Genomic DNA, 54,217 nt, shown 5'->3' on the forward strand with positions numbered 1-54,217 from the left:
CCGTACTCGTACCTGATGACGCGGCGCATCGAGCGCGCGATGGCGCTGCTGCGCCGCGGCGACCTCAGCGTCACCGAGGTGTGCTTCGCGGTGGGCTGCTCCTCCCTCGGCACCTTCAGCACCCGCTTCACCGAGCTGGTCGGCGTGCCGCCCAGCGCCTACCGCCGCGAGGCGGCGGAGGCGGCGGAGGGGGCCGCGGGCACCGGCACGGGCACGGAGGGCATCCCGTCGTGCGTGGCCAAGCAGGTCACCAGACCGGTCAGGAATCGAGAAGCGTCCGTCGGCGAGTCGCGGTTAGCGTGACCGGCATGGACATCACGATCAACGCGAGCTTCCTGCCGCACGACGACGCGGAGGCCTCGCTCGCCTTCTACCGGGACGCCCTGGGCTTCGAGGTCCGGCACGACGTCGGCTACGAGGGCAAGCGGTGGATCACGGTCGGGCCGCCCGGCCGGCCGGAGACGTCCATCGTGCTGCAGCCGCCGGACGCCGACCCCGGCATCACCGAGGACGAGCGCCGCGTCATCGTCGAGATGATGGCCAAGGGCACCTACGGCGGCATCGTGCTGACCACCGACGACCTCGCCGGCCTGTTCGACAAGCTGCAGGCCGGCGGGGCCGAGGTGGTGCAGGAGCCGATGGAGCAGCCGTACGGGGTGCGCGACTGCGCCTTCCGCGACCCCGCGGGCAACCTCATCCGCATCAACGAGCGCGCTTGACGGACTCCTGGTAGAGGTCGGCGTAGGTGGGCGTGTCCTTGATCAGCTCGTCGGCGAAGGCGGCGACGTCGTCGCCGATGAGCTCCAGCACCCCCTTGCCGGCCGCGACGCCCTCCTCGAAGAAGTCGACGATCCCCGTGAGCAGGGGCCCGTCGGGCAGGTCGACCGGCCCGACCTTGAACAGGTACTTCTGCAGCTCCTTGTAGACGATCTGGTAGTCCGGCGGGAGCGCCTTGACGCGCGCCAGGTGGGCCCGCCACTGCCTCTTGCCTTCGATGATGTCCTGAATGCCCACGTCAGCCTCCCAGCCGGCCAAGTTTCCTGGCGACGTTCCTGTTCAACTGCTCGCGCCACCGGTCGCGGTAGCTGCGGGCGCCTTCCCCGCCGGCCAGCGCCGCGCAGAAGCCCGGGACGTCGTCGCCCAGCACCTCGTGAATGTCCTGCCCCTCGGCCGCGGTCTCCTCCAGCAGCCCGAGGGCGCCGTCGAGGATCGGCATGAGGTTGCGGCCGGTGAAGTCCCCGTAGGGGAAGAGGTGGGCCTTGATCTGTTCCCACCCCTCCCGGTGGCCGGGCGGCAGCTTCGCGGCCCGGGCCTCGAACTCCTTGTACTCCCTGGTGAGATCGCTGCCGGTGATGGTCTCCCAGAAGTTCATGCGCCGTCCTCCTTGAGCTGGTCGATGCGTGAGGAGAGGTACTCCCATTTCGCCCAGAAGGTCGCGAGTCGTTCGCGGCCCGCCTCGTTGAGCGTGTAGAACTTGCGCGGCGGGCCCAGCCCGGACGGTCGTTTCGCCACCTGGACGAGCCCGTTCCGCTCCAGCCGCAGCAGGATGGTGTAGACCGTCCCCTCGACGACGTCGGCGAAGCCCAGCTCGTTGAGCCGGCGGGTGATGGCGTACCCGTAGGTCTCCTCGCGGCCGATGATCTGCAGCACGCAGCCTTCGAGCGTGCCCTTCAGCATCTCCGTCAGGTCGTCCATCGCATCCCTCTACTCTGTATTACCGAGTACCACTATACAGTAACACAGACTAGCGGGGAGGCGTGGGCGCCGCCGGGCTAGCATGTCGCAGGTGACCGCCTACGACGATCTCGACGTGTTCGAGCACCTGGACGCCTCGGCACTGCCGCCCCGCCAGCAGCGCATCCTCGCCACGATCCGGGACTGGGTGGTCAGGCACGGCTATCCGCCGAGCACCCGCGAGCTGGGCCGCGCGGTCGGGCTGCGCTCGCCGTCGTCGGTGTCCAAGCACCTGCGCAGCCTGGAGGACAAGGGGTTCCTGCGCCGGGGCGAGGCGATGACCCGGCCCATCGACGTGCGGGTGTTCCTGCGCGACCCGCAGTCGCGGCCGGCCGCCGACCTGGTGCCGGTGCCCGTGGTCGGCGACATCGCCGCGGGCGCGCCCATCCTGGCCGACGAGCACGTGGACGACGTGCTGACGCTGCCCCGCGACCTGACCGGGCGCGGGACGGTGTTCGCGCTGCGGGTGCGGGGCGACTCGATGATCGACGCCGCGATCTGCGACGGCGACATCGTCGTGGTGCGCCGGCAGCCCGAGGCGCACTCGGGCCAGATCGTCGCCGCGATGATCGACGGCGAGGCCACGGTCAAGGTGTTCCGGCGGCGCGGCGGCCACGTCCTGCTCGAACCGCGCAACCCGGCCTACGACGTCATCGACGGCGACCGGGCGGTGGTGCTGGGCATCGTGGTCTCGGTCCTGCGCAACGTCTGAGTTTCGCCAGCCGCGGGTCATGATCGCGGCGGCGCCCGGCGCGCGTGCCGGTGGACGGCGGGCGCGCCGCCCATGCTCGGGGTGAGGCCGGGCGGCGCCGACGTGGCGGGCCGCCGGCTCGTCCGGGCAGCCGAACGGGAGTGGAGCCGAGTCATGGCCGAGCAGGGACGCGTGCGCTGGACGCGCTTCGCCTGGATCTTCGTCCCGGTGGCCGCGATGACCTCGATGCTCGTCACGGCGACGGCTCAGGGGGTCATCGGCGCCACGTTCGTGGTCTCCGGCGCCGCTTTCAAGCTCTACACCGGCGAGCTGCGCGGCCAGGGCTTCTCGCTGGCCGGCCGCGTCGACCGGACCGCCGACGACCGGCCGGTGCCGGTCATCGTGACCGGCGTGCGGCGGGCCGTGGTGACCGACCTGTGCCAGAGCGCGCTGGTGCGCACGCCGCTGGGCCCGGTGACGGTCCAGCTCACCGGCGGCCGCGACGGCAACCGGGTGACGATCGACAACCTGGTGATCGACGTGCCGTCCGGGCAGTCGGCCACCTCGCTGCGCGGCGTGCAGATCGGCCGCGACGCCGCCACCCTGGACGAGGTGCCCGGCGCGGCCGGCCCCCCTGGCACGTTCGGCAGCCAGGCGCGGTCGGTCACCCTGCGCAACGTGCGGCTGAACGCGCGGGCCGTCACGGCCGCCACGTTCACCCTGCCCGACCTCGCCATGTCCGTGACGCGGGGCGCGCGGGAGTGCTTCTGATGGCGCGACAGGGCGTGCGGGCGAGGTCGAGGGCCTGGCGGCGGTCGCGGCCGTTCTGGGGCGGGCTGCTCGTCGTGGCGGCGGGCCTGGAGCTGCTCGCCGTCCCGCTGGCGCTCAGCGCCCTGCCGGCGGCGGTGATGTTCGGCACGGTGGGCGCCGGCTACGCGATCTCCCTGATCATGGTGATCGCGGGGGTGCTGATCTGGTCGCAGCCCGGCCAGCGCGTCTTCCTCGGCCTGGTCGCGGTGCTGCTGTCGATGGCGTCGTTCGTGTACTCCAACCTGGGCGGGTTCTTCCTCGGGCTGGTCCTCGGCGTGCTGGGCGGCACGCTGACGGTGGCCTGGACGCCGGTCGGCCGGCCGGCCGGGCCCTTCGACAGCTTCGGCGTCCGGGGCGCGGCGGCCGCCGTGCGATCGCTGGCGGGCCGCCGGCCCTGACCCCGCCGGTCCTGACCCCGCCGGGCGGGGCCGTCAGGCGGCGTCCTCGCAGCGGACGGTGACGATCGCGAACCACACGCCGGAACGCCCGTCCTGGGAGAGCACCGACTCGAACACGCTGCACTCGGTGAAGCCGTGGTCGAGCGCGTTCTGCTGGGCGGCGCTCTCGGCGCCGGCGGCGGCGCTGTCCTCGTCCAGGCCCTTGCCGAACCCGTCGAACAGCGCGCCGCTCTGCGCGGTGACGGCGGCGGCGGTGGCGGGCAGGGCGGCGGTGGCGAGGGCGGCGCCGGTCAGCGCCGCCGCGGCCAAGGCGCCCAGGAGCTTGTTCGTCAGGTACGTCACGGGGCTCTCCCTGTGGTGGTCGGGTGGATGGCCTGTATCCGCGGGGCGTTCCATCCCGTTCCACCGGTCACCCGCGCGGCGCGTGCCGCTCCGTCCTCGCGACGGCGGCCCGCAGGACGCGCGGCACCAGCAGGCGGTGCACCGCCGACAGCGGGGGCCACACGAGCCGGCCGGGGAAGCGGTCGTAGCGCAGGAAGGTCGCCAGCGACACGTGCCCGTCCGCGGTCGTGACGACCAGGTGGGCGCTGAGGAACCAGGAGCGGGCCGCGAGGCGGATCCAGTCGTCGCCGCGGCCGTCGACGCGCCAGCCGGCGACGGTGTCGGGCGACGGCTGCCGGGCCAGGCGCAGGCCGAGGAAGCCGCGCCAGATGAGCAGCCCGGCCGGGCCGGGCACGTCGCCGAACATGGCGCGGGCCCACTGCTCGGGGGTCGCGCCGGCGCGGGTGGCGGCGGTGAACACGTCGGCGTAGTCGCCGAGCGGGCTGAGCGCGCGGACCGCGGCGGGAAGCTCGCGGGTCTGTTGTGGCATGAGGTCGGACCTCCGTCGATGTATACGCACCCGTATAGAATGAGCGTAGCTGGACTGTACGGTGCCGTATACATAGGCTGCTTGTGAGGTGAGGCACATCGTGGGAGTCACGCGCACGCCGCGCGAGAAGTGGATCGAGGAGGGCCTGCGGGCGCTGGCCGACGGCGGCCCCGACGCCGTCCGCGTCGAGGCGCTGGCCAAACGGCTCGGCGTCACCAAGGGCGGCTTCTACGGCTACTTCGCCGACCGCGACGCGCTGCTGGAGGCGATGCTCGACACGTGGGAGCGGGAGAGCACCGACGAGGTCATCGCGCGTGTCGAACGCGAGGGCGGCGACCCGAAGACCAAGATCCATCGCGCGGGCGTGCTCACCTTCTCCGGCGACCGCCTGCTGCCCATCGACCTCGCCGTCCGCGACTGGGCGCGGCGCGACGAGGCCGTCGCCGAACGCCTGCGCCGCGTCGACGACCGGCGCATGGCGCTGCTGCGCGAGATGATCGGCACGTTCTGCGCCGACCCCGACGAGGTGGAGGCCCGCAGCCTGATCGCCTTCTGCGTGGCGATCGGCGCGCACTTCCTGGCCGCCGGCCACGGCGGGCGCAGCCGCGCCGAAGTGCTCACCCGCGCCGCCGACCTGATCCTCGACCGCCCTCCGCGCCCCGCCGCGCGGTGACGGCGCACGGCCTCCACGGCCGTCGCCTCCTTCGCCGGAAGAGGCATGTCGCTGATGATCGCGATGGGCGCGGGAGGTAGTTTGTGCGAGGGCAGTTCCTCTGAGCGGGTGTGGGGTGCAGGATGAGCAGCGCCGACACGGTCATCGCCGTACTGCGGACCGGGCACGACGACCTCGCCGGGCTGGTGTCCGGCCTCGGCGACGACGATCTCGCGCGCCCCTCGGGCGCGGCCGAGTGGGACGTCTCGCAGGTCCTCGGCCATCTCGGCAGCGGCGCCGAGATCGGGCTGGCCGTGCTGCAGGCCGCGCTGAAGGACGAGCCCGGCCCCGGCCACGACTTCAACCAGAGCGTCTGGGACCGGTGGGACGCCATGAGCCGGCGCGAGCGCGCCGACGGCTTCCTGCGCGCCGGCCAGGACCTGACCGCGCTCTACGAGTCGCTGGACGCCGCGGCCCGCGACAACCTGCGCATCGACCTGGGCTTCCTGCCCGCCCCCGCCGACGTGGGCACCGTGGCCAGGATGCGGCTGAGCGAGCTGGCCCTGCACGCGTGGGACGTGCGGGTCGCCTTCGACGAGCACGCCACCCTCGCCCCCGACGCCACCGCGGTCCTGCTGCGCGAGGGGCCCGACCTGTTCGCCTGGATCGGCAAGGTGGATCGGCTCGGCGGGCGGAGCCTGGTGGTGACGGTGTCCACGACCGAGCCGGATTCGGTGTTCGCGTTGCGGCTGCGGGCGCCGATCAGCGTGGACGCCGACGTGCCCGAGCGGCCCGACGGCACGCTGGCGCTGCCCGCCGAGGCGTGGCTGCGGCTGGTCGCGGGCCGGCTCGCTCCCGCGCACACGCCCGGCGGCGTGGTCACGACGGGCGCCGCCGACCTCGACCTGCTGCGCGAGGTCTTCCCCGGCTACTGACCATCGCGTCGGGGCCCCGCTCCGGCTACTGACCATCGCGTCGGGGCCCCGCTCCGGCTATTGACCATCGCGTTGGGCCCCGCTCCGGCTATTGATCGCCGCGTCCGGATCCCGCGCCGGCCGGCGGGGCGCGGTCGTCAGCGTCGGCGTGGCCGCCGTCGCCGGTGGCGCGCCGGGCTCCGCGCACCCGGCCGACGACCGCCCGCGCCTGCTGGTCCACCAGCCGGGTGAAGATCTGCTGCGAGGAGCCGAACAGCACGGCCCAGGCCAGGATCTGCGCCGAGGAGTCCAGCGCGCTCAGCCCCGGGATGAACTGGCCGCGCATCAGCAGCAGCCCGATGAACGCCGTCAGCGCGCCGAAGGGCATCTTGAGCAGGGCGAGCGCGACGGGCAGGCCGAACGCGCCGGTGCCCGCCCGCAGCCCCTGCAGCCCGACCGCCGCCGTCACCGCGCCGGCGACCGCGCCCAGCAGCTCCACCGTGGCCAGGTCGCCGTCGCGGGTGGCCGCGCGGATCGCCGCCATCAGCTCGGGCCGCGCCGGCTGCCCGGCGATCTGCAGCACCGTCTCGGCGGCCGGGCACACCAGGAACACGTCCTGGCCGCGCTGCGGCACGAAGCACAGCGGCACCGCTTCCTTCATCCAGACGCCGAGCACCGCGATGCTGACCGCGATCACCGTGAGGACGGCCGCCGACAGGATGAGCACGTTGCGGAAGCGGTGCACGGCCAGGTACTCGCGGGCGGCGGCCGAGCTGGCGGCGCGGGCGACGGCGATGAGCTGGGTGCGCGCCCGTTCCGAGCAGTGGCCGTCGGCGTCGAGGTCGGCGCGCAGCTTGTCGAACTCGCGCAGCCGCGGGTCGCTCGGCGGCAGGTGCCGGGTCACATGGTCGATCAGGCTGGGGAGCTGGCCGAGGAGGTAGGTGTCGGGGGCCATCCGCAGCAGGTCGGCCTCGGCGGCGTCGCAGTTGCTGTTGGCCGCCTCGAACAGGGCGCCGGTGAAGGAGCGGTAGGGGGCCCGATGCCGGGCCGCGGCGCGGGCCCGGTCGATGTGCTTGCCCGCGGCCCGGTGCACCAGCTGGAGGCGGGCGCGCTGCGGCTCGTCGGCCTCGGCGTAGGCCCAGGCGCACAACGTCTCCAGCTCGGCGATGCGGGTGAAGGCGCCTTCGCGCCAGGACGTGCGCAGCAGCGGGCCCCACGGGATCTCGTCCGGGGCGGCCTGCGGCTCGTGGCCGTCCTGCGGGGGGAGACCGTCGGCCATGAGACCCCTCCTTCGCGGCTGGTCGCGTCACCGTAGCCGTCGGCGCCGGCGTCCTGACACGGGGTCGCCCCTAGGGAAAACCCCGGACCGCCGCCGGCCGGGGCATATCCGGTTGCCCGCGGGTGGCGGGCGCTGTCACCATCGGCGGGTGGACGAGCAGGAGCTCCAGTGGATCCAGGCGAACGTCGAGCTGGCGATCGAGCAGCTCGGCCCGCTCGCCGACGCCGGCTTCGGCCTCAACCGCGAGTCCGTCGAGTGGGTGGAGGGCTTCATCGAGCGGCAGCGGGCCCGGCCGGGGTTCGACCCGGAACGGGTGGACGGTCTGGTGGGGGTGCTCGGGTCGTTCCTGGGGGCGTGCGTCGCGGCCGGCGCGGGCGGGCGCTGGCACTGCTCCGACGAGGGCGGATGGGGCGTGCTGCTGCCCGACGGGAGCACCGCCTTCCCCTTCACCAAGGTGCGCAAGCAGCTGCGTGACGGGGTGGAGGGCGGCGAGTCGATCGCGAGCTTCTACCGGGTCGCGGTCGACTTCATCGCCACCGGCGGGCTGCGCGAGCCCGGCCAGGGCTGAAGGAGGTCAGTCCGGGCCGTCGAGCAGGTCGCTCAGGAAGCGGTCCAGCCCGTCGGCCGGGGCCCGCGTCGTGACCTCGCCGCCCGGGTTGACCCGCTGGAGGCAGCGCCGGACGCTGCCGCCCTCGCCGGCCGTGGCGATGACCCGGACGATCCAGACGTCCTGCTCGGCGCGCCGGCCGGGACCGGTGGGGGCCACCTCGGCCATCAGGGCCCAGCCGCGCGCCAGCAGGGCGTTGGCCAGGCCGGCCGCCCGGCGGTAGCCCGGGAGCGCGGTCTCGAACTCCAGCAACTCCGGCACGAACTCGTCCATGAGCCCTCCAAAGGGCGCCGCCGGCCTGCCTGCCTGCACCCTACTCCGCGGCGGCGGGCGGCGACGTCACCGGCGCGCGCGGGTCCCGTACGGTAGGGCTGGCACTACCACGAGGACGGGTGACAGCGGGGGTCCGCGCGCCGGGTGGTTCTCGCGATGCTGGCTAGCGATCACCTTTGAGCGTTCTCGTCAGCATCGGAGTTCGACGTGACTGTTGTGGACACCTCGCGCGCGCGGCGGGGCAGCGACTTCGCCCGGTTGTCGCGCCGCGTCGCCGAGGCCGGCCTGCTCGAGCGGCGGCCCGGCTACTACGCGATCCGGATCGGGCTGGTCGGGGCCCTGTTCGCGGGAAGCTGGGCGGTGTTCGCCGCCGTCGGCGACTCCTGGTGGCAGCTCCCGGTCGCGGTGCTGCTGGCGGTGGCCTTCGCCCAGGTCACGCTGCTGGCCCACGACCTGGCGCACGGCCAGATCTGCCGCTCGCGGCGGACCGCCAGGACGGCGGGCCTGCTGGTCGGCAACCTCGCCGTCGGCCTCAGCTACGGCTGGTGGATGGACAAGCACACCCGCCACCACGCCAACCCCAACCACGAGGAGCACGACCCGGACGTCGCGCCCGACATCCTGCTGTGGTCGCGCGGCCAGGCCGAGACCGCGCGCGGGCTGCCGCGGCTGATCGGGCGCCACCAGGCGTGGCTGTTCTTCCCGCTGCTCACGCTGGAGGGCGTCAACCTGAAGGTGTCGAGCTTCCGCGCGCTGCGGCGGCCGTCGCTGAAGAACCGCGCGGCCGAGGCGCTGCTGCTGGTGGGGCACGTCGTGGCCTACCTGGGCGCGTTGTTCGCGGTGCTGCCGCCGGCCAAGGCGCTGGCCGTCCTGGTCGTGCATCAGGCCTGCTACGGCGTCTACCTGGGGTGCACGTTCGCGCCGAACCACAAGGGCATGCCGGTGCTGACCGCGCAGGACGAGCTGGACTTCCTGCGCCGGCAGGTCCTGACCTCCAGGAACGTCAGCGGCGGGCGGCTGCTCGACGTCGCGCTCGGCGGCCTGAACCACCAGATCGAGCACCACCTGTTCCCCGGCATGCCGAGCGTGAACCTGCGCCGGGCCAAGCCCATCGTGCGCGACTACTGCCGTTCGCTCGGCGTGGACTACGTCGAGTGCGGGCTGCTCGCCTCCTGGGGGCAGGCCCTGCGCCACCTGCACGACGTCGGGCAGCCGCTGCGGGCCGCGCGGCGGGCATGACGGCCGGACGCGCCGCTACCTGGTGCCGACCGGCGCCGGCCGGCCCTCGTCCGGGGCCGGCTGACCCTCGTGCAGGGCGGCGGCCGTGGCGGTGCCGCGCAGGCCCGCGACCGGCCCCTGGTAGAGGACCTGGCCGCCGTGCCTGCCGGGGCCGGGCCCGAGGTCGATGACCCAGTCGGCGCGGCGGATGACGTCCAGGTTGTGCTCGATGACCACGACCGTGTGGCCCTGGCCGACGAGCTGGTCCAGGACGCCGAGCAGCGCGGCGATATCGCGCAGGTGCAGGCCGGTGGTGGGCTCGTCGAGCACGTACAGGGACGGCTCGGCGGCCTCGCGCAGCTCGCGGGCGATCTTGACGCGCTGGCACTCGCCCCCCGACAGCGTGGTCAGCGGCTGGCCGAGGCGCAGGTAGCCGAGCCCGACCCGGTCGAGGTGGCGCAGCGCGTCGCGGATCGCCGGGTCGGGCAGCCGGTCGAGGGCGCCGGCGATGGTGAGCTCGTCCACGTCGGCGATGGACAGGCCGTTGACCCGGTGGCGCAGCACGTCCTCGGTGAAGCGCCGGCCCTGGCAGGTCTCGCACACGCTCTCCTGGCCGTCCATGAACGCCAGGTCGGTGTAGACGACGCCGAGGCCCTTGCACTCGGGGCAGGCGCCGGCGGAGTTGGCGCTGAACAGGCTCGCGGGCCGGCCGCTGTGCCGGGCGAAGAGCCTGCGGACGGGCGCGGCGATGCCGGTGTAGGTGATGGGGGTGGAGCGGCGGTTGACGCTGACCGGCCGCTGGTCGATGACGACGGCGGCGTGCTGGGCGACCAGCTCGGCGGCGAGGCTGGACTTGCCGGACCCGGCGACCCCGGTCAGGACGGTGAGCACCTGGGCGGGGATGTCCACGGTGAGGTTCTTGAGGTTGTTGCGGGTGGCGCCGGTCACCGTGATCGCTCCGGTGGGCGTGCGCGGCGCGGCGGCGGGCGCGACGCGCGCGGCCAGGGCCCGCGAGGTGGCGGTGCGGGCCGCGCGCAGCTCCTCGAAGCCGCCCTGGAACACCAGCCGGCCGCCGCCCGCGCCCGCGTCGGGGCCGATCTCCACGATCTGGTCGGCGATCGCCATGACGGCGGGGTCGTGCTCGACGACGAGCACGGTGTTGCCCTTGTCGCGCAGCCGCCGCAGCAGGGCGGTCATGGCGGCGACGTCGTGCGGGTGCAGGCCGACGGTGGGCTCGTCGAAGACGTAGAGCATCTCCACCAGGCTGCTGCCGAGGTGCTTGACGGTCTTGACGCGCTGCGACTCGCCGCCGGACAGGGTGGTGGTGGCGCGGCCGAGGTGCAGGTAGCCGAGCCCGATGGTGTCCATGGCGCGCAGCTTGTCGCCGAGCGCGGCCACGACCGGCGCGACGGCCGGGTCGCGGACCTGCTCCACCCACCCGGCCAGCTCGGTGATCTCCATGCGAGCCAGCTCGCCGATGGTGCGGCCGAGTACGGTGACGCCGCGCGCGGCCTCGTTGAGCCGGTCGCCGTGGCAGGCGGGGCAGGTCTGGGAGCGGGTGAAGCGGGCGATGGTCTCGCGTTTGCGGTCGGACAGGTCGTCGGAGGTGTGCAGGTAGATGCGTTCGAAGCGCTGCACGACGCCCTCGTAGTCCTTCGGCGGCCGGGTGCCGAGCCGGGCGGCGTGCTCGCCGCCGTACAGCAGCGCCTGCCGCTGGCCGGGCGTCCAGTCGCGCAGCGGCGTGCCGGGATCGAAGCTGCCGATGTCGGCGTACTGGGAGTACCAGTAGCCGCCGTGGCCGAAGCCGGGCAGCAGGATCGCGCCCTCGGCGAGCGACTTGTCCAGGTCGAGGAAGCGTTCGACGGCGCTGACCACGATCTCGCCGAGCCCGGAGCAGTCCGGGCACATCCCGGCGGGGTCGTTGAAGGAGAAGTGGCCGGACTCGCCGATGTGCGGGGTGCCGGCGCGGGAGTACAGCAGCCGCAGGTAGGTCCAGGCGTCGGTGATGGTGCCGACGGTGGAGCGCGCGTTGCCGCCGATCCTGCGCTGGTCGATCAGCACGACCGGGGAGAGCCCGGCGATCTCGTCGGTGTCGGGACGCGTCCATTTCGGCAGCCGGTTGCGGGTGAACGGCGGGAACGTCTCGTTGAGCTGGTGGCCCGCCTCGGCGGCGATCGTGTCGAACACCAGCGACGACTTGCCCGACCCCGACACCCCGACGAACACGATCAGCCGGCCGCGCGGCAGGTCGACGTCGAGGTCACGCAGGTTGTTGGTCCGGGCGCCCCGGATGCGGATGACGTTCATGCGCTCGACGTTACGAGCAGATGCGGTCGCATTCTGGCCGCATCAGGGCAGACTGGCGGGCATGGCGGACGTCACCCAGCGCATCCTCGCCCTGCTGGCCACGTTGCAGACGGGCCGGGCGTTCACCGGCGACGAGCTCGTCGCCCGGCTCGGCGTCAGCGCCCGCACCCTGCGCCGTGACGTGGACCGGCTGCGCGGCTACGGCTATCCGGTGACGACGCAGCCGGGCCCGGGCGGCCACTACCGGCTGGTGGCGGGCAGCGCGCTGCCCCCGCTGGTGCTGGACGACGACGAGGCCATCGCGACGCTGCTGGGGCTGGCCACGCTGGCCGCGACCGGCCGCGCCGCGGAGGGCAGCCTGGACGAGGCGGCGACCCGCGCCTACGGCAAGGTCGACCAGTTCCTGCCCAAGCGGCTGCGGCACCGGGCCGCGCACCTGCGCGCGAGCCTGGAGACGGGCGCGGCGCGGGCGCCGAGCGTCAGCGCGGAGGTGCTGGCCGAGCTGGCCGAGGCGATCCAGCGCCGCCGCGTCGTCACCTTCGACTACGCCGGCAAGGACGGCGCGCGCACCTGCCGGCGGGCCGAGCCGTACCGTCACGTCCACCACCAGCTGCGCTGGTACCTGCTCGCCTATGACCTGGGCAGGGACGGCTGGCGGGTCTTCCGCACGGACCGGGTGAGCGGGCTGCGCACCTCCACCGCCGGCTACGAGCCGCGCCCGCTGCCGGCCGGCAGCGCGCTGGACTACCTGCGCCAGGGCCTGAACAAGGACCGCGAGCGGGTCGTCGTCACCGTGGAGGCGCCGCTGCCGGCCGTCGCCGACGCCTTCGCCCACCAGGAGGCGGAGCTGGAGTCGCTGGGCGAGGGACGCACCAGGGCGGTGCTGATGCTCGACACCTGGCAGTGGCTGCTGCTGAACCTCGCTTTCCTGGACGCGCCGTTCACCGTCGAGGAGCCGGCCCGGTTCGGGGCCGCGCTGCGCGTGTTCGGCGAGCGGCTAGGCGGCGCGACCGGCGCGGGCGCGTAGCCGGGCGAGGACGGGCGGGCCGCCCGCGAGGCACCACAGCGCGATCACGGGGTCGCACAGGGCGCAGCCGAAGGAGGAGTGCTCGGCGAACGGCAGGATGGGGCTGCCTTTGAGGTGGTGCACGACGTCCAGGCGGTGTGCAGCAGCCAGCCGGCGCCGATCCAGGCCCAGCTGTCCAGGCCGCGGTAGGCGACGTAGGTCATGACGGCCGGCAGGGCGAGCTCGGCGGGGCCGAGGCCGCCGCCGCTGAGGTAGGCCGCGCCGGCGCCGGCGACCAGCACGGCGTTGAACCGGCGGCGGTGCGGCTCGGGGATGAGGGACAGCAGGCAGACGGCGACGATCCCGATGACGATCGGCATGAGGATGGAGACGGCGAGGGAGATGGCGATGGAGACGGCGCTGGACATGGGCGCCAGGCTAGGACCGGCGGGCGGCCGGTCCCAGCGGCTGGAGTGCCACGTTCCGCCGGATTATCGCCAGGCGCGCTCCGGTCCGGTCAGCACGGCAGCGGGGAGGAGCCGACGGCGACGTCGTCGTACCAGAGGGTGTCGCTGTCGCCGCCGTAGCTCTCCCAGCCGAGCCGCAGGGTGGCCGGGCGGGGGGCGGTGGAGCGGCGCAGCCATTGGGAGTCGACGTCCTGGGTGGGGACGCCGTCCACGCGCAGGCCCGTGACCTCCTGGTCGTCGAGGTAGGTGCGCATCGACTGGCGGGTGGTGTCGATCTCGTAGCGCAGGCACACCCAGCGGCCGGTCGGCAGGGGGGTGCTGAGGGCGACGCCGGCCGGGCTCTGCTCGGGCAGGGTGGCGTCGTCGGATTCGCGGTTCCATTGCAGGGCGCCGTTCTGGCCGCCGATGCGCAGGTCGCGGTTGCCGTCGTTGGCGTCGGCCATGGTGATCATGCTGACGTGGCCGGCGGGCAGGGCGGTGGTGTGGCGCACCCACATGCGGGCGTACAGGACGGCACCGACGTGGGAGACGTCGCGGGTGGTGGCGGCGAAGACGTGGTTGCAGTAGTTGCCGCCGCCGTTGATGCGCAGGGATTTCGCGCCGGTGTGGGCGACGGCGGTGTCGATGCTCGCGGTGCCGGTGCCCGAGCAGTTGGGGGTGGCGACCTGCCAGTCGCCGGACGGGGCGCCGGACTGGTCCTCGAAGCCGGAGCACACGGCCGCGCCGGAGCAGCCGGGCTGGCCGGTGGGCGTGACCGTCGGCGTGGGCGTGACCGTCGGCGTGGCCGTCGGGGTGCTCGTCGGGGTCGCGGTGGTGACGCCGTTGCACAGGACGTCGTTGAGCGCGAAGTCGGCGGGGGCGGGGTTGGCCGTCGTCCAGGTGCCCTGGAGGCCGAACTCGGCGGCGCCGCCGGTGGGCAGGGCGGCGTTCCAGGTGAGGTTCGCGGCGGTGACGGTGGCGGCGTTCTGCTCGACGGTGGCGTTCCAGGCGCTGGTGACGCGCTGCCCCCCGGCGTACGTCCACCGCAGCCGCCAGCCGCTGAGCGCCGTGCCGAGGTTCGTCACCTTGACCTGGGCGGTGAAGCCGCCCTGCCACTGGTTGACGGTGTAGTCGACGCGGCAGCCGGCGTCGGCCGCGGCGGGGCGGCTCACCGCGAGCCCGGCCAGGGCCAGGACGGCGGCGCAGACGAGGGCGGTCCACAGCCGCACGGGGGGACGGGTCATGACATCGCTCGCCTTCGGGGTCGGCCTGTCACAGGATTGGGAGCGCTCCCAACAGCGGGTCCGCCGACGATGTTTCGCGCCGGCGGCCCGCGCTGTCAACGCCGCCGCCGCCCGCACCCGCCCCGACCAGCGCCCCCGTCGTCCCGCCCGGTGAATCTTTCACGCGCCTTGACTTCGAGCGCGCTTCGGGTCCTAGCCTCGCGCCCATGACTCACGACGGCACGCCGAGTTTCGGCATCAAGACGACCCCGGCCAACGTCGGCTACGACGACATCCTGCGCGTCTGGCGCGAGGCGGACACGATCCCGGAGATCGGGCACGCCTGGTTGTACGACCATCTCGTCCCCTACGTGGGCGGCCGGATCGTGGACGCCTCGGGGCCGGTGCACGAGGGGTGGACGCTGCTGACGGCCCTGGCCGTGCAGACGCGGCGGCTGCGGTTCGGGCTGATGGTGACCAACAACCGGCTGCGCCCGCCGGCGGTGCTGGCGAAGATGGCGGCGACGCTCGACGTGATCTCCGGCGGCCGGCTCGACCTGGGGATCGGGGTGGGCGGCCTGCCGGACGCCGCCGCGGTGGCTCCCGAGTACGACGGGTACGGCATCCCGCTGGTGCCGTGGCGCGCGGCGGTGGCGGCGCTCGGCGAGGCGTGCACAGTGATCCGCCGGTTGTGGACCGAGGACGTCTTCGACTTCGCCGGGCGGCACTACCGGCTGACCGGCGCGCGCTGCAGCCCCAAGCCGGTGCAGCGCCCGCACCCGCCGATCCTGATCGGCGGCTCGGGCACCGCGACGCTGCGGGTCGTCGCCGAGCACGCCGACGTCTGGAACGCGATCGGCCCGCCGGTCAACCCGGTCGAGCACCTGGTGCGGCGCGCCGCCGTGCTGGACGAGCTGTGCGCGGAGATCGGCCGGGACCCGGCCGGGATCACCCGCTCGGTGCAGCTGCCCGTCTCCTACGACGATCCGGCCTCGGCCCGGGAGTCCCTGCGGCGGCTGCGGGAGGCCGGGTTCTCGCACTTCGTGCTCAACCTGCCGTCGCCGTACCCGCCGGGGGCGGCGAGCTGGGCGGCGGAGGAGCTGATCGGCCCGGTGCGCGGCTGAGCGCTCACCCGGTCACCGGTCAGCCGGTCACCCGGTCCAGGAAGGAGCGCAGGTTGGCCTGGGTGCGGGCGAGCTTGTCGGCCAGGGTGAGCGACTCCTCCACGACGCCGGCGCCCGCGGACTCCTTGCGTCCGCGCAGGTAGAGCGAGCAGGCGAGGTCGGCGCACAGGTACTGGCCGACGGAGTTGCCCTGGCGGCCGGACTCGCCGGTGCGGCGGGCGGTCATCAGCGCGACGCCGCCGCCGGTGTGCGTGGTCAGGCACAGCGAGCACATGCTGCGCGAGGTGAACGCGCGCGAGCCGCCGGAGGTGACGCGGAGCGCGACGCCGGTCAGCCGGGCGTCGCGCTCGGCGACCAGGTAGGCGCGCTCGGGTGCGCCGGGATCCCGCCAGCCGAGGAAGTCGAGGTCGTCCCAGGGCAGGTCGTGGAGGTCCTTGGGGATGCCGGCGCGGCCGGCCTCGCCCTTGGAGCAGTTGACGAACGACGTGCGGATGTCGCGTTCGGTCAGAGGTCTCATGAGCGGCGAGGCTAGTTTCCTTAATGCTATTATGCAAATCCTTAAAGGCTTTAAGTTGTGGGGGCGCGGGTGGCACGGGCGGGACTGACCGCGGAACGGCTGACGCTGGCGGCGGCCGAGCTGGCCGACGAGATCGGCTTCCACAACCTGACCGTCTCGGCGCTGGCCCGCCGGTTCGGCGTCCAGCCCGCCGCGCTGTACGCGCACGTCAAGGACGCCCACGACCTGCGGGTGCGGGTGGCGGTGCTGGGTCTGGCCGAGCTGGCCGAGCGGGCCGCCGCCGCGCTGGCCGGCCGGGCGGGCAAGGACGCGCTGGTCGCCTTCGCCGACGCCTACCGCGGCTACGCCAAGGAGCATCCGGGCCGGTACGCCGCCGCCCAGCTGCCGCTGGACGACGCGACCGCCTACGCCAGCGCGGCCCGCCGGCACGCGGAGATGACCCGGGCCATCCTGCGCGGCTACGACCTGCCGGAGCCGGCCCAGACCGACGCCGTGCGCATGCTGCACAGCACCTTCCACGGCTTCGTCAGCCTGGAGACGCAGGGCGGCTTCAGCCGCACGGCGCGCGCGGCGGACCTGTCCTGGGCCCGCACGCTCGACGCGCTGGACGCCGTCCTGCGCGACTGGCCCCCGGAATGACCCGTACGGGCCTGATCTGACCTGATCTGGCCTGATCTGGCCCGGCGGGCTCAGGCGGCGTAGTTCGGGTAGCCGTACCCGACGACCTGCGAGGCCGGCCGGACGCGCTCCTCGACCTTGCCGTTGCCGGTGTTGCCCTCGATCGTGGAGATCGTGCCGTCGCCGTTGTCCTTGACGACGAACCCGACGTGGTTGATGGCGCTCAGGCTCTTGCTGCCGCTCCAGGAGAAGAACACCACGGCGCCGGGCTTCGGCTCGGTGCCCCAGCGCTGGTTGGCGGCGAACCACTTGGCGTGGGCGACGGTGTAGGCGTCCCAGCCGACCTGGGTGCGGGCGCCGCTCTCCTCGCCGACCCAGGAGACGAACATCGAGCACCAGGGGGCGTTGAGGTAGGCGGCGCGGCTGCCGCCGTCGCGCAGCACGGTCTCGCCGGCGCGGGCGGAGCCGGCGTACCACTGCTGGAACTTGGTGCCGCCGCCGCTGGCGTTCTCGGACGTGCCGACCTGGGCCCTGGCCAGGTCCAGGACCTGCTGGGCGGTGACGTTGACGCGGGCGTCGCGGTTGCTGACGGCGGGCGCGGCCGCGTTCTGCCTGGCGCTGTCGGCCTGCGCGTCGACGGCGGCGGTGGCGCCGAAGGCGGAGGCGGCGAGCGTCGCGCCCAGCGCGAGCTTGGCGGCGTCGAGCTTGCGGGCACGGATGAGACGGCTGATGGCCATGAGGGAGTTGCTCCTTTGTGCTTCCATGCCGCTTACCGGGTTAGCTGACGGGTTCGGGCATTGGAAGCTGCCCTACGGCGCGGCTGAGCGCCGATTCACCCCGATGAGATTGGGTCCCCGGTTCCGCGCGACGGCGGATTCAGCGGCCGCGGGCATTCGTCGCCCGGCGGTGGGAGGGTGTCGAACATGGCGTCGTCTCCGCGACGCTCACGGAACTGTACAACACGCCTCTGACCTGCGTCATTCCCGCGTCATGAAATCCCCATGAGGCCGGGCGGAGGTCACGTGCGGACATGCCGCGGTCACGGGCGGGTCCTGCCCGCCTTCCCGCGTCATGAGACCCACGCGAGGGCGGGCGGAGGTCACGTGCGGGCATGCCGCGGTCAGGGGCGGGCTTTGCCCGCCAGGATGTGGAAGGAGGAGGCGGTGCGGGCGGCGAGGCCGAGGTGGGCGGCGCGGGCGTGCGGGTTCATGCGGTGGGGCGGGCCGTGGTCGTGGTGGGCGGGGTGCCAGGCGATGGCGACGGCGGTGTTGTTGATCCAGGAGCTCATCGCCTTGTCGTACGGGGGAGTGAAGTCGTAGCAGCCGGTGGCGCGGCCGCCAGGGTCGTGGGCGAGGATCATCCAGCCGGGGGAGCGGCGGTTGAAGTCGTCGTACTGGTAGAAGCAGGCCCACGACGAGGGGCAGGCGGCGGGGCCGGAGACGCGGCGGGCGACGTACCAGGGGGCGGCTCCGGGCAGCGGGTCGGCGGCGACGGTGAGCCCGTCGGCGGCGGCGACCACGGGCGGCACGAGCGCCGGGCGCGGCAGGTCGTGCAGCACGATCACGGCGGCGGTGGCCGTGGCGGCGGCGAGCGCGGCGGCGGCCTGGCCCAGCCGCCGCCAGGGCCGGGCGGCCCGCCGGGGAGCGGGGGCGTGCTCACCGGCGGCCCGCTGCCGCATGCGTTCCCAGGCGCGCCAGCCGAGCGGCCAGTACGGCACGACGGGCCCGTACCGCCAGACCCGGTCCTCCAGCGCCCGCACCAGGAACCGGAACGCGACCGGGTCGGCGGGCACCTCCGTGCCCGACAGCCAGGCCGACAACGTGGCGAGCGTCAGCCTGACGGGGGGCCGCTGCCGCCGGGCGAGGTCGGCCAGCAGCCGGCAGGACGGCCGCCCGGCCGCCTGGTGCAGCCGCCGCAGCTCGCGCGACAGATGGCTGCCCGCTTCCCCCACGACGCCTCCCCTGCGTAATCATCCGGTGACGTGAGGTGACGATATACCCGCGCTGACCTGAGCGGACGCCGTTCCGCCGCACCCCGCGACACTCCCGCCCGCCCGGCTCTTGCCCTTCGCTGCACAACAGTGCAGTCTGTTGTTTAGGTGAGCAGCACACTGCACGAACGAACAAGGGAGCATGGATGGCCGCCGCCGCACCGGACCCCGAAGACCTCACCGCCCGGGCCCGCATCAGGGACGCGGCGGTCAGGCTGTTCGGCGAGCTCGGCTTCGAGCGCACCACGTTCCGGGCGGTCGCCGCGATCGCGGGCGTGGCGCCGTCGCTGGTCCGCCACCACTTCGGGTCCAAGCAGGGGCTGCGCCAGGCGTGCGACGAGCAGCTGATCAGGATGCTGCGGCGGCTCGACGCCCGGGTCGAGGCCGACGGCATGCGGGCGGCCCCCGACGTGCGGCCCTCGGCGCTGGGCCCCTACCAGCGCTACCTCGGCCGGGCGCTGAGCGAGGGCGCGGCCGGGGCGCTGTTCGACGAGTTCGTCCGCATCCACGAGCGGTGGCTGGCGCAGGCCGACGCCGCCCGGCCCGACGAGCCGCAGGCCGACCTGCGCGCCCGCGCCGCGGTGCGGACCGCGATGACGCTGTCGATCGCGGTCCTGCACGAGCACGTCGCCCGCAGCATGGACGCCGACCTCACCACCCCCGAGGGCGAGGCCCGGCTGCTGCGGGCGCTGCTGGAGGTCCACTCCCATCCGCTGGTCACCCCGCGCGAGGCCGCCGCGGCCCGCGAGGCCCTCCACCGAGGAGAGACGCCATGAACAAGATCGACACCGCTTTACACGGCATCAGGAACAGCGCCTTCATCACCCTCTACGGCCGCTGGCGCGACAGCCTCGACCCGCACCCCATCCTGGGCGACCCCTGGGCGGCCCGCCTCGTCGACCGGCTGGACTTCGACTTCTCCCAGTTCACCCAGCTCAACTACGCCCGCTTCACCCTGGCCGCCCGCACCCGCCTGCTCGACGACTGGACCCGCGCCTTCGTCGCCCGCCACCCCGACGCCGTGGTGCTGGACGTCGGCAGCGGCTTCGACAGCCGCGTCTTCCGCGTCGACCCGCCGGCCGGCTGCCTGTGGTACGACGTCGACTTCCCCGACGTGGTCGCGCTCCGCGACCGGCTCTACCCGGAGCGGCCCGGCCGCACCAGCATCGGCGCGGCGCTGGCCGACCCGGACTGGCTGGAGCGCGTCCCCGCCGGCCGGCCGGTGCTCGTCGTGGCCGACAGCGTCCTGATGTTCCTGCCGGAGCAGGAGGTGCGCACGTTCCTGCGCCGGGTCGTGGACCGCTTCCCCGGCGGGGAGGTGCTGTTCACCGCGTACTCGTCGCTGGCCAAGAAGTGGGAGAGCAGGAAGGGCAGCGGCCCGTTCTTCCCGCAGAACGACATCACCGTCCGCTGGACCTACGACGGCCCCGCCGACCTGGCCCGCATCGACGAGCGCCTGCACCTGGTGGAGCGGCGCAGCCAGACCGAGCTGCGGCTGCACCGCGGCGCGCCGCTGTACGACAAGCTGTTGTGCGCCTTCGTCAACCTGTACCCCAAGGCGCACTACGCGGGGGTGACGATGCGTTACCGGTTCGGGGAGGCCGCGCTCAGCCCCAGGTGAGCGGGTCGAGGTGCAGGTAGAAACGCAGCCGGCCGGGGTCGAGGGTGATGCCGTAGCGGGCGGCGAACGCCTCGTCGGCGCGGCGCGCCTGCTCCTGGCCGGTCCAGGTCTCCCTGGCGTTGGTCAGCAGCAGCGCGAGGTCGGCGTACGGGTCGGCGCGGCCGAGCCGGCCGAGGTCGACGAAGCCCGACACGCGCAGCGTGCGCGGGTCGACGATGATGTTGGGCAGGCACAGGTCGCCGTGGCAGACGACGGCCTGCTCGGCCTCCTGCCGCCGGCGGCGGCCGAACTCGGGCCGCAGCCGGGCCAGGAGCCGCGCGGGCGGCACGTCGCGCTGCTCCTCGGGCAGGAAGTCGGGGTTGACCGCGCCGCGCGCGACGACGTCGGCGGCCTCCGCGGCCATGACGTCGAGGCCGCGCTCGAACGGGCAGGCCCGCGCGGGCAGGTCGTGCAGGGCGCGCACGGCACCGGCGATGGCCTCCCACGCCTGCCACAGCCGCCCGGCGGGCAGCCGGTCGGCGGGGACGCCCGCGACGGCGCTGGTCACCAGGCAGGCCCCGGCGCCGGCGGTGACGTGCCAGCCGAGCACCCGCGGCCCGGGCACGCCCTGCCCGGCGAGCCAGGCGACGCGGTCGCGCTCGCCCGCCAGCTCGCCCTCCCGGCCGCCGGGGACGCACTTGGCGTAGCGGGAGCCGTCGCCGGAGCGGAACACCCCGGCCCCTGACTCGCCGCCGCCGACCGGCGTCCAGTCCTCGCCCGCGGGCAGCAGGGCACGGCAGGCGGTCACCGGATGATCATACCCGGGCCGGCCGCACCCGCAGGACCGCGCAGGACCGCGCAGGACCGCGCCTGACCGCGCCTGACCGGGGCGAAGGCGGGTAGCGGGAAGATCATGGGGGAACTGGCCATCGCGGTGATCGGGGTCGGGCCGCGAGGCCTTTCGGTGCTGGAACGGCTGCTGACGCGGCTGGCCCGCCGGCCGCCCGCCGGCCGGGTGACGATCTGGGCGTTCGATGCCGTCGGGCACGGCGGCGGCCGGGTCTGGCGCACCGGCCAGCCGCAGTGGCTGTCGGCCAACACCACGGCGGGTGAGAGCACGCTGTGCTCGCCGGACGGGATCCTGCCCGCCGCCCGGTTCGCCACGATGGCGCGCTGGTCGGGGCTGGAGCCGGGCGCCTACCCGGCGCGCCGCCACTACGGCACCTACCTGAGCGAGGTGTTCGAGGCGTTGTGCGCGGCCGCGCCGCCGGGGGTGCGGGTGCGCAAGGTCACGGCCGAGGTCACCCGGCTGCGGCGCACGGCCGCCAGGCTGCGGCTGGTCGCGGGCGGGCGGGCGTACCGGGTGGACAAGGCGGTGCTGGCCACCGGGCACGGCAGTGTGGAGCCCGACGAGCGGCAGCTCGCGCTGCTGCGGCACGCCGAGGAGCACCGCCTGCGCTACGTCCCGCCCGGGCTGGCGGCCGAGATGCCGCTCGAGGAGCTGCCGCCGCGCGCGGAGGTGGCGGTGCGCGGGTTCGGGCTGACGTTCTACGACGTGCTGCGGGCGGTGACGCTGGGCCGCGGCGGCCGGTTCGAGCCGGGCCCGGCCGGGCTGCGGTACGTGCCGAGCGGCGACGAGCCGCGCCTGCTGCCGCTCTCGCGCGGCGGCGTGCCGTTCCTGGCCCGGCCCGACGTGCCGGACTTCCCCGCCCCGCCGGTGCGGCTGCGCGTGGTCACCGAGGAGCGCCTGCGGGCGCTGCGCGCGGACGCGCTGGCCGCCACCGGCACGCCTCAGCTCGACTTCGCCCGCCACGTCGAGCCGCTGATCCAGCGCGAGGCCGACCTGGCCTGCCCGGACGGGGCCGCGCGGCCGCTGTCCGGTTTGGCCCGCCCCTTCCGCGGCCGCCGCTTCGCCTGCCCAGGCGGCTACCGCGACCGGCTGGCCCGGCTGCTGCGCGAGGACGCCCGGCGGGCGCGCGGCGGCTGCCCGGACGGCACGGTCAAGGCCGCCACCGAGATGCTGCGCGTCATCCGGCCGCTGCTGCCGCAGGTCGTGGACTTCGGCGGCCTGCTGCCGGGCTCGCACCGCGACTTCCTGGACCGGTTCGTGCCGGAGAGCTTCGTGCTGTCGGCGGGCCCGCCGGCCGAGCACGTCGAACAGCTCGCGGCGCTGCTGGAGGCCGGCATCGTGCGGCCGGTCGGCCCGGCGGCGGTGGCCGCGCCCGGGCCGGGCGGGTTCGTGGTGCACTCGCCGCAGGTCGCCGGCTCGCGGCGGGTCACCACGGCCCTGCTGGAGGCCCGTTCCCCGGCCCGGGACCTGGCCAGGGACGCCTCGCCGCTGGTCCGGCAGCTCCTCGCGGACGGCATGATCAGCGAGTTCGTCAACGTGGACCCGGCGTCCGGGGAGCGGTTCCACGCCGGCGGGCTGGCGGTGACGCGGGCTCCGTACCGGGTGCTGGACGCGCTCGGCCGGCCCGACCCCGACATCCACGCCCTCGGCGTGGCCACCAACCACACACGCTGGTTCACCGAGGTCGGGACGGCCCGGCCCGGCCAGGACAGCCCGTTCTCCGGCGACGCCGACGCGGTGGCCGCCGCCCTGCTGGCGGGCGGCGTTTGAGCGGTGACGCCCCGGGCAGCGGGTAGCCGGGTATGTCATGGGGATCACCAGGGGGTGAAGTGCCGGCGTTCGAGCTCCGCGAGCCTCGCGCTCGGGTCCGTTCTCGCGAGGGGAGGGCGTGATGCGCCTGCCGCCCGCGCGCGGCCCCATCACGGCCGAGCTGTTCGCTCACCTGGCCGGGCCGGCCGGTGAGCTGGATCCGCCGCTGGTGACGCCGCCCTGCACCCGGGCGCTGGAGGACGGCGACCTGCAGCTGGCGCTGTTCGCCTGCTACGAGCTGCACTACCGCGGTTTCGACGACGTCGACGACCGCTGGGAGTGGCAGCCGTCGCTGCTGGGCTTCCGCCGCGAGCTCGAACGCTGCCTGGAGGCCGCCCTGGCGCACGCCGTCCCGCGGCCGGCGCCGGTGCCGCCGCACCAGGTGCGGCGGGCGCTGAAGGAGCTCGTCGCCGACGACGAGCAGCGCGGCCCCGGCCTGTCGGCGTACCTGCAGCGCGAGGCCGACCTGGCCCGGTTCCGGGAGTTCGTCGCGCACCGCTCCATCTACCACCTCAAGGAGGCCGACCCGCACACCTGGGGCATCCCGCGCCTGCACGGCGGCCCCAAGGCGGCGCTGGTGGAGATCCAGTCCGACGAGTACGGCGGCGGCCGCGCCGAGCGCATCCACGCCGAGCTGTTCCGCACCACCATGACGGGCCTGGGGCTGGACGCCTCCTACGGCGCCTACCTGGGCCGGGTGCCGGGCGTGACGCTGGCGGTGTCGAACGTCATGTCGCTGTTCGGGCTGCACCGCCGGCTGCGGGGGGCGCTGGCCGGGCACCTGGCGGCGCTGGAGATGACCTCGTCGCTGCCGAACCGGCGCTACGCCACGGCGCTGCGCCGCCTGGGCGGCGACGCCGACACCGCGCGCTTCTACGACGAGCACGTCCAGGCCGACGCGGTGCACGAGCAGGTCGCCGCGCACGACCTGTGCACGGGGCTGGCGCTGCAGGAGCCGGCGCTGACCCGCGACATCCTGTGGGGCGCGGCGTGCGCGCTGGCCGTCGAGCGGCTGTGGGCGGGGTACGTCCTGGAGCGCTGGCAGCGCGGCCTCAGCTCCCTGGAGGACGACCCGGTGGCCGCCAGCCCCGCCTGACCGGCGGGGCTTCCCGCCGTCGCCCGGAGTCAGGCGGCCGGGCGCTGGTGGAGGTCGTGGGTGAGGTCGACGACCACGTCGGCGTCGGAGACGATGACGACGGCGTAGGTCGTGGCCGCCGACAGGGCGGGCCCGGCCAGCTCGTCCAGCGCCATCGCGCGGCTGCGCTGGGCGGGGACGATCGTGCGGTACGGGCCGAGCGGGGTGTCGCCCTCGGCGCAGAAGGTGAGCTCGACGCCGGCGGCGCGCGGCCCGGGGTTGGACAGGTGCAGCCGGTCTCCCGGCACGCAGCCCTCGGTGACCGCCATCTTCTCGCTTCCGATCGACGTCCTCATGCGCGCCTCCCGTGTCCTCGTGCCTGAGGTAGTGCCGCTACCCACACAGGCCCGGCTCTATCCGGTGTCCTTGCGGGGCAGGTCATCAGGCATGGCAACCGAAACGGGGCGCGGGCACGACCCGGGACCGTCGGGAGGTCCGGGAGGCTCCCCGCTCGGCCGCATCCTGCGGGGCGGCCTGGCCGCGCTCGGCAGCATCAGGAGCCTGGGGCTCGGCCGCTGGCTGCGGATGGAGCGCGAGGAGCTCATCCAGACGGTCAAGGTGACGGGGGCGTGCGTCCTGTCGTGGTGGCTGGCGGCGTACGTGCTGAGGCTGGAGCTGCCGGTGCTGGTGCCGATCGGGGTGCTGCTGACGGTCTCGGCGACCGCGTACGGCACGCTGGTGCGCGGCGCGCAGCAGGTCGGCGCGGTCGTGGTGGGCCTGGGGGCGGCGATGGGGCTGATCTGGCTGATCGGCGTCAACGCGGTGACGCTGGCCGTGCTCGTCGTGGCGGGCCTGGTGCTGACCCGCCTGCTCAACCTGCCGGCGCAGAACGTGCAGATCCCGATCACGGCGCTGCTGGTGCTCTCGCTCGGCAGCACCTACGGCTTCGCCCGGCTGGCCGACGTGCTGCTGGGCGCGGCCATCGGCATCGCGGCGAACCTGCTGATCCTGCCGCCCCGCTTCGTCGAGCACGCGATGCGGGAGCTGTGCGAGCTGTCGGGCGAGCTGTCGGAGCTGGCCGCCGACATGGCGTACGGGCTGCGCACGCGGTGGGGCGGCGACCAGGCCGAGGACTGGCTGGAGCGGGCCAGGAGCCTGTCGCGGCGCCTGGAGGCCGGCAAGGAGACCACGGACCAGGCGGCGGAGTCGGTACGGCTGTCGCTGCGCCGCCGCCGCTACGACCGGCGGCTGCGGCAGGTGGCCGAGGCCGCGACCTGCCTGGATCACGCCTGCTACCAGTTGCGGGGCCTGGCCAGGGGGCTGGCGGACCTGGCGGCGGGGGTGCAGGGGCTGCCGGGCGAGGACGCCACCGGCCTGGCGCGGCCGCTGGCCGAGGAGCTGGAGGCGTTGTCGCGGCTGTTCGGCGCGTTCGGGCGGCTGCAGCTCGGCGGGCGCGACGAGGACCTGCGGGAGCTGCGGGCGGCGTTGCGCGACGCCGAGCAGCGGCAGGCCCTGTCGCGGACGATGTTCGAACGGGCGGGCGACGACCGGCTGCGCTCGTTGCAGGGGGCGCTGCTGGAGGAGTGCGCGCGCATCCGCCACGAGTTCGACCCCGACCACGGGCCGCACCGCGACGCCTTCCCCGGCCCGGCCTGACCGGCTCGCGGGCGGGCGCCGCTCAGCCGAGGTCGGGGTGCGGGGCGTAGCGGTCGGGGCGGACCAGGGCGTCGTCGCCGGCCATGAGGGTGTCGGTGTCGGTGATGCGCCAACCGGCCTCCAGCAGCGCGGGCACCAGCGGGCTGGTGCCCGGCACGGCCACTTTCCCGATCGCGCCGGTCACCTGACCGCCGGTTTGCCGGGCGGTTTCCCGGGCGGTTTGCCAGGCGGCGGCCAGGGCGCCGAGCACCGCGCGGGCGCAGCCGTGCGGGGTGTCGCCGCCGGCCGGCCCGATCACGACGTCCTCGCCGGCCCGGCGGGCGAAGGCGTAGGAGCCGCCGGGGGTGACGTGCGCGCTGACGCCCGGCTGGGCGGCGTACCAGGCGAGCGTGGCGGGCCGGGCGCCGCCGGAGGCGCGCGCGTCGGCGCCGGCCACCTCGCCGGCCACCTCCCGCGCGCTCGCCGGCCGGACGGCCCCGCCGGGCAGCGGCGCGAGCGGGCCGCTCAGGTAGAGCAGCGGCGTCCAGGGCCGCAGCCCGTGCCGGACGTACAGCGCCACGGCCCGGGCGTCGGAGGAGGCGAAGGTGACCTTCGGCCCGGGCGCGGCCAGCAGCCCCGCCAGCAACGCCCGCCCGACGCCGCCGGACTGGTGCTCGGGCAGCACGAACAGGTCGCCCAGGTGGGTGAGGCCGCCGCGCCGCAACGTCCCCCCGAACCCGACGGCGCCCTCTCCCTCGGCGCCCTCTCCCTCGGCGGCCCCTCCCTCTGTCGCGACGAGGAGCTCGCCGAACGCGCGCTCGGCGTCCAGGAAGTCGCTGCCGCCGGGCCAGCCGCCCAGCAGCCCGAACCGGTGGGCGATGCGCCGCACGGCGGGCATGTCGGCGTCACCTGCGGCCCGCACCGCCGGCCCCGGCCGCGCGTTCACCGGCCGCGCGTTCACCGGCCGCGCGTTCACCGGCCCGGGGCGGGCGCGTAGGCCCGCTCCCCGCGCCCGCCGGCGTCCTCCTGCGGGACGTCGTCGCGCACCTGCGCGGCGGTGATGGCGACGGTGGTGACGATGTCGGCGACCGTCGCGCCCCGCGACAGGTCGTTGACCGGTTTGCGGAGGTTCTGCAGCACCGGCCCGACCGCGACGGCCCCGGCGCTGCGCTGGACGGCCTTGTAGAGGTTGTTGCCGGTGTTGAGGTCGGGCACCACGAACACGGTGGCGCGGCCGGCGACCTCGCTGCCGGGCATCTTGGTGTGCGCGACGGCGGGGTCGATCGCGGCGTCGTACTGGATGGGGCCTTCGACGGGCAGGCCGGGGCGGCGTTCGCGGACCAGCTCGGTCGCCTGGCGCACCTTGTCGACGTCGGCGCCCGCGCCGGAGGCTCCCGTCGAGTACGACAACATCGCGATGCGCGGCTCGACGCCGAACAGCGCCGCCGTGCGGGCCGAGGAGATCGCGATGTCGGCGAGCTGGGCGGCGTCGGGGTCGGGGTTGACCGCGCAGTCGCCGTACACCAGCACCCGGTCGGCCAGGCACATGAAGAACACGCTGGAGACCAGCCCGAGGCGCAGCAGCTCGAACGCGGGCCTGATGGTGTGGGCGGTGGTGTGCGCGGCCCCGGACACCATGCCGTCGGCCAGGCCCTGGTGCACCATGAGGGTGCCGAAGTAGGACACGTCGGTGACGGCGTCGCGGGCCAGCTCGACGGTGACGCCCTTGTGGGCGCGCAGGGCGGCGTACTCGCGGGCGAAACGTTCGCGCAGCTCGGGGTCGAACGGGCTGACCACCTCGGCCCCTTCGACGTCGACGCCGAGCCTGGCGGCCTTGGCGGCGATGCGTTCGCGGTCGCCGAGCAGGGTCAGCTCGGCCACGCCGCGGCGCAGCAGCACCTCGGCGGCGCGCAGGATGCGCGGCTCCTCGCCCTCGGGCAGCACGATGCGGCGGCGGCGGGCGCGCGCCCGGTCCAGCAGCTCGTACTCGAACATCAGCGGGGTGACGACGTCGGTCCTGGCGATGGCCAGGCGCTGCAGCAGCACCTGGCCGTCGACGTGCTCGGCGAACAGCCGCAGCGCGGTGTCGATCTTGCCTTCGGCCTCGGGGGTGAAGCGGCCCTGCACGGCCGACAGGCGGGTGGCGGTGTCGAAGGTGTCGCGGTCGGTGGCGATGACCGGCAGGGGGATGACCATGCCGCGCAGCAGCCGTTCGACGGGGGCGGGCAGCTCGGTGCCGCCGGTCATGATCAGCGCGGACAGGGCGGGGAAGCCGGGGGAGACGTGCGCGGCGATCAGGCCGGGCAGCAGCGCGGCGGCGCGGTCGGAGGGGATGATGAGCGCGGTGCCCTCGGTGTAGCGGTCGAGGATGCCGGGCAGCGACATCGCGCCCACCATCAGGCCGCCGGCCTCGCGGCCGAGCCCGTCGCGCTCGCCCAGGAAGAACCGGCCGTCACAGGCCTGCACCAGGTCGGCGACGGTGGGGGCGCGCAGCGACGGCGTCTCGGGCAGCACGTACACGGGGGTGGGGTGCCCGGCGGCCGGCCCGTCTCCCGCGTGCCCGTCTCCTGTGTGCCCGCCCCCCGTGTGCCCGTCCTGGCGGGGGGCGGCGGCGGTGAGGCCGGGCTCGGCGCGGGTGACGACGACGGCCAGCTCGCGGGCGTGGTGGTGGGCGAGCTGCCGCGAGGACAGCTCGACGGCGGCGGCGACCTCGGCGGCGGTGCGGCCGTGCCCGCTGACCACGTTGAGGACGGGCGTGCCGAGGTCGGCGGCGAGCCGGGCGTTGAACTCGAACTCGGTCGGCGCGCCGACGTCGGTGTAGTCGGTGCCGACGACCACGACGGCGTCGCAGCGGGCGGCCAGCGCCCGGTAGCGGGCCACGATGTCGCCGGCGGCGCGCTCGGCGTCGGCGTGCACGTCGTCGTAGGTGACGCCGGCGCAGGCGTCGTAGGGCAGGCCGAGCTGGAAGCGGCTGCGGATGGTGTTGACCAGGTTGTCCTCGCGGCCGGCCCGCACCACCGGCCGGAACACCCCGACGTTGCCCACCTGGCGCGACAGCAGCTCCACCATGCCGAGGGCGACCGTGGCCTTGTTGCTCTCCGCCTCGCCCGCCGCGACGTACACCGCACGTGTCATGTGCCCCATTGTGGCCGGTCCTGGGGGCGCCTCGATCAGCGGGCGGGCGGGCGTCGCGGTCAGCGGGCGGCGACCAGCAGGCGGCGCGGCCGGTAGACGAACCCGTCGTCGCTCCACCGCACGCCGGCCAGGTCCTCGCGGGGCCGCAGCCCCGGCAGGCGGGTGACCAGGGCGCGGAAGGCCTCCTGCAGCTCCATCCTGGCCAGGTTGGCGCCCAGGCAGTAGTGGGGTCCGTGGCCGAAGGCCAGGTGCGGGGCGGCAGCGGTGGCGGCGGTGGTGCTGGTGCTGGTGCTGGTGGCGAAGCGGCGCACGTCGAAACGCTGGGGGTCGGTGAACACCTCGGGGTCGTGGTTGGCGGCCGACAGGTTGGGCAGCACGACGGCGCCGGCCGGGATGCCCGTGCCGGCGACCTCGGTGTCGGCGGTCAGGCGGCGCAGCATGCCGTTGCCGCCGGGGCCCTCGTGGCGCAGGATCTCCTCCACGGCCGCGTCGACCATGGCGGGGTCGGCGGCCAGCGCGCCGTACTGGCCGGGGTGGCACAGCAGCCGGTACGTCCCCCGGATGATCATCGAGGCGGTGGTCTCGTGCCCGGCCAGGATCAGCGTGAACACCATGTTGGTCAGCTCGTCCTCGCTGAGCCGGTCGTCCTCGTCGCGGGCGGCGATGAGCAGGTCGATCAGGTCGTCGCCGGGCTCGGCGCGGTGCCGGGCGATCAGCTCGCCGGCGTAGGCGAGGAAGGCGGTGTAGGCGGCGCCGCGCGCCTCGGCGCCGGCCTCGGAGGTGGACAGGAACGTCTCGGTCCAGCCGCGGAACTGCTCGAAGCGGTCCATCGGGACGCCCAGCAGCTCGCAGATCACCCGGGCGGGCAGCGGCAGCGCGAACGCGGCGACCAGGTCGAACTCGTCGCCGGCGGCGTCGAGCAGGCCGGCGGCGATGGCGGCGGCGCGGGGCCGCCAGCGTTCGACGTGGCGGGGGGTGAAGGTGCCGTGCAGGATGCGGCGGTAGCGGGTGTGGGCGGGCGGGTCCTGGTTGATCAGCGCGGCCGGGTCGTCGTCGAGGAACGTGCCGCGGACCATGCGCGGCAGGCCGGGCCGGCGCAGGTCGCGGCTGGCGGCGGGCGAGGACAGCAGGCTCCGCACGTCGCCGTAGCGCACGATCATGGGGACGCGGTCGCCGCTGGGCAGCGTCGCCGGCGCGGCCGGGGCCTCGGCGTGCCGGCGGGCCAGGTCGGGGCTGGGGGTGCCGTACGGGCCCGGCGGCAGGTCGGGCCAGGTGGAGCTGGTGGCGGGCTGCTCGGACACGGCGGCCTCCCGGTTCTCCCGGTTCTCGCGGGCTCGGTGGGAACGTACGAGACGGCGCGGCGGCGGTCAAGGCGGGCCAGACTCGTAGCACGGGGATCCCTTGCTGACCGGGAGGCGTGAGGTCATGGTCGACGTGTTCGCGAAGTGCCGGCTGCCCGAGACGTACGCGATCGTGCGCGAGCTCGGCGTCTACCCCTACTACCGGGCGGTGGACGAGCGGCCGGGCGGGGGAGAGGTCGTCATCGGCGGCCGCACGCTCGTCCAGGCCGGCTCCAGCGACTACCTGGGACTGTCGGGCGACGAGCGGGTCGTGGAGGCGGCGGTCGCGGCGGCCCGCCGGCTGGGCACCGGCAGCGGCGGCTCGCGGCTGAGCAACGGCTCGCTGGCGCTGCACGAGGAGCTGGAGGGGCGGCTGGCGGCGTTCCTGCGGCGGCCCGCGGTCATGGTGACCAGCGCGGGCTACCTGGCCAACCTCGCCCTGGCCGGGCTGATGGGGCCGCGTGACGCGGTGATCGGCGACGCGCTGGTGCATGCCTGCCTGATCGACGCCACCCGGCTGGCCGGCGCGCGGCTGCGCCGTTACCGCCACAACGACCCGGCCCACCTGGAGCGGCTGCTGGAGGCCGCCGATCCGCGGGCGGGGCGGCTGATCGTCACCGAGGGCATGTTCTCCACCTCCGGCGCGCTGTGCGACCTGCCGGGCATCGCCAAGCTCGCGCGGGCGCACGGCGCGCGGGTCGTCATGGACAGCGCCCACGACGTCGGGCTGCTGGGCGCCGGCGGGCGGGGCGCGGCCGAGCATCACGGGCTGGAGCAGGCGGTCGACGTGCAGACCCTGACCTTCTCCAAGGCGTTCGGCACGATCGGCGGGGCGGTGGCCGGCCCGCGGGACGTGATCGCCTATCTGCGGCACTACGCGCGGCCGATGGTGTTCACCGCGGCGCTGTCGCCGCCGTGCGCCGCGGCCGCCCTGGCCGCGCTGGAGGTGATCACGGCCGAGCCGGAGCGCCGTGCCCGGGTGCGGGCGGCCGCGGCGCGGGTCAGCGGGGAGCTGGCGGCGCTGGGCTTCGGCGTCCTGGCCGGCGACCGGCCGGTGGTCGCGGTGCCGGTGGGTGACGACCTGCTGTGTTTCCGGCTGTGGCGGGAGCTGTTCGAGGCGGGGGTGTTCACGACGGCGATGATCCCGCCGGGGGTGCCGCCGGGGGAGGCGCTGATCCGGGTGAGCGTCACCGCCGCGCACACCGGCGCGCAGCTCGACCGGATCGTGGAGGCGTTCGCGGTGGCGGGCCGCCGCCTGGGCTTACTGTGAAATCTGATGAAAAGTAGGTTACGGCGGGCGCGTCCCGTTCCTCCCGGCGTACCGGATCCGTCAGGCTAGGGCCGTTTCCCACCCCCGGGGAGGATGACCCACCATGCTCAGGCGCACGGCACTGTTCGGCAACAAGACCAGGATCACCTTCGCGCTGCCCGCGCACCATCCGGACGGCGTGGTCAGCGTCGTCGGGGACTTCAACGGCTGGTCGCCGGGCCTGCACGAGCTGCGGGTCCGCCGCAACGGCACACGTACGGTGTCGGTGATCCTGCCGCAGGGCACGCACCGCTTCCGCTACCTGGCCACCGGCGGGGTGTGGTTCGACGACGAGTCGGCCGACCACGTCGACCACGACGGCAGCCTGCTCCACCTCTGACCGGCCCGCCCCTTTCGCGAAGCGCACGGCGGGGCACGGGGGGCGGCGGGGCACGGCCCGGCCCGCGCCCCGCCGTGCGCCCCCGCCCCCGGGTGACCTAGCCTCCCGGACATGGCTGACGACCTGTTCGAGCACCCGCGCCTGGCCGCCGTTTACGACCCCCTCGACCCCGACCGCGGCGACCTGGACCATTACGCGGCCATCGCGGCCGAGCTGGGCGCGCGCCGCGTGCTGGACGTCGGCTGCGGCACCGGGACGTTCGCGCTGCTGCTGGCCGGCCGCGGCCTGGAGGTGACGGCCGCGGACCCGGCCCTGGCCTCGCTGGAGGTGGCCCGCGCCAAGCCGGGCGCCGGGCGGGTGCGCTGGATCCACGGCGACGCCCGCGCGCTGCCGCCGCTGCGCGCCGACCTCGCCACGATGACGGCGAACGTCGCCCAGGCCATCGTGGACCCCGCCGACTGGGCGGCGACCCTGGACGGCATCCGGCGGGCGCTGCGCCCGGGCGGGCACCTGGTGTTCGAGACCCGCGTGCCGTCGAGGCGGGCGTGGCTGGAGTGGAACCGGGACGCCTCCTACCGCACGGCCGACCTCGGCGCCGCGGGCCGGGTGGAGCACTGGGTGGAGCTGCTGGAGGTCGACGGCCCGCTGGTGACCTTCCGCGGGACGTGGGTGTTCGCCGCGGACGGGGCGGTGCTGACGTCGCTGTCGACGCTGCGTTTCCGGGAGCGGGCGGAGGTGGAGGAGGACCTGCGGGCGCACGGCTACGTCGTGCGGGACGTCCGCGACGCGCCGGACCGGCCGGGCCGCGAGCACGTGTTCCTGGCCCGCCTCCTCCCGCACGACGCGTGACGGGGAGCCCCGCCCGCGCGCCACTACACTCACTCACTGTAATATCATCACAACTCTGTGTAACGAACGACCCATGCGGAGTTGCCGACAATGCCTGCGCCCACCCTGTCCTCCCACCTCGCCACCGCCCTGTTCGGCGACCGTTTCGCCACCGTCCACGAGCCCTGGCGCGCCCTGCTGTCCACCGAGGCCTTCGCCCCGCGCTCGCACCTGCCCTTCGCCGAGCGCGTCGAGCTCACCTACCACCGGCTCAGACAGGTCAACGCCGCCGTCGGCGACGTCGCCGCGTTCGTCGGCGACCCCGAGCGGCTGGCGGCGTTCCACGAGTGGGCGGGCGCCGTCGACGGCGGCCTCGCGGCCGTGGCCGGCATCCACTACAACCTCTTCCTCGGCAGCCTCGCCGACCACGGCCGCCCCCTGACCGGCTACGAACATCTCGAACGCATCGGCACGTTCCTGTGCACCGAGCTCGGCTACGGCAACAACGCCGCCCAGCTGGAGACCACCGCCGTCCGCGACGGGGACGGCTTCGTCCTGCACACTCCCAGCCCGGCCGCCGCCAAGTTCATGCCCAACACCAGTCCCGCCGGCGGCCCCAAGACCGGCCTCGTCGCCGCCCGGCTCATCGTCGACGGCGCGGACGAGGGCGTCATGCTGTTCGTCGTCCCCCTGGACGCGCCGGGCGTGCACGTACGGCTGCTGCAGCCGCGCATCGGCCCGCCGGTCGACCACTGCCTGACCACCTTCACCCACGTGCGCCTCGGCCCGGAGGCGCTGCTGCAGGGCCCGCAGGGCCGCTTCAGCCCCGGCGGCGCGTTCCGCAGCGACCTCGGCAACCGCCGTCGGCGCCTGCTGGCCTCCATCGCCCGCGTCACGACCGGCAAGCTGTGCATGAGCGCCGCCGCGCTCGGGGGCGCCCGTCAGGCGCTCGCCCTGGCCGTCCGGTACGCCCACATCCGCCGCGCCGCCGCGCTGACCGGCCGCAACGCCGCCCAGGTGCCGCTGTGGAGCTACCGCTCCCATCACGCGCCGCTCCTGGAGGCCCTGGCGGTCGCCTACGCCGCCACGCTCCTGCACCGCGCCGCGCTCGCCCGCTGGCAGCAGGCGCCCACCGCTCCCGGCGCCGCCGGCCGCGAGGACGCCGAGACCCACGTCGCGCTCGCCAAGGCCTGGAACACCTGGCAGGCCCGGCAGATCCTCCTGGAATGCCGCGAACGGTGCGGCGCCCAGGGCCTGTTCCCCGTCAACGGCCTGGCCGACTACCTGGCCACCGTCGAAGGACCGATCACCGCCGAGGGCGACAACCTGCCCGTCCTGGTCAAAGCGGCCGCGCACCTGCTGATGGGACACGCCGCCGAGCCGCCCGCCCCGTACCCGCCCGGCGCCTCACCCACCGACCCCGACTTCCTCCAGCACGCCCTGCACCAGGTCGAACACCTCCACCGCCGCCGCGCCCACACCGCCCTGCGCACGCCACCCCCTCCCACCACCTGCCCCTCCTGCCCCGCCCCCACAACCCTCGCCCCCACAGCTCCCGCCCCCGCAGCGCAGAAAGCCCCGCCATCTGCCGCCGCCGTCCACGCCGTCCCCATGCCCTGCGCGATCTCGGTCCCTTCCCCGACCCCCACCGCTTCCGCCCCTTGCGCCGCCCTGTCCGGCTCAAGCCGGATGCCCACCACCGCGGCACCCCGCACCACCACCGCGAGAACCACGGGAAAGCCCACCACGGGGGAGCCCACCACCGGCAAGCCCACCACGGGGCAGACCACCACGCTGAAGCCCGCCATGAGGAAGCCCGCCACGGGGCAGGCCGCAAGCACCGTCCCGGAACCCGACAGCGGTGCGCTGGCCCGCTGGAACCACGCCACCGGCCCCGCCCTGCAACTCGCCGAGGCCACCGCCGCCCGCTCAGCCGCCCAGGCCCTCCTGCAGGCCGCCCGCGCCACGCCCGACGCCCACGCCGCCGACCTCCTGCTGACCCTGCACCGGCTGCTCGCCCTGCGCCTGCTGGCGCCGTCGACCGGCGACCTCCTCGCCGCCGGCCACCTGCGCCCCGATCACCTCGAGCACCTGCACACCGCCCGCGAGCAGGCCGTCGCCCACCTGGCCTCGCACGCCACGGCCCTGATCGACGCGTTCATGATCCCCGAGGACGTCCTGACCCGGCACCCGATCGCCCTGCCCGACTGGGACCTGTTCCTCGACCGCATCCCCGCCGCCCTGACCTCCGGCACCGCCTGACGCACCCGGCCTCGGACGCGCCCACTTTCACCACGCCCACCACCTGCCATTACCCTCTGTTTGCGTTATCTTACTCTTGGTAATCAGCCGCGGACGCACCGCCGCCCGCCACAGAAAGGCAGGACGCCATGAACGCCTTCTACCTCGACAAGATGAGCAAAATCATCCAGTTGCTCGACGACAACGGCGACGGGGTCCTGACGCTGGACGACTTCTACGCCGCCGCCGACCGCGTGGCCCTCGCCTTCGGCCACGCCCACGGCTCGAGCGAGCACCACCTCATCAGGGACGCCTACACCACCATCTGGGACAAGACCTACGCCCCGATGGACTCCGACCGCGACAACGTCCTGACCTTCGACGAGCTCGTCGAGGCCCACCAGGACACCCTGTACGACCCGGGCATCGGCTACGAGCGTTTCCGTCCCCTCGCGCAGGCGTTCCTCGCCCTGGCCGACGGCGACGGCGACGGGATCATCAGCCGCGAGGAGTTCGTGCGGACCATGCGGCACGCTTTCCGCCTGCCCGAGGACGAGGCCCACGAGGCGTTCGGCTCCCTCGACGAGACCGGCGGCGGCCGGCTCACCTACGACCAGATCCACCGCGCCGCCAGCGGCTTCTTCTGCACCGACGACCCCGACGCCTACGGCGCCGGCCTCTTCGGCCCCGTGGTCCCGGTCCGCGCCTGACGCCGCGGACCGCGGACGGGCGCTTCCGCCGGCCCGCGGGCCCGGCCCGGGAAGCGCCCGTCCGCCGACCGACCGGCCGGCTAGGAGGCGAGCAGATCGAAGTGAAACCCGACGACGAACAGAGCCAGCGACATCCACCGCGTCGCCGACGGGAACTCAGGACGTCGCACCGCCTGCCCCACCTGCATCACCAGCGAACCGGCCGCGGTCCCGAGCACCAGCCCCACAGCGGCCCGCAGCCACCAGCCGGTCCCGGCGACCTCGGTGATCGCCAGCACGACCGCCGCCGTCACGGCCCCGGCCACGGCCCCCGGCAGGAAGGCGCCCCTCCTGCCCACGAACCGGATCAGGCGGTCCCCGTAGCGGGACAGCCGCTCCGGCCCGATGAGGTCCACGACGACCGACGCCCCCGACACGAACGACAGGATCTTGCCGAAGCGCCCCCACCAGATCATCGGCAGCCCGAGCAGCTCGCTGCCGATCGTGGACCGGCCGTCGAACCACACGCTCCACGCCTCGAAGTAGCTGATGTCCGCCATGACGGCAGCGTAGAACCACCCCGCCGCCCCCGCCTCAGCAGGCCGACAGCCATCTGACCGACACGGCCCTGGACGGCACGGCGTTCGGCAGGATGACCCGCCGGTCCCACTCGTAGACGATGCTCGGCCCCTCATCACCTTCGGCGGGCACCATGTCGGGCGAGTCGAACGGCCCGGTGTCGGTGCTGCCCACGCTGACCACCAGGCGCTGCTGGGCGTCCAGGAAGTCGAACCTGCTGTGCCAGACGTCGGCGTGCCGGGTGAAGTCGGTGTCGCTCACCGCGTGCAGATGCACCTGCTGACCGCTCTCGATCGAGACGTAACTGGGGAACTCCAGGTGACAGTCGCCCACCTTCCACGGGCTGCCGAACGCTCCCCGCAGGAAGAACGTGCTCGACGTGAGCGACAGCAGCCTGGAGTCCTTGGCCGAGTCCGCCACGGCCGGACCCGGCACCCCGACCGCCGCCACCACCGCCACGATCACGGCCGCGACGACCAGCCGCCTCCTGTTCACACGCATGAATCCCCCTCCGCATCAACGGCTTTGCCCTCCGGGCGTTCCACCTCGTTCCGCTCCAGCACGTAGCGCGCCGGCTGGTGTGCCTCATGCGCCGTTCCGCCCGAGGTGATCATTGGAAACGCGCTCGGCCTCACATTCGACTCGGTCGTGTTGGTGGTGGTGGATGCCGAACAGGCCGGCCGGACGATTCCGGTGCAGGCGGTCCAGTTCCCCGCAGGCGCACCGATTCAAGATCGTGGCCACGCGGGTCAACGAACTGGCCGAAACGCTGTGGGGTCCCGGGTCATTCCGCAACGGCAGCACGACACCCAGCAACGCGCCGGAAGCTCGCCAGCCGGGGGGACGGGAGAGGTGACCGGCGGATCGGCGGTGGCCGGCCGGCCCGGCGTTCAGGGCAGGTGTCGGGGTGATGAAGATCTGCCCTAGTCTCTGCGATGTGGGGAGGCCAGAGGAGAGCCCGGATGCGGGCTCGAAAGAAGCCGGTACGTATCTGAGCGCCGTACTCGAACGCATCACCTACGTCGCGGAGGACACCGGCTACACCATCGCCCGCGTCGCCACCGAACGCACCGGCGCCGACCTGCTCACCGTCGTCGGCCCCCTGCTCGGCGCGCAGGTCGGCGAGTCGCTGCGGCTGCACGGCCGCTGGACCTCCCACCCCCGCTACGGCCGCCAGTTCGAGGTGTGGTCCTACACCACCGTCCTGCCCGCCACCGTCCAGGGCATCCGCCGCTACCTCGGCTCCGGCCTCATCAAGGGCATCGGGCCCAAGATGGCCGAACGCATCGTCGACCACTTCGGCACCGGCACCCTGGAGGTCATCGAGCAGCAGCCGGAACGCCTCGTCGAGGTCCCCGGGCTCGGCCCCAAACGCACCAAGATGATCGCCGCCGCCTGGGAGGAACAGAAGATCATCAAAGAGGTGATGATCTTCCTGCAGGGCGTCGGCGTCTCCACCTCCATCGCCGTGCGCATCTTCAAGCAGTACGGCGAGTCGTCCATCTCCGTCGTCCGCACCCAGCCCTACAAGCTCGCCGACGAGGTGTGGGGCATCGGCTTCAAGACCGCCGACACCATCGCCCAGGCCGTCGGCATCCCCCACGACAGCCCCGAACGCGTCAAGGCGGGCCTGCGCTACACCCTGTCCCAGGCCGCCGACGACGGCCACTGCTACCTGCCCGCCCCCAACCTCACCGCCGACGCCGTCAAGATCCTCGACGTGCCCGCCGACCTCGTCACCTCCTGCCTGACCGAACTGGCCGCCGACGAAGGCGTCATCAGCGAGAACGTCCCCGCCGGCGACAACCTCGTCCCCGCCGTCTACCTGCCGCCCTTCCACCGCGCCGAGCACTCCCTGGCCGCCGGCCTGCTCACCCTCCTGCGCGGCCGCCACGACCGGCTCAAGACCTTCGCCGACGTCGACTGGGAACGCGCCGAGGCCTGGCTGCACCGCCAGACCGGCGCCGAGCTCGCCCCCGAGCAACGCCAGGCCGTCCGCCTGGCCCTCACCGAGAAGGTCGCCGTCCTGACCGGCGGCCCCGGCTGCGGCAAGAGCTTCACCGTCCGCTCCATCGTCACCCTCGCCCGCGCCAAACGCGCCAAGGTCATCCTCGCCGCCCCCACCGGCCGCGCCGCCAAACGCCTGGCCGAGCTCACCGGCCACGAGGCCACCACGGTCCACCGCCTGCTGCAGCTGCGCCCCGGCGGCGAGGCCACCTACGACCGCGACAACCCCCTCGACGCCGACCTCGTCGTCGTCGACGAAGCCTCCATGCTCGACCTGCTGCTGGCCAACAAACTCGTCAAGGCCGTCGCTCCCGGCGCCCACCTGCTGTTCGTCGGCGACGTCGACCAGCTGCCCTCCGTCGGCGCCGGCGAGGTGCTCAAGGACCTCCTCGCCGCCGCCGACATCCCCCGCGTCCGCCTGACCCAGATCTTCCGCCAGGCGCAGGAATCCGGCGTCGTCGTCAACGCCCACCGCGTCAACACCGGCCGCCACCCCGTCCTGGAGGGAATGAAGGACTTCTTCCTGTTCCCTTGCGAGGAGCCCGAGGAGATCGCCGCCCTCACCGTCGACGTCGTCGCCCGCCGCATCCCCGCCCGCTTCCGCCTCGACCCCCGCCGCGACGTCCAGGTCCTGGCCCCCATGCACCGCGGCGCCGCCGGCGCCGGCGCCCTCAACGTGGCCCTGCAGGAAGCCCTCACCCCCGCCCGCGAAGGCATGCCCGAACGCCGCTACGGCGGCCGCGTCTTCCGCGTCGGCGACAAGGTCACCCAGCTACGCAACAACTACGACAAAGGCGCCGCCGGCGTGTTCAACGGCACCGTCGGCATCGTCACCGACATCCGCCCCGACGAGCACAAACTCACCGTCGCCACCGACGAGGACGAACACGTCGACTACGCCTTCGACGAACTCGACGAGCTCGCCCACGCCTACGCCGTCTCCATCCACCGCTCCCAGGGCAGCGAATACCCCGCCGTCGTCATCCCCCTGGCCACCAGCGCCTGGATGATGCTGCAGCGCAACCTCCTCTACACCGCCATCACCCGCGCCAAGAAACTCGTCGTCATCGTCGGCTCCCGCCGCGCCCTGGCCCAGGCCGTCCGCACCAAAGGCGCCGGACGCCGGCACACCGGCCTCACCTACCGCCTCACCCCGCCGTGAGCAGCCGCGACCAGCCAGCAGTGATCTAAATGTGACCGAACTCTCCCATATGATTCCTCGTCTTACATGCAGGAGCATTAAGGTTTTTGGGGTGTGTTGACCGCCCCGGGGGAGAGGACCGTCTTGAACGTAGCGCCCGCCTGGCGAAAGCCCGCCGCCTCGCTCGCCCTGCTGGCCGCCGCCGCGCTCACCGCCTCCTGCTCAACGGCCGGCGGCGGCAACGCCGCAGGCGACCCCGCCGCGCCCGGGGCCACCACCAGCGCCACCCCCGAAGCCCCCGTCGTCAAGATCAGCCCCGCTGAGGGCAGCGCCAAGGTCAACCCCGACAAGAAGATCGTCGTCGCCGCCGCCGGCGCACCCCTCGACGACGTCACCGTCGAAGCCGGCGGCGAAACCATCGAAGGCCGCTACAACGCCGACAAGACCCGCTGGACCTCCAAAACCCCCCTGAAGCCCTCCACCGGCTACACCGTCACCGCCAAAGCCGGCGTCACCACCTCCACCAGCGCCTTCACCACCGCCAAACCCGAACGCTCCCTCCAGATCATCGACGTCACCCCCAACGCCAAAGGCGAGACCCTCGGCGTCGGCGCCCCCATCATCGTCACCTTCAACCAGCCCGTCACCAGCAAGGCCACCATCGAACGCGCCCTGAAGGTCGAGGCGGAAAAACCCGTCGACGGCGCCTGGCGCTGGATCGACGACACCAAAGTCATCTACCGCACCGCCAAGTACTGGCCCGCCCACCAGAAGGTCACCTTCACCGCCGGCATCACCGGCATCAAAGCCGGCAAAGGCCTCTACGGCACCAAGGACTACACCGCCAGCCTCAAGATCGGCGCCAAGCAGATCAGCAAGGTCAACACCCGCACCCACATGATGTACGTCTACAAGGACGGCAAGAAGGTGCAGACCATGCGCATCAGCGCCGGCATGGCCACCACCCGCGAATACACCACCACCTCCGGCGTCCACCTCACCATGGAACGCGGCAACCCCGTCCGCATGATCTCCCCGGGCCGCAAGAAAGGCGACCCCGGCTACTACGACGTCATGATCAACCACGCCGTCCGCATCTCCAACAGCGGCGAGTACGTCCACGCCAAGAACAACGTCTGGGCCCAAGGCCGCCAGAACGTCAGCCACGGCTGCGTCAACGCCCGCCCCGACCAGGCCCGCTGGTTCTACGACACCATGCAGCGCGGCGACGTCGTCGAGATCACCGGCACCAACCGCGAACTGGAGTGGAACAACGGCTGGGGCTTCTGGCAGATGCCCTACTCCCAGTGGAAGAAGGGCAGCGCCCTCAGCTCCGCCAAGAAGTCCTGACCCCCGCGCCAGAACTCCCGCCTCCCGCCGCCGCCGTCCGTAGGAGCCCCGCCCGCGTGCACATCCGCCCCGGCACCCCCGGCGACATCCCCGCCGTGCTGGCCATGTTCGACTCCGCCGTCGCCTGGCTCGCCGCCCACGGCCGCACCGGCCAATGGGGGGAGCGGCCCTTCACCGGCGACCCCCGCCGCACCGCCCAGGTCAGCGCGTGGGCACACGGCGGCGGCATGCACATCGCCGAACGCCCCGCCGATCCCGCTCCCGCCGATCCCGCTCCCGCCGATCCCGCTCCCGCTGGGCCCTCCGCCCAGCCCTCCGCCGACCCCGGTACCGGTACCGCCCCCGGCGGGCACACCACCGGCGGCGTGCCCGCCGGATGCATCGTCCTGGGCGACGCCCACGACTACGTCACCCCCGCCACCGAACCCGAGCTGTACGTCCAGGCCCTGGTCACCGGCCGCCGCCACGCCGGCCACGACGTCGGCCGCACCCTGCTCGCCTTCGCCGCCGACCAGGCCCGCGAACGCGGCCTGCACCTGCTGCGCGTCGACTGCTACGCCGGCGGCGACGGCCGCCTGGTCGCCTACTACGAAAGCTGCGGCTTCACCCGCCAGGCACCCTTCACCGTAGGGGAGTGGCCCGGCATGCTCCTGCACCGCCGCCTCTGAAACAGTGCCTTCGATCCCCCTGCAATCCAGTCGCGGAAGGGGTACCCGGGCCGCCATGCCGATCGTGCGGATCATCATCCTCACCATGCTCGCCGCGCCATGCTTGTCCCTGCTGCTGGCACTGGTCGGCGCGCCGAAACTCGCCGGCGTCCTGATCGGGCTGGCGGCGGGAGTCCTTCTCCGGGGCGAACCCTCCCGCGCGGCCATGAGCACGTTGTGCGGCAGTGCCTCAGCGGTCCTGATCGGGGCGGCTCTGGGCGGCGGGTCCGGCTTCGCTGATCGGATGGCGGGCTGGCCGGGCTGGCTCGCGGGTGCCGTGCTCGCCTATCTGATCGCGGGCCGGGGCCTGCCTCGCAAGACAGCCCGGGCGGAGAGAAGCCTCGCGCTGCCCGCCGTCCTCGCCGCACTGACCGCGGCCGTGCTCGGGTGCGGGCAACTGGCCGCGGCCAAGGCGATGCGGGTAACGCTGTGGGAGGACTACCACGAATGGGACGGCCCTGGCTGGTATCGCGACCTCACCCAGGCCATCTGGTGTCCGGCGGCGGCGGTGGTGCTCGCCGCGGTGGCCGCGAGCAGGTTTCCCGGCGGGCGCGGCCGTTTCCTGGCTCTTCCGATCGCCGCCTGGCTCGGCTGCGGAGCGACGGCCGGGCCGCTGCAGTACGTTCAGGCGCTCGGGGTGACCGACAAACCCGCGAGCTTCGCGTTGATCGCCGGCCTCACGGGCGGCGGCATCGGTGCCGCCGCGGCGGCCGCCGGGCTCCGGCACGCCGGCACGAAGCACGGGCTGGTCGCGTTCATCCTGGTCACCACGGCGGGATCCGCGGCCGGCACGTGGCTCGGTGACTTCGCCACGCTGCTGGAGGCGGCCGCCCTGATGGCGTTGATCGCCCTGGTCGCAGGCCGGACGGCCGGCCGCGACGCCGACGTGGAGTCCGGCGTGATCGCCGGCATGGCGGGACCGCTGCTGATCTGGTCGGTGTACCTGACCGTGGGGCCGAGGCTCGACGATCACACCTCGCAGAGCACGCCGTACTGGTCGGCCTGGGCAGGAGTGCCGATCGCCTTCGTGACCGCCCTGACGGCGGCCGTCTGGGCGGCCGGCGACGACCGGAGCGGCTCTCGGCCTGAACCGGAGACACCCCCGCAGTAGCCAGGAAGCCCGCCTCTGTGAGCCGCCCCCCGGGCCGGACGGCTCAGCGCGGCCCCTCGCGGCGCAGCAGCGGATGCGTCCGCATGGCCACCTCCAGCTCACCCGGCAGCTCATCCCGGTACCGCCCCAGCGTCGACAGGTCGCTGTGCCCCAGCACCCGCCGCACCGCGTCCATGTCGACCGCCTCGGCCAGCAGATGCGTCGCCGTCGTGTGCCGCAGCCCGTGCGGCGTCACCGACCGCCGCTGATCCGGGTCCACCCGCGCCTGCACCCGGTCGATCACCGCCTGCACGTCGCCCCGCGCCAGCCGCCGCCCCCGCCACGACAACAGCAACGCCTTGTCCTCCCCACCGGCCGGCCGCCCCCGCTCCAGGTACGCCTGCAACACCCGCGCGACGTCGTCGGGCAGCGGCACGTCCCGCGTCCGCCCGCCCTTGCCGAAGATCCGCCAGTACCGCACCCCGCCGTTGGTGAAGAAGTCCTCCACATTCGCCCGCGTCAGCTCCGACACCCGCGGCCCCACCGTCGCCAGCAGCAACACGATCAGCCCGTCACGCAGCTCCGTACGCTGATCACGCCGCTTGCCCGCCCGCGGCGCCTCCTCGGGCAGCCGCCGCGCCGCCCCGATCAGCCCCTGCGCCTGCTCCCGCGTCAACGCCCGCCGGTGCGGACGCAGCCCGCCCCGCTCCTTGGCCGTCACCGTCGCGTGCAGCATCGGGTTGACCTGCACCCACCCCACCAGCGCCGCGTGCTTGAACAACGCCGACACCGACCGCCGGAAGCGCGCCTGCGACGACGGCGACTGCCCCCCAGAACCGGCCCCAGAACCGGACGCGGGGCCGGCGGGGGAGCGTCCCGCCGCCGACCGCCCGTCCGGCTTACGCGCGAACGCCAGCAACACCGCGTCCACATCCGCACCCGTCAGATCGTCCAGCACCCGATCCGCCCCCGCCAGCTCCACCAGCGTCGCCACGTCCCGCGCATACACCTCCGCCGTCGACGGCGACAGGCCCCCCGTCACCGTCCGCGCCCGCACCAGCTCCACATAACGGTCCGCCGCCTCCGCCACCGTCAACCGCTCCAGCTCAGCAGGCCGCACCGGCCGACCCCCTCCACGCCAGCAACAGGATCAGTAACGACCGTAACCGAAGCCACCGACGAAAAACCCCGCCACCGCCCGGCAGCAGCGGATCAGATGTCGCGGAACGTCTCTATCCGCGCCCCCAGCGCGTTCAGCCGCTCCGCCAGATCCTCATACCCCCGGTTGATCACGTACACGTTCCGCAGCACCGACGTGCCCTCCGCCGCCATCATCGCCAGCAGCACCACCACCGCCGGACGCAACGCCGGCGGGCACATCATCTCCGCGCTGCGCCACCGCGTCGGACCCTCCACCAGCACCCGATGCGGATCCAGCAGCTTCACCGACGCCCCCAGCCGCGTCAGCTCCGTCAGATAGATCGCCCGGTTGTCGTACACCCAGTCATGAATCAGCGTCGAACCCTGCGCCGAAGCCGCGATCGCCGCGAAGAACGGCACATTGTCGATGTTCAGCCCCGGGAACGGCATCGGATGGATCTTGTCGATGGGGGAGACCAGCTTCGACGGCCGCACCGTCAGATCCACCAGCCGCGTCCGCCCGTTCGCCGCCGGATACTCCCGCCCCCGCTCGCAGTCCAGCCCCATCTCCTCCAGGACCGCCAGCTCGATCTCCAGGAACTCCACCGGCACCCGGCAGATCGTCAGCTCCGACGACGTCACCACCGCCGCCGCCAGCAGGCTCATCGCCTCCACCGGATCCTCGCTGGGGGAGTAGTCGACATCCCGCTCGATCACCGGCACCCCGTGCACCGTCAGCGTCGTCGTCCCCACCCCCTCCACCCGCACGCCCAGCTCCTCCAGGAAGAAGCACAGGTCCTGCACCATGTAGTTGGAGGAGGCGTTACGGATCACCGTCACCCCGTCGTGCCGCGCCGCCGCCAGCAGCGCGTTCTCCGTCACCGTGTCGCCGCGCTCGGTCAACACGATCGGCCGGACCGGCGCCGCCGCCCCGTCCACCCGCGCGTGATAGAACCCGCCCGTCGCCGTGATGTCCAGCCCGAAATGCCGCAACGCCGACATGTGCGGCTGCACCGTCCGCGTCCCCAGATCACAACCCCCCGCGTACGGGATCCGGAACTGCTCCGTACGATGCATCAGCGGACCCAGGAACATGATCACGCTCCGCGTCCGGCGCGCCGCCTCGGTGTCCATCGCCTCCAGCTCCAGCCGCGCCGGAGGCACGATCTCCAGATCGCTGCCCTCGTTGATCCACCGCGCCCGCACCCCGATCGAGGCCAGCACCTCCAGGATACGGTACACCTCCTCGATCCGCGCCACCTTGCGCAGGATCGTCCGCCCCGAGTTCAGCAGCGACGCGCACAACAACGCCACACACGCGTTCTTCGACGTCTTGACATCGATGCTGCCCGACAACCGCCGGCCGCCCACCACCCGCAGATGCATCGGCCCCGCATACCCCAGCGACACGATCTCGCTGTCCAGCGCCTCACCGATCCGCGCGATCATCTCAAGACTGATGTTCTGGTTACCGCGCTCGATCCGGTTGACCGCGCTCTGACTCGTCGCCAGCGCATCGGCCAGCTGCAGCTGCGTCCATCCACGATGCTGACGAGCGTCCCGGATCAACCGGCCGATCCGCACAAGGTAATCATCTGCCACAACAGACGACCATATCTCACATATGAGATGCATCCGCGCCCAGGGGGTCACGACGCGCCGGACAACTCCCGATACCCCGGCTCCCGATACCCCGGCTCCCGATGCACAGCCAACCGCGCAGGCGTCGCCACCGCCGGCTCCTTACGCACGAACGCCCGCCGCGCCGCCGCGAACCCCGACCGATCACCGAACATGTCCCGGCTCATCTCCGCCAGCTCCTCCGCCCGGTACGCATCCAACGGCTTACGCCGCTCATCGGCCTCCCGCGCCTGCCGCCGCGCCGCCAGCAACCGCTCATACCCCGCATCCGCCGCCAGCCGCTCCGCGTACTCCAGCACCCGCCGCTCGAACTCCAGCCGCGACCCGCCCACCACCCGATCAGCCAGCCCCAGCTCCACCGCCTCAGCCGCACCCAACGGCAACGCCTCCCGCGTCAACCGCTCCGCCACCTCCGCCCCCACCCGCCGAGGCAACGTGTACGTCCACAACTCACTACCGAACAACCCCATCGTCCGATAATGCGGATTCAACACCACCGGCTCCCGCACGATCACCCGATCCGCCCCCAACCCCAGCATCACCCCACCCGCACCCGCATTCCCCCCGACCGACACCACCACCAACTGCCCCGAACACCCCGCGATCTCCTGACACACCGCATTCATCGCATTGATGTTCATCCACGCCTCCAACGCCGGACGCCGCGCCGCCTCGATCACATTCAGATGAATCCCGTTGGAGAACACCTCACCCCCACGCACCACCAGCACCCGCGTGTCCTGCGCCACCGCATACCGCAACGCCGACGCCAGCCGCCGGCACTGCTCCGTCGACATCGCCCCGTTGTAGAAATCGAAACTCACCACCCCCACCCCCTCACTACGGTCATAAGTGATCTCGCTGTAACCCGCCCGCTCCGGCACCCCCGCCACCCGATCACCCAAAGCCGCCACCGCCGGCAGCTTCACCGCCCCCTCACGCTCCAGCCGCACATGCCCCACCCACACCGTCCCCCCATCACCCGCACGCACCAGCACCGCCCCCTCACGACGCCCCACCACCTCACCCGGCACCCCGCCCGCACCCACCTCAGGACCCCGATACACGTCGAACACCCGCACCGGCACCCCCGCCAGCACCCCACGCCCACCCGGCGCACCATCAGCCGCCCGCACCCGCCGCACGACCGCCTCCGCCGGCTCCTCCCACGAGAACTCCCGATCCGCGTGCCGCATCGCCCGCCGCAACCGCCCCCGCACCGAAGCACCGCACGACTCCACCGGCACCGGCCGGAACGCCGGATCCGCCGCCTTCGCCACCACCTCGGCCACCAGCTCCACCGCCGCGTCCGCCACCGGCCCGTTGTACAACGCCGACTTACGCGGCGCCTCCTGCGGCATCACGAACGTCCGGAACCCCCACAAAGGACCCGCGTCCATCTCCTCCACCGCCTGCAACGCCGTCACCCCCCACTCCGGCGCGGCCTCCGCGATCGCCCAGTCCAGCGACGACGGCCCCCGGTCCCCAGGCGGCCCCGGGTGAATGATCACCGTACGGAACCCCTGCCACACCCGCGCCGGCACCCGCTCCTTCAAGAACGGGCAGATCACCAGATCCGGCTTGGCCAGCTCCGCCGCCTCCACCATCACCTCCGGCGAGACCGCCAGCTCCACGCTCACCTCATGACCAGCGCGGCGCAGCTCCAGCCACGCACGCTGGGTCAGGCCGTTGAAGGACGAGCACAGCAGCAGAACACGCACGATCAAGCACTCTTTCCATGACAGCGGGGGAGAAGCCCGGCATTGACGGCATCAGCGCATCCGATGTTGACACGAAAACACCACTGGTGCTGACAAACCCCGCAAAAAGCCGCCCTGAGCAGCCAAATTGACCCGAAATGACCGGAAAGTCACGTTCCGCAGCAAGCCGTAGCCCGGACCGCCAGGGGAGGGGAGAGGCACCGCGCCCGGACAAGAACCCGCACGTCAGCGCAGCCGGGGACGTCTCAGCCCAGCGCGGGACGTCGCATCCGGACGGCCGGCGCGGGAGCTGCACGCCATGGCCGCACACGATCGCGTCCGAGCCGGCGCGAGGGCGCACGACAGACGCCACCCGGCCCGATTTGTCCTATTTATGCGCGATACCAAACAGAACCCACATTCTGTTCGGTATCGCATTACTTGTCGGCATTACCCAGTGTGACCGGGGAGCGGGCCGGACAAACCTCTCATCCGCCGAGAGGGTGGTTCAGAGACGGTTGACGAATCGGGCGGCGGCGCGCTGGCTCATGCCGGTCTCGCCGCGTACCAGGAAGACGGCTTCCTGGATCTGGCCGAGGGCCTTGAGTTCGCGGGCCTGGTCGACGAGGTCGATGCTCGGGTTGAGCCGGTTGCGCGGCCGCTGGGTCAGGCGTACGGCGCCGATGATGAACCATATGGCGGCGGCGGTGATGACGGCCGTGAGCGCGATGAGGCCCGGGGTCGTGATCTCCAGGGGGTACATGGGGGGCGTCTTCCCGGTTCGGGTGGCTTTATTCGGCACATGCGTGTTTGCTCGATAATGAACATTATGTCAAGTAGAGCGGATCGGGGGCTCCCCCAGGCGTGAGGGTGGGACTGCCGGGGCTGTTGTGAAGATTTTTCGCACGCCCCGGCCCGCTCTCCGGCCGCCGCCTGGAGGCGGGCCGGCGGATGGCGATCAGGGCGGTGAACGGGGGTTTCGCCGTATCCGGAGTGGTTTGTCCGGTCCCCTGGTGGGTGCTATCCGGGCATTGACGCCGGGTTTGACGTTGTGTTGATTCACTGTCCCCCGGCGGCCGGGTGGCTTTAGGGTGGAGCTCCTGCTATTCGCGCCGCGAGAGGAGCAGCACGTGGGGAGCCAATCGGTTTTATGCCCGGTGTGTCAGGGCGTTCTGCCCGCTTCGGGTAAGGAGGCGTACACGACGCTGCGGGGGCGGCTGATCGTGACGAACGGGTACTGCGGGGGTGGGTGCGCCGAGCGGCGTGCCGAGGCTTCGGAGCAGACGCGGCAGATGGCGCGCCCCGAGCCGGGCCACGTCCCCCAGATCCAGGGGCAGCAGGTTCAGGGGCAGCCGGTGCCGGTTGCTGAGGCGGCGCCGGTGATGCCGCCGGTCGTGCCGTCGCCGGTGGTGTCCGGTGGGCGTCCGGGCGGGGCGTCGTTGCGGGTGGTCCGTTAGGGCTTCAGGCGCTGTTGCGGCCTGACGGCCGGGGGTGGGTGCTCCCCCGGGACGGTTGATCATTGGTGGCCGTCGGCGGTGTGCCAGTAGTCGCGGGTCTCCACGGCGAGGCCGCTGGTGTCGAAGCGGGCGAAGACGCAGCCCGCGAGGGTGACGGGCCGGCCGTTGTCGAGGGCGTGGACGCGGAATTCGATGGCGGCCCTGTCTCCGTCGACGAGGGGCGCGGCGAAGGTGACGTGGGGGTCGCTCTCGCCGGTGAAGGACCAGGTGACGTAGTCGGCGATGGCTTTTCTGCCCCGGTGCGGGGGGCGGAAGGGCATGCTGGTGTGGACGGCGTCGTCGTGGTAGAGGGCGGCGATGGCGTCGACGTCGTGGTGGGTCCAGGCGTGCTGCCAGGTGTCGGCGAAGCGTTGCGCGGCCGTGCGGGTGTCCGTGGTGGCCGCTCCCCCGTTCGCGGTGTAGGGGTGGACGGCGGTGACGGCGGTCAGCGGCAGGGGCCCGTACAGGTGGGGGTAGCCGTTCTCGGTGCGGATGTCGAGCCCGGCGGGGTCGATGTCGAGGACGAGCAGGGGTTCGGTGACGTGGGCGTAGTAGCGGTCGTGGACCTCGCGGAGCTGGTCGAGGTCGCGGCTGCAGTGGATGAAGCCTTCGTCGTCGAGGGTGCGGCCGAGGGTGGAGATGCGGTACTCCCCCGCTGTGGCCGCCTCGTGCCAGTCGGCGGCCAGGGCGAGGTGGTGGATGTGCTGGGTCATCGGCCGTCGGTCCGTTCGGTTTCGAGGATGGTGTAGACGGCTTCGCTGGTCCATTCGCCTTTGACGTGTTCGTTGTCGACGAGGGCGGGGCCCGCGCCGGTTGCCGGGCCTGTGTCGGTCGTGGGGGCGGTTGTGGGGTCGGGGTGGGGCACGGGGGCAGTGTAGGGAGGGGTCAGGGGGGTCGCAATGCGTTTTCGACGGCGTGGGCGAGCAGGGTGCGGGCCTGGTCCGGGGGGCGTTGCTCGACGATGAGCTCGAGCCAGAGGGTGGAGACGGTGGTGTAGAGCAGGCGGGCGCGGGGGTCGGTGTCGGGCAGGTGGAGGGCCTGGGCGATGAGGCGGACGCAGCCGTCGGTCCAGCGGCGGGCGATCTGTTGCAGGACGGGGTCGCGGCCGGCGTGGACGTACAGCTCCCACAGGCCGAGCTGGCGGTGGCGGTCGGCGGCGGCGAGGTGGCCGGGCAGGCCGGTGAGGCCGTGTTCGGTGATCCAGGCGGCGGTGGTGGCGAGTTCGGTCTCGACGAGCTGGGCGAAGGCTTCGGCCAGGAGCTGGTCGCGGGAGGCGAAGTAGTAGGTGGTGGCGGCGAGCGGGAGGTGGGCGCGCTGGGCGACGGCGCGGTGGGTGACGGCGGCGAATCCGCCGTCGGCGAGCAGGTCGACGGCGGCGGTCAGGAGGGTGGCGCGGCGGCGGCGGGAGCGGGCCTGTGCGGCGGGCTGGGCGCGTGGCGGGGGTTTCAATGGGCGCTTCCGGCGAGGTTGAGGACGACGACGCCGCCGATGATGAGCAGGATACCGGCGATCTTGAGTGGGGTGAGGGTCTCCCCCATGAAGGCGGCGCCGATGAGGGCGATGGCGGCGGTGCCCGCGCCGGACCAGACGGCGTAGGCGGTGCCCATGTCGAGCTGGAGTTTGAGTGCCTGGGCCAGGAGGGTGAAGGAGGTGAGGTAGCCGGCGGCGACGACGGCGGTCCAGCCGGGGTGGGTGAAGCCGTTGCTGAGTTTGAGTGCGCTGGTGGCGAGGATTTCGGAGGCGATGGCGAGGGCGAGCAGGAGCCAGGCCATGGTGCGGGTCCCTTATGGGGTGAAGTGGTACGGGTGTCCCAGTTTAGCGCGGGGGTCCGCTCCCCCGGGTGTGCGGGAACTGCTTGAAAACTCAGTCGAATACGTGTTCCACTGGAGGGTGTGGGTTGGGACGCGCTTGCGCTGGTTGACGCCGCCGATGAGCGACCGCTGATCGAGCGGCGCGCGGTGGTGCGCGACGGCTTCTACGAGACGCAGGCCCGGACGATGATCGAGCGGGTTCCGGCGGCGGCGGGCATCGCCCAGCAGTGGGCCGTCTCCCCTTACCGGGGCTGCGCGCACGCCTGCCTGGGGTGCGGGGCGCGGGCCGGGCATCGGCGGCTGGGGCTCGACGCGGGCCGTGATTTCGACACGCGGATCGTGGTCAAGCCGAACGCGGTGGCGCGGCTGCGGGCCGACCTGGCGCGCTGGGGCGGCGAGGAGCTGGCGGTGGGCGTCAGCGGCGACTGCTACCAGACGGCCGAGGAGACCTACCGGCTGATGCCGGGCGTGATCGGGGCGCTGGCCGAGGCGGGCGTGCCGTTCACCGTCTACACCAAGGCGGCGCTGGTGGTGCGCGACGCGGCGCTGCTGGCGCAGGCGGGCGCGCGGGTGGCGGTGTCGATCGCGTTCGTCGACGAGCGGATCCGGCGCGCGGTGGAGCCGGGGGCGCCGACCGCGCAGGCGCGGCTGGAGCTGGTCTCGGCGCTGGCCGAGGCCGGGGTGGAGTGCCGGGTGCTGATGGCGCCGGTGCTGCCGCTGCTGAGCGACGCGGCCGACCAGCTGGGGGCGACGGTGCGGCGGATCGCGGGCGCGGGGGCGCGGGCGGTGGAGCCGGTGGTGCTGCGGCTGCCGCCGGGCACCCGGCAGTGGTACCTGCAGTGGCTGCAAGGGGCGCATCCGCAGCTGGTGGCGCGTTACGAGGAGCTGTACGACCGGGCGGGGCTGCCGTCGCCGGACTACGAGCGGCGCATCACGGGGCAGATCGCGCAGTTGTGCCAGGTGTACGGGATGGCGTTCGGGCCGGGTGAGCCGCGCCAGCGCGAGCCGCGGGTGGCGCAGCTCGCCCTGGTGTGACCGCTCCCCCGCGGAAATAGGGTCGAGACCTGCGGGCGGGCGCTGCTAGCGTCACCGGCCATGAACGGGATCAGCGCTGATGTGATCGATGTCGAGGCGTTCGTGGCCGACGGGTTCGCCAAGGTCGAGGCGGTCGTGCCGCGCGAGGTGGGCGACGCGGCGCGGGCGCTGCTGTGGCAGCGGATGGGGTTGTCGCCGGACGACCCGGCGGGCTGGACGCAGCCGGTGGTGTGGACGGCGGACTTCACCGGCGAGGGGCCTTTCGGGCAGATCGTGCGCAGCGCGCGGCTGCGGGCGGCACTGGACGCGGTGACGGGCGCCGCCCCCGCCCCCGCGTCCGATGCGGCGTCCGATGCGGCGTCCGATCCGGGGCCCGACCTGGAGCCGGGTGCCGGGCCGGGCGTGCGGGGCTGGGTGCCGCTCGGGAGCCTGGGCAACATCCCGGTGCGTTTCCCGCAGGTGCCGCCGGCGCAGGACCGGGGCTGGCACATCGACGCCAACACCCCGCGTCCGGACGGCACGTTCGGGGTGAGCGGCCGCCCGCACACGTTGCTGCTGCTGGTGCTGCTGTCGCAGGTCGGGCCGCAGGACGCGCCGACGCGCATCCGGGCCGGTTCGCAGCGCGACATGGCGCGGCTGCTGGACGAGCGGGTGCGCGACGTCATGGAGATGGGCCCGCTGTTCGACGACGTGGGGCGGGAGCGGCCGGTGGCGCTGGCGACCGGCTCTCCCGGGGACGTGTACGTGGTGCATCCGTTCACGGTGCACGCGGCGCAGGAGCATCTGGGGCGGGAGCCGCGGTTCATGTCGCAGGCGCCGGTGTTCCTGTCGCGGCCGCTGTCACCGGGTGATGCCTCCCCGCTGGCGCGGGCGGCCGGTTACGCCTGACCCCGGCCGCCCGCGCCAGCGGGTCACCGGTTGTAGAGCCTGCGCGCCCACAGGTAGCCGGTGAGGGCGATGGCCCCGCTCCACGCGGCCACCTCCAGGAAGCCGGTCCCGGCCGGCTGTCCGGTCAGCAGGGCGCGCAGCGTGTCGATGGCGGGGGTGGCCGGCTGGTGCTCGGCGAACCAGCGCAGCCCGGCCGGCATCGACTCGGTCGGGACGAAGCCGCTGCCGAGGAAGGGCAGCAGCATCAGCGGCATCGGCAGGTTGCTGGCGGTGGCGACGTTCCGGGTGACCAGGGCGAGGGCGACCGACAGCCAGGTGATGGCGAAGGTGAACATGGCCAGCACGCCGGCCACGCCGAGCCAGTCCAGCGCCGAGGCGGACGGGCGGAACCCGATGAGCAGCGCCACGGCGGTCACCATGGCGATGGCGAGGAACGTCTGCACCATGGCGCCGAGGACGTGTCCGGTGAGCACCGAGACGCGGGCGATGGCCATGGTCTTGAACCGGGCGATGATGCCTTCGGTCATGTCGGTCGCCACCGAGATCGCGGTGCCCTGCGCGGCCCCGACGATCGTGGTGATCATGATGCCGGGGGTGAGGTATCCGGCGTAGGCGGCGCGGTCGGCGCCGAGTCCCGCGCCCATGGTGCCGCCGAGGACGTAGACGAACAGCAACAGGAACACCACGGGCACGGCGGTGAAGGTGAGGATCAGCGTGGGGTAGCGCCAGATGTGCTTGACCTGGCGGCGCAGCATCGTCGCCGAGTCGGTGATCGCTCTCATCGGGTGGGCTCCTGCGTGATGGGTCCCTGGGCGGGGTGTTCCTGGGTTGGGTGTTCCTGGGTCGGGTGTTCCTGGGTCAGGGTGAGGAAGACGTCGTCCAGGTCGGGGGTGTGGGTGGACAGCTCGGCGACGTCGATGGCGTGGGTGTCCAGCCACTCCAGGAGCCGGCGCAGCGTCCTGACGCCGCCGGGGTCGGGGATCTGGAGGGTGAGTGCGGCGTCGTCGGCGGAGGTGGCGCCGAGGTGGCCGGCGGCCCTGCGGTATCCGTCGGGGTCGGCGAAGCGCACGACGATGTGCCCGCCGGGCACCATGCGCTTGAGCTGTTCGGGGGTGCCTTCGGCCACCAGGCGGCCCTGGCTGAGCAGGGCGATGCGGTCGGCGAGCTCGTCGGCCTCCTCCAGGTACTGGGTGGTGAGGAAGATGGTGACGCCGTCCTGCCGGACGAGGTCGCGGACGATCTGCCACATGGTGCGGCGGCTGCGCGGGTCCAGGCCCGTGGTCGGTTCGTCGAGGAAGATGAGCCGGGGTGTGCCGACCATGGTCATGGCGAGGTCGAGGCGGCGGCGCATGCCGCCGGAGTAGGTGACGGCGGGTCTGCGGGCGGCGGCGGTGAGGTCGAAGCGGTCCAGCAGCTCCCGGACGCGGGTGCGGGCCGCGGCGCGGCCGAGGTGGAGCAGGTCGGCCATGAGGCGCAGGTTCTCCTCGCCGGTGAGCAGTCCGTCGACCGCGGAGAACTGGCCGGTGACGCCGATCGCGGCGCGCACCTGGTCGGGTTGCCTGGCCAGGTCGTGCCCGGCGACCCGGATGTCGCCCGCGTCGGGCTTGATGAGGGTGGACAGGATCTGCACGGTGGTGGTCTTGCCCGCGCCGTTGGGGCCGAGCAGCGAGAAGACGGTGCCCTGCCCGATGGCGAGGTCGATGCCGTCCAGGACGCGGTGGGCGCCGTAGGACTTGCGCAGTCCCGTCACCGAGACGAAGGGCCGGGCCCCGTCCGCCTCCCGCTGGCCGCGATAGTACGCGTTCGTCATGTTTGAAAGCTACGTTGCTTTCAGAATTTCCGTCAATCAGACGATCACTAGAAGCCCAGCTCAGAGCCGCGAAATTGATGCGTTGACGCTGAAGCCGAACGCAATGAAACGTTGCGTTGTGTGGCGCCGAACGCAATAGTGGCGTCATGGCAGAAGGAAGGCTGACCCTGCAGGACCGCCACCGCATCGCCACCGGCCTCGCCGAAGGCCGCTCCTACGCCGAGATCGCCAGACGGCTGAACCGCCCGACCTCCACGATCAGCCGCGAGGTCGGCCGCAACGGCGGCCCCGGC

General features: G+C 73.4%; 58 protein-coding genes, 1 pseudogene and 1 riboswitch (2 of these 60 only partly in view). Of the genes and pseudogenes, 29 read left to right on the forward strand and 30 right to left on the reverse strand.

Annotated elements, in window-relative coordinates; translation table 11 throughout:
- On the forward strand, positions 1-303 hold the 3' portion of the coding sequence (locus MF672_RS16860) for a helix-turn-helix transcriptional regulator (protein WP_242379869.1). The gene continues 195 nt to the left of window position 1, outside the view; 303 of the gene's 498 nt are visible here — the last part of the coding sequence; its start codon lies off the left edge, out of view; its stop codon occupies positions 301-303.
- A 5-nt stretch (positions 304-308) separates the two neighbouring features.
- Entirely contained in the window at positions 309-719 is a 411-nt protein-coding gene (locus MF672_RS16865; protein ID WP_242379871.1) for a VOC family protein, read from the forward strand.
- Here MF672_RS16865 and MF672_RS16870 read toward each other — a convergent pair.
- Genes MF672_RS16870 through MF672_RS16880 form a run of 3 tightly spaced genes read right to left on the reverse strand, consistent with a single transcriptional unit; the run spans position 703 to position 1,695 of the window.
- Positions 703-1,014: a DUF1048 domain-containing protein gene (locus MF672_RS16870; RefSeq protein ID WP_242379874.1), complete on the reverse strand. Its 312-nt coding sequence runs from the start codon at positions 1,012-1,014 to the stop codon at positions 703-705. The two genes, MF672_RS16865 and MF672_RS16870, sit on opposite strands and share 17 nt — an antisense overlap.
- A gap of 1 nt (position 1,015) precedes the next feature.
- Positions 1,016-1,372, reverse strand: coding sequence for a DUF1048 domain-containing protein (locus MF672_RS16875; protein WP_242379876.1), 357 nt, complete (start codon positions 1,370-1,372; stop codon positions 1,016-1,018).
- Positions 1,369-1,695 carry a PadR family transcriptional regulator gene (locus MF672_RS16880; protein WP_242379878.1) on the reverse strand — a complete coding sequence of 109 codons (327 nt, stop codon included), beginning with the start codon at positions 1,693-1,695 and terminating at the stop codon, positions 1,369-1,371. The genes MF672_RS16875 and MF672_RS16880 overlap by 4 nt, the downstream gene beginning before the upstream one ends.
- 82 nt (positions 1,696-1,777) lie before the next feature.
- Between MF672_RS16880 and lexA the strand changes: the two genes are divergently transcribed.
- The 3 genes from lexA to MF672_RS16895 all read left to right on the forward strand — a co-directional run bounded on the left by lexA (position 1,778) and on the right by MF672_RS16895 (position 3,633).
- Complete coding sequence (lexA, locus tag MF672_RS16885; protein ID WP_242379880.1) at positions 1,778-2,446, forward strand: transcriptional repressor LexA; 669 nt, start codon at positions 1,778-1,780, stop codon at positions 2,444-2,446.
- Positions 2,447-2,599: 153 nt separating this feature from the next.
- Complete coding sequence (locus MF672_RS16890; RefSeq protein ID WP_242379883.1) at positions 2,600-3,196, forward strand: DUF6230 family protein; 597 nt, start codon at positions 2,600-2,602, stop codon at positions 3,194-3,196.
- Complete coding sequence (locus MF672_RS16895; protein WP_242379885.1) at positions 3,196-3,633, forward strand: DUF6114 domain-containing protein; 438 nt, start codon at positions 3,196-3,198, stop codon at positions 3,631-3,633. The genes MF672_RS16890 and MF672_RS16895 overlap by 1 nt, the downstream gene beginning before the upstream one ends.
- Before the next feature lie 33 nt (positions 3,634-3,666).
- On the opposite strand, the gene MF672_RS16900 is transcribed toward MF672_RS16895, so the two are convergent.
- Together MF672_RS16900 and MF672_RS16905 are read right to left on the reverse strand one after the other, a co-directional pair.
- Positions 3,667-3,975: a hypothetical protein gene (locus MF672_RS16900; RefSeq protein ID WP_242379887.1), complete on the reverse strand. Its 309-nt coding sequence runs from the start codon at positions 3,973-3,975 to the stop codon at positions 3,667-3,669.
- 67 nt (positions 3,976-4,042) lie between these two features.
- Positions 4,043-4,504 (reverse strand): DUF2867 domain-containing protein, encoded by a 462-nt coding sequence (locus MF672_RS16905; protein ID WP_242379890.1) that lies wholly within the window; start codon positions 4,502-4,504, stop codon positions 4,043-4,045.
- A 100-nt stretch (positions 4,505-4,604) separates the two neighbouring features.
- Between MF672_RS16905 and MF672_RS16910 the strand changes: the two genes are divergently transcribed.
- Positions 4,605-5,177, forward strand: a complete 573-nt coding sequence (locus tag MF672_RS16910) for a TetR/AcrR family transcriptional regulator (protein WP_242379892.1) — start codon at positions 4,605-4,607, stop codon at positions 5,175-5,177.
- A gap of 122 nt (positions 5,178-5,299) precedes the next feature.
- Entirely contained in the window at positions 5,300-6,091 is a 792-nt protein-coding gene (locus tag MF672_RS16915; protein WP_242379894.1) for a maleylpyruvate isomerase family mycothiol-dependent enzyme, read from the forward strand.
- Positions 6,092-6,179: 88 nt separating this feature from the next.
- On the opposite strand, the gene MF672_RS16920 is transcribed toward MF672_RS16915, so the two are convergent.
- A complete protein-coding gene (locus MF672_RS16920) occupies positions 6,180-7,349 on the reverse strand; it encodes a hypothetical protein (protein ID WP_242379896.1) in 1,170 nt (389 codons plus the stop codon).
- A 148-nt stretch (positions 7,350-7,497) separates the two neighbouring features.
- Between MF672_RS16920 and MF672_RS16925 the strand changes: the two genes are divergently transcribed.
- On the forward strand, positions 7,498-7,917 hold the full coding sequence (locus MF672_RS16925; protein WP_242379899.1) for a hypothetical protein: 420 nt from the start codon (positions 7,498-7,500) through the stop codon (positions 7,915-7,917).
- Positions 7,918-7,923: 6 nt separating this feature from the next.
- Here MF672_RS16925 and MF672_RS16930 read toward each other — a convergent pair whose 3' ends face one another.
- Positions 7,924-8,229 (reverse strand): hypothetical protein, encoded by a 306-nt coding sequence (locus MF672_RS16930; RefSeq protein WP_242379901.1) that lies wholly within the window; start codon positions 8,227-8,229, stop codon positions 7,924-7,926.
- A gap of 207 nt (positions 8,230-8,436) precedes the next feature.
- On the opposite strand from MF672_RS16930, the gene MF672_RS16935 reads away from it, so the two are divergent.
- Positions 8,437-9,468, forward strand: coding sequence for a fatty acid desaturase family protein (locus MF672_RS16935; protein WP_407654727.1), 1,032 nt, complete (start codon positions 8,437-8,439; stop codon positions 9,466-9,468).
- Between the two features lie 15 nt (positions 9,469-9,483).
- Here the strand turns inward: MF672_RS16935 and MF672_RS16940 are convergent, their stop codons facing one another.
- Positions 9,484-11,754, reverse strand: coding sequence for an ATP-binding cassette domain-containing protein (locus MF672_RS16940; RefSeq protein WP_242379903.1), 2,271 nt, complete (start codon positions 11,752-11,754; stop codon positions 9,484-9,486).
- Positions 11,755-11,815: 61 nt separating this feature from the next.
- On the opposite strand from MF672_RS16940, the gene MF672_RS16945 reads away from it, so the two are divergent.
- Positions 11,816-12,781 (forward strand): helix-turn-helix transcriptional regulator, encoded by a 966-nt coding sequence (locus MF672_RS16945; RefSeq protein WP_242379905.1) that lies wholly within the window; start codon positions 11,816-11,818, stop codon positions 12,779-12,781.
- On the opposite strand, the pseudogene MF672_RS16950 reads toward MF672_RS16945, so the two are convergent.
- Together MF672_RS16950 and MF672_RS16955 are read right to left on the reverse strand one after the other, a co-directional pair.
- Positions 12,752-13,188, reverse strand: a pseudogene (locus MF672_RS16950) (DUF6010 family protein). The gene MF672_RS16945 and the pseudogene MF672_RS16950 overlap by 30 nt on opposite strands.
- Before the next feature lie 89 nt (positions 13,189-13,277).
- Complete coding sequence (locus MF672_RS16955) at positions 13,278-14,450, reverse strand: cellulose-binding domain-containing protein (RefSeq protein WP_242379910.1); 1,173 nt, start codon at positions 14,448-14,450, stop codon at positions 13,278-13,280.
- A 206-nt stretch (positions 14,451-14,656) separates the two neighbouring features.
- Between MF672_RS16955 and MF672_RS16960 the strand changes: the two genes are divergently transcribed.
- The gene (locus MF672_RS16960; protein ID WP_242379912.1) at positions 14,657-15,553 is read left to right on the forward strand and encodes an LLM class flavin-dependent oxidoreductase; all 897 of its coding nucleotides are present in this window, start codon (positions 14,657-14,659) and stop codon (positions 15,551-15,553) included.
- 19 nt (positions 15,554-15,572) lie between these two features.
- Here MF672_RS16960 and MF672_RS16965 read toward each other — a convergent pair whose 3' ends face one another.
- Positions 15,573-16,070, reverse strand: coding sequence for an FBP domain-containing protein (locus MF672_RS16965; RefSeq protein WP_242379914.1), 498 nt, complete (start codon positions 16,068-16,070; stop codon positions 15,573-15,575).
- Between the two features lie 69 nt (positions 16,071-16,139).
- On the opposite strand from MF672_RS16965, the gene MF672_RS16970 reads away from it, so the two are divergent.
- Positions 16,140-16,709: a TetR/AcrR family transcriptional regulator gene (locus tag MF672_RS16970; protein ID WP_242379916.1), complete on the forward strand. Its 570-nt coding sequence runs from the start codon at positions 16,140-16,142 to the stop codon at positions 16,707-16,709.
- A gap of 50 nt (positions 16,710-16,759) precedes the next feature.
- Here MF672_RS16970 and MF672_RS16975 read toward each other — a convergent pair whose 3' ends face one another.
- Positions 16,760-17,425, reverse strand: a complete 666-nt coding sequence (locus MF672_RS16975) for a CHAP domain-containing protein (protein WP_247815265.1) — start codon at positions 17,423-17,425, stop codon at positions 16,760-16,762.
- A gap of 15 nt (positions 17,426-17,440) precedes the next feature.
- A riboswitch (cyclic di-AMP (ydaO/yuaA leader) is annotated at positions 17,441-17,580 on the reverse strand.
- A 228-nt stretch (positions 17,581-17,808) separates the two neighbouring features.
- Positions 17,809-18,639 (reverse strand): hypothetical protein, encoded by an 831-nt coding sequence (locus MF672_RS16980; protein WP_247815266.1) that lies wholly within the window; start codon positions 18,637-18,639, stop codon positions 17,809-17,811.
- Between the two features lie 185 nt (positions 18,640-18,824).
- Between MF672_RS16980 and MF672_RS51390 the strand changes: the two genes are divergently transcribed.
- Both MF672_RS51390 and MF672_RS16990 read left to right on the forward strand, forming a co-directional pair.
- Positions 18,825-19,454: a TetR/AcrR family transcriptional regulator gene (locus MF672_RS51390; protein ID WP_302893220.1), complete on the forward strand. Its 630-nt coding sequence runs from the start codon at positions 18,825-18,827 to the stop codon at positions 19,452-19,454.
- Complete coding sequence (locus tag MF672_RS16990) at positions 19,451-20,299, forward strand: class I SAM-dependent methyltransferase (RefSeq protein WP_247815267.1); 849 nt, start codon at positions 19,451-19,453, stop codon at positions 20,297-20,299. The genes MF672_RS51390 and MF672_RS16990 overlap by 4 nt, the downstream gene beginning before the upstream one ends.
- Here MF672_RS16990 and MF672_RS16995 read toward each other — a convergent pair.
- The gene (locus tag MF672_RS16995; RefSeq protein ID WP_242383652.1) at positions 20,286-21,086 is read right to left on the reverse strand and encodes an APH(3'') family aminoglycoside O-phosphotransferase; all 801 of its coding nucleotides are present in this window, start codon (positions 21,084-21,086) and stop codon (positions 20,286-20,288) included. The genes MF672_RS16990 and MF672_RS16995 overlap by 14 nt on opposite strands.
- A 105-nt stretch (positions 21,087-21,191) precedes the next feature.
- Here MF672_RS16995 and MF672_RS17000 point away from each other — a divergent pair, with 105 nt between their 5' ends.
- Positions 21,192-22,898 (forward strand): FAD/NAD(P)-binding protein, encoded by a 1,707-nt coding sequence (locus MF672_RS17000; RefSeq protein WP_242383653.1) that lies wholly within the window; start codon positions 21,192-21,194, stop codon positions 22,896-22,898.
- Between the two features lie 121 nt (positions 22,899-23,019).
- On the forward strand, positions 23,020-24,033 hold the full coding sequence (locus tag MF672_RS17005; RefSeq protein WP_242383654.1) for an iron-containing redox enzyme family protein: 1,014 nt from the start codon (positions 23,020-23,022) through the stop codon (positions 24,031-24,033).
- A 29-nt stretch (positions 24,034-24,062) separates the two neighbouring features.
- Here MF672_RS17005 and MF672_RS17010 read toward each other — a convergent pair whose 3' ends face one another.
- On the reverse strand, positions 24,063-24,368 hold the full coding sequence (locus MF672_RS17010; protein ID WP_242383655.1) for a sensory rhodopsin transducer: 306 nt from the start codon (positions 24,366-24,368) through the stop codon (positions 24,063-24,065).
- Positions 24,369-24,459: 91 nt separating this feature from the next.
- Between MF672_RS17010 and MF672_RS17015 the strand changes: the two genes are divergently transcribed.
- Positions 24,460-25,668, forward strand: coding sequence for an FUSC family protein (locus MF672_RS17015; protein ID WP_242383656.1), 1,209 nt, complete (start codon positions 24,460-24,462; stop codon positions 25,666-25,668).
- Positions 25,669-25,690: 22 nt separating this feature from the next.
- Here the strand turns inward: MF672_RS17015 and MF672_RS51395 are convergent, their stop codons facing one another.
- Genes MF672_RS51395 through MF672_RS17030 form a run of 3 tightly spaced genes read right to left on the reverse strand, consistent with a single transcriptional unit; the run spans position 25,691 to position 30,083 of the window.
- Positions 25,691-26,608: a GNAT family N-acetyltransferase gene (locus MF672_RS51395; protein ID WP_302893221.1), complete on the reverse strand. Its 918-nt coding sequence runs from the start codon at positions 26,606-26,608 to the stop codon at positions 25,691-25,693.
- An 11-nt stretch (positions 26,609-26,619) separates the two neighbouring features.
- Positions 26,620-28,782: a phosphate acetyltransferase gene (pta, locus tag MF672_RS17025; protein ID WP_242375984.1), complete on the reverse strand. Its 2,163-nt coding sequence runs from the start codon at positions 28,780-28,782 to the stop codon at positions 26,620-26,622.
- Between the two features lie 59 nt (positions 28,783-28,841).
- A complete protein-coding gene (locus tag MF672_RS17030; protein WP_242375985.1) occupies positions 28,842-30,083 on the reverse strand; it encodes a cytochrome P450 in 1,242 nt (413 codons plus the stop codon).
- Positions 30,084-30,207: 124 nt separating this feature from the next.
- On the opposite strand from MF672_RS17030, the gene MF672_RS17035 reads away from it, so the two are divergent.
- The 5 genes from MF672_RS17035 to MF672_RS17060 all read left to right on the forward strand — a co-directional run bounded on the left by MF672_RS17035 (position 30,208) and on the right by MF672_RS17060 (position 35,550).
- Positions 30,208-31,392, forward strand: a complete 1,185-nt coding sequence (locus tag MF672_RS17035; protein ID WP_242375987.1) for an aminotransferase class I/II-fold pyridoxal phosphate-dependent enzyme — start codon at positions 30,208-30,210, stop codon at positions 31,390-31,392.
- A 103-nt stretch (positions 31,393-31,495) separates the two neighbouring features.
- Positions 31,496-31,771 carry an isoamylase early set domain-containing protein gene (locus tag MF672_RS17040; protein ID WP_242375988.1) on the forward strand — a complete coding sequence of 92 codons (276 nt, stop codon included), beginning with the start codon at positions 31,496-31,498 and terminating at the stop codon, positions 31,769-31,771.
- A 111-nt stretch (positions 31,772-31,882) separates the two neighbouring features.
- On the forward strand, positions 31,883-32,620 hold the full coding sequence (locus tag MF672_RS17045) for a class I SAM-dependent methyltransferase (RefSeq protein WP_242375989.1): 738 nt from the start codon (positions 31,883-31,885) through the stop codon (positions 32,618-32,620).
- Positions 32,621-32,710: 90 nt separating this feature from the next.
- Entirely contained in the window at positions 32,711-34,861 is a 2,151-nt protein-coding gene (locus MF672_RS51400) for an acyl-CoA dehydrogenase family protein (RefSeq protein WP_302893222.1), read from the forward strand.
- Positions 34,862-34,989: 128 nt separating this feature from the next.
- A complete protein-coding gene (locus MF672_RS17060; RefSeq protein WP_242375992.1) occupies positions 34,990-35,550 on the forward strand; it encodes an EF-hand domain-containing protein in 561 nt (186 codons plus the stop codon).
- 80 nt (positions 35,551-35,630) lie between these two features.
- Here the strand turns inward: MF672_RS17060 and MF672_RS17065 are convergent, their stop codons facing one another.
- Complete coding sequence (locus tag MF672_RS17065; protein WP_242375993.1) at positions 35,631-36,089, reverse strand: hypothetical protein; 459 nt, start codon at positions 36,087-36,089, stop codon at positions 35,631-35,633.
- Positions 36,090-36,123: 34 nt separating this feature from the next.
- Positions 36,124-36,609, reverse strand: a complete 486-nt coding sequence (locus MF672_RS17070; protein WP_242375994.1) for a hypothetical protein — start codon at positions 36,607-36,609, stop codon at positions 36,124-36,126.
- A gap of 436 nt (positions 36,610-37,045) precedes the next feature.
- Here MF672_RS17070 and recD2 point away from each other — a divergent pair, with 436 nt between their 5' ends.
- The 4 genes from recD2 to MF672_RS17090 all read left to right on the forward strand — a co-directional run bounded on the left by recD2 (position 37,046) and on the right by MF672_RS17090 (position 42,424).
- Positions 37,046-39,277: an SF1B family DNA helicase RecD2 gene (gene recD2, locus MF672_RS17075; protein ID WP_407654728.1), complete on the forward strand. Its 2,232-nt coding sequence runs from the start codon at positions 37,046-37,048 to the stop codon at positions 39,275-39,277.
- A 123-nt stretch (positions 39,278-39,400) separates the two neighbouring features.
- Positions 39,401-40,606, forward strand: coding sequence for a L,D-transpeptidase (locus tag MF672_RS17080; RefSeq protein ID WP_242375995.1), 1,206 nt, complete (start codon positions 39,401-39,403; stop codon positions 40,604-40,606).
- A 56-nt stretch (positions 40,607-40,662) separates the two neighbouring features.
- Positions 40,663-41,274: a GNAT family N-acetyltransferase gene (locus tag MF672_RS17085; RefSeq protein WP_242375996.1), complete on the forward strand. Its 612-nt coding sequence runs from the start codon at positions 40,663-40,665 to the stop codon at positions 41,272-41,274.
- Positions 41,275-41,329: 55 nt separating this feature from the next.
- Positions 41,330-42,424: a hypothetical protein gene (locus tag MF672_RS17090; RefSeq protein WP_242375997.1), complete on the forward strand. Its 1,095-nt coding sequence runs from the start codon at positions 41,330-41,332 to the stop codon at positions 42,422-42,424.
- A gap of 43 nt (positions 42,425-42,467) precedes the next feature.
- Here the strand turns inward: MF672_RS17090 and MF672_RS17095 are convergent, their stop codons facing one another.
- The 8 genes from MF672_RS17095 to MF672_RS17140 all read right to left on the reverse strand — a co-directional run bounded on the left by MF672_RS17095 (position 42,468) and on the right by MF672_RS17140 (position 50,152).
- The gene (locus MF672_RS17095) at positions 42,468-43,523 is read right to left on the reverse strand and encodes a tyrosine-type recombinase/integrase (protein ID WP_242375999.1); all 1,056 of its coding nucleotides are present in this window, start codon (positions 43,521-43,523) and stop codon (positions 42,468-42,470) included.
- A 92-nt stretch (positions 43,524-43,615) separates the two neighbouring features.
- Positions 43,616-45,145 carry a helix-turn-helix domain-containing protein gene (locus tag MF672_RS17100; RefSeq protein ID WP_242376000.1) on the reverse strand — a complete coding sequence of 510 codons (1,530 nt, stop codon included), beginning with the start codon at positions 45,143-45,145 and terminating at the stop codon, positions 43,616-43,618.
- 47 nt (positions 45,146-45,192) lie between these two features.
- Positions 45,193-46,905: an enoyl-CoA hydratase-related protein gene (locus tag MF672_RS51405; protein WP_302893223.1), complete on the reverse strand. Its 1,713-nt coding sequence runs from the start codon at positions 46,903-46,905 to the stop codon at positions 45,193-45,195.
- 487 nt (positions 46,906-47,392) lie between these two features.
- Complete coding sequence (locus tag MF672_RS17120; protein WP_242376001.1) at positions 47,393-47,647, reverse strand: hypothetical protein; 255 nt, start codon at positions 47,645-47,647, stop codon at positions 47,393-47,395.
- A gap of 753 nt (positions 47,648-48,400) precedes the next feature.
- On the reverse strand, positions 48,401-49,093 hold the full coding sequence (locus MF672_RS17125) for a DUF952 domain-containing protein (protein WP_242376002.1): 693 nt from the start codon (positions 49,091-49,093) through the stop codon (positions 48,401-48,403).
- Positions 49,090-49,245 (reverse strand): hypothetical protein, encoded by a 156-nt coding sequence (locus MF672_RS17130; protein ID WP_242376003.1) that lies wholly within the window; start codon positions 49,243-49,245, stop codon positions 49,090-49,092. The genes MF672_RS17125 and MF672_RS17130 overlap by 4 nt, the downstream gene beginning before the upstream one ends.
- Positions 49,246-49,265: 20 nt before the next feature.
- Positions 49,266-49,829 (reverse strand): TetR/AcrR family transcriptional regulator, encoded by a 564-nt coding sequence (locus MF672_RS17135; RefSeq protein WP_242376004.1) that lies wholly within the window; start codon positions 49,827-49,829, stop codon positions 49,266-49,268.
- Positions 49,826-50,152 (reverse strand): DMT family transporter, encoded by a 327-nt coding sequence (locus MF672_RS17140; protein WP_242376006.1) that lies wholly within the window; start codon positions 50,150-50,152, stop codon positions 49,826-49,828. The genes MF672_RS17135 and MF672_RS17140 overlap by 4 nt, the downstream gene beginning before the upstream one ends.
- Positions 50,153-50,272: 120 nt before the next feature.
- Between MF672_RS17140 and MF672_RS17145 the strand changes: the two genes are divergently transcribed.
- Positions 50,273-51,226, forward strand: a complete 954-nt coding sequence (locus MF672_RS17145; RefSeq protein WP_242376008.1) for a radical SAM protein — start codon at positions 50,273-50,275, stop codon at positions 51,224-51,226.
- A gap of 60 nt (positions 51,227-51,286) precedes the next feature.
- Entirely contained in the window at positions 51,287-52,114 is an 828-nt protein-coding gene (locus tag MF672_RS17150; RefSeq protein ID WP_242376009.1) for a hypothetical protein, read from the forward strand.
- A gap of 23 nt (positions 52,115-52,137) precedes the next feature.
- Here MF672_RS17150 and MF672_RS17155 read toward each other — a convergent pair whose 3' ends face one another.
- Both MF672_RS17155 and MF672_RS17160 read right to left on the reverse strand, forming a co-directional pair.
- Positions 52,138-52,896 (reverse strand): ABC transporter permease, encoded by a 759-nt coding sequence (locus MF672_RS17155; RefSeq protein WP_242376010.1) that lies wholly within the window; start codon positions 52,894-52,896, stop codon positions 52,138-52,140.
- Positions 52,893-53,924, reverse strand: coding sequence for an ATP-binding cassette domain-containing protein (locus MF672_RS17160; protein ID WP_242376011.1), 1,032 nt, complete (start codon positions 53,922-53,924; stop codon positions 52,893-52,895). The genes MF672_RS17155 and MF672_RS17160 overlap by 4 nt, the downstream gene beginning before the upstream one ends.
- A gap of 146 nt (positions 53,925-54,070) precedes the next feature.
- Here MF672_RS17160 and MF672_RS17165 point away from each other — a divergent pair, with 146 nt between their 5' ends.
- Positions 54,071-54,217, forward strand: the 5' portion of a protein-coding gene (locus MF672_RS17165) for a GbsR/MarR family transcriptional regulator (protein ID WP_242376012.1). 534 nt of this gene lie beyond the right edge of the window; only the first 147 of its 681 coding nucleotides appear in the window; its start codon is at positions 54,071-54,073; its stop codon lies beyond the right edge, outside the window.

Origin of the sequence: Actinomadura luzonensis (assembly GCF_022664455.2) — a bacterium.
Taxonomy (GTDB): Bacteria; Actinomycetota; Actinomycetes; order Streptosporangiales; family Streptosporangiaceae; genus Nonomuraea; species Nonomuraea luzonensis.

Bases quoted from the DNA above. Each gene is read 5' to 3' on its own strand.
- MF672_RS16965 (WP_242379914.1), bottom strand. From the start codon at position 16,070: ATGAGACCTCTGACCGAACGCGACATCCGCACGTCGTTCGTCAACTGC.
- MF672_RS16890 (WP_242379883.1), top strand. From the start codon at position 2,600: ATGGCCGAGCAGGGACGCGTGCGCTGGACGCGCTTCGCCTGGATCTTC.
- pta (WP_242375984.1), bottom strand. From the start codon at position 28,782: ATGACACGTGCGGTGTACGTCGCGGCGGGCGAGGCGGAGAGCAACAAG.
- MF672_RS16905 (WP_242379890.1), bottom strand. From the start codon at position 4,504: ATGCCACAACAGACCCGCGAGCTTCCCGCCGCGGTCCGCGCGCTCAGC.
- MF672_RS16975 (WP_247815265.1), bottom strand. From the start codon at position 17,425: ATGGCCATCAGCCGTCTCATCCGTGCCCGCAAGCTCGACGCCGCCAAG.
- MF672_RS17045 (WP_242375989.1), top strand. From the start codon at position 31,883: ATGGCTGACGACCTGTTCGAGCACCCGCGCCTGGCCGCCGTTTACGAC.
- MF672_RS17125 (WP_242376002.1), bottom strand. From the start codon at position 49,093: ATGACCCAGCACATCCACCACCTCGCCCTGGCCGCCGACTGGCACGAG.
- MF672_RS16875 (WP_242379876.1), bottom strand. From the start codon at position 1,372: ATGAACTTCTGGGAGACCATCACCGGCAGCGATCTCACCAGGGAGTAC.
- MF672_RS16865 (WP_242379871.1), top strand. From the start codon at position 309: ATGGACATCACGATCAACGCGAGCTTCCTGCCGCACGACGACGCGGAG.
- MF672_RS17160 (WP_242376011.1), bottom strand. From the start codon at position 53,924: ATGACGAACGCGTACTATCGCGGCCAGCGGGAGGCGGACGGGGCCCGG.
- MF672_RS17040 (WP_242375988.1), top strand. From the start codon at position 31,496: ATGCTCAGGCGCACGGCACTGTTCGGCAACAAGACCAGGATCACCTTC.
- MF672_RS17070 (WP_242375994.1), bottom strand. From the start codon at position 36,609: ATGCGTGTGAACAGGAGGCGGCTGGTCGTCGCGGCCGTGATCGTGGCG.
- MF672_RS16895 (WP_242379885.1), top strand. From the start codon at position 3,196: ATGGCGCGACAGGGCGTGCGGGCGAGGTCGAGGGCCTGGCGGCGGTCG.
- MF672_RS17090 (WP_242375997.1), top strand. From the start codon at position 41,330: ATGCCGATCGTGCGGATCATCATCCTCACCATGCTCGCCGCGCCATGC.
- MF672_RS17035 (WP_242375987.1), top strand. From the start codon at position 30,208: ATGGTCGACGTGTTCGCGAAGTGCCGGCTGCCCGAGACGTACGCGATC.
- MF672_RS51400 (WP_302893222.1), top strand. From the start codon at position 32,711: ATGCCTGCGCCCACCCTGTCCTCCCACCTCGCCACCGCCCTGTTCGGC.
- MF672_RS16945 (WP_242379905.1), top strand. From the start codon at position 11,816: ATGGCGGACGTCACCCAGCGCATCCTCGCCCTGCTGGCCACGTTGCAG.
- MF672_RS51390 (WP_302893220.1), top strand. From the start codon at position 18,825: ATGGCCGCCGCCGCACCGGACCCCGAAGACCTCACCGCCCGGGCCCGC.
- MF672_RS16880 (WP_242379878.1), bottom strand. From the start codon at position 1,695: ATGGACGACCTGACGGAGATGCTGAAGGGCACGCTCGAAGGCTGCGTG.
- MF672_RS16990 (WP_247815267.1), top strand. From the start codon at position 19,451: ATGAACAAGATCGACACCGCTTTACACGGCATCAGGAACAGCGCCTTC.
- MF672_RS17140 (WP_242376006.1), bottom strand. From the start codon at position 50,152: ATGGCCTGGCTCCTGCTCGCCCTCGCCATCGCCTCCGAAATCCTCGCC.
- MF672_RS16930 (WP_242379901.1), bottom strand. From the start codon at position 8,229: ATGGACGAGTTCGTGCCGGAGTTGCTGGAGTTCGAGACCGCGCTCCCG.
- MF672_RS17155 (WP_242376010.1), bottom strand. From the start codon at position 52,896: ATGAGAGCGATCACCGACTCGGCGACGATGCTGCGCCGCCAGGTCAAG.
- MF672_RS17015 (WP_242383656.1), top strand. From the start codon at position 24,460: ATGGCAACCGAAACGGGGCGCGGGCACGACCCGGGACCGTCGGGAGGT.
- MF672_RS17120 (WP_242376001.1), bottom strand. From the start codon at position 47,647: ATGTACCCCCTGGAGATCACGACCCCGGGCCTCATCGCGCTCACGGCC.
- MF672_RS16940 (WP_242379903.1), bottom strand. From the start codon at position 11,754: ATGAACGTCATCCGCATCCGGGGCGCCCGGACCAACAACCTGCGTGAC.
- lexA (WP_242379880.1), top strand. From the start codon at position 1,778: ATGTCGCAGGTGACCGCCTACGACGATCTCGACGTGTTCGAGCACCTG.
- MF672_RS17150 (WP_242376009.1), top strand. From the start codon at position 51,287: ATGAACGGGATCAGCGCTGATGTGATCGATGTCGAGGCGTTCGTGGCC.
- MF672_RS17010 (WP_242383655.1), bottom strand. From the start codon at position 24,368: ATGAGGACGTCGATCGGAAGCGAGAAGATGGCGGTCACCGAGGGCTGC.
- MF672_RS17005 (WP_242383654.1), top strand. From the start codon at position 23,020: ATGCGCCTGCCGCCCGCGCGCGGCCCCATCACGGCCGAGCTGTTCGCT.
- MF672_RS17000 (WP_242383653.1), top strand. From the start codon at position 21,192: ATGGGGGAACTGGCCATCGCGGTGATCGGGGTCGGGCCGCGAGGCCTT.
- MF672_RS16955 (WP_242379910.1), bottom strand. From the start codon at position 14,450: ATGACCCGTCCCCCCGTGCGGCTGTGGACCGCCCTCGTCTGCGCCGCC.
- MF672_RS16960 (WP_242379912.1), top strand. From the start codon at position 14,657: ATGACTCACGACGGCACGCCGAGTTTCGGCATCAAGACGACCCCGGCC.
- MF672_RS17065 (WP_242375993.1), bottom strand. From the start codon at position 36,089: ATGGCGGACATCAGCTACTTCGAGGCGTGGAGCGTGTGGTTCGACGGC.
- MF672_RS17060 (WP_242375992.1), top strand. From the start codon at position 34,990: ATGAACGCCTTCTACCTCGACAAGATGAGCAAAATCATCCAGTTGCTC.
- MF672_RS16915 (WP_242379894.1), top strand. From the start codon at position 5,300: ATGAGCAGCGCCGACACGGTCATCGCCGTACTGCGGACCGGGCACGAC.
- MF672_RS16920 (WP_242379896.1), bottom strand. From the start codon at position 7,349: ATGGCCGACGGTCTCCCCCCGCAGGACGGCCACGAGCCGCAGGCCGCC.